The organism is Novipirellula rosea, assembly GCF_039541335.1.
Taxonomy (GTDB): Bacteria; Planctomycetota; Planctomycetia; order Pirellulales; family Pirellulaceae; genus Novipirellula; species Novipirellula rosea.
The window spans coordinates 288,358-346,028 of the sequence record NZ_BAABGA010000029.1 but is presented as its reverse complement, the minus strand read 5'-3'; the positions used below and the strand labels follow the sequence as shown (position 1 = coordinate 346,028).

40 protein-coding genes (2 of these 40 only partly in view) are annotated in these 57,671 nt (G+C 56.0%); 23 read left to right on the top strand and 17 right to left on the bottom strand.

What is annotated here, in order from left to right; all coding sequences use genetic code 11:
• Window positions 1-583 carry the 3' portion of an MOSC domain-containing protein gene (locus tag ABD971_RS11225; protein WP_345322042.1) on the top strand. It extends 107 nt beyond the left edge of the window, so only the last 583 of its 690 coding nucleotides appear in the window; the start codon falls outside the window, past its left edge; its stop codon occupies window positions 581-583.
• On the opposite strand, the gene ABD971_RS11220 is transcribed toward ABD971_RS11225, so the two are convergent.
• From ABD971_RS11220 to ABD971_RS11205, 4 genes are all read right to left on the bottom strand, one after another.
• Entirely contained in the window at window positions 571-996 is a 426-nt protein-coding gene (locus tag ABD971_RS11220) for an RrF2 family transcriptional regulator (RefSeq protein ID WP_345322040.1), read from the bottom strand. The genes ABD971_RS11225 and ABD971_RS11220 overlap by 13 nt on opposite strands.
• Before the next feature lie 71 nt (window positions 997-1,067).
• A complete protein-coding gene (locus tag ABD971_RS11215; RefSeq protein ID WP_345322037.1) occupies window positions 1,068-1,253 on the bottom strand; it encodes a hypothetical protein in 186 nt (61 codons plus the stop codon).
• 51 nt (window positions 1,254-1,304) lie between these two features.
• On the bottom strand, window positions 1,305-3,812 hold the full coding sequence (gene uvrA, locus ABD971_RS11210; protein WP_339940252.1) for an excinuclease ABC subunit UvrA: 2,508 nt from the start codon (window positions 3,810-3,812) through the stop codon (window positions 1,305-1,307).
• 95 nt (window positions 3,813-3,907) lie between these two features.
• Entirely contained in the window at window positions 3,908-4,876 is a 969-nt protein-coding gene (locus tag ABD971_RS11205) for an amidohydrolase family protein (protein ID WP_345322035.1), read from the bottom strand.
• A 373-nt stretch (window positions 4,877-5,249) separates the two neighbouring features.
• Here ABD971_RS11205 and dgt point away from each other — a divergent pair, with 373 nt between their 5' ends.
• Window positions 5,250-6,392 carry a dGTP triphosphohydrolase gene (dgt, locus tag ABD971_RS11200; RefSeq protein WP_425571292.1) on the top strand — a complete coding sequence of 381 codons (1,143 nt, stop codon included), beginning with the start codon at window positions 5,250-5,252 and terminating at the stop codon, window positions 6,390-6,392.
• Between the two features lie 176 nt (window positions 6,393-6,568).
• Window positions 6,569-8,050, top strand: a complete 1,482-nt coding sequence (locus ABD971_RS11195; RefSeq protein ID WP_339940118.1) for a DUF6666 family protein — start codon at window positions 6,569-6,571, stop codon at window positions 8,048-8,050.
• A 135-nt stretch (window positions 8,051-8,185) separates the two neighbouring features.
• On the opposite strand, the gene ABD971_RS11190 is transcribed toward ABD971_RS11195, so the two are convergent.
• Window positions 8,186-9,082, bottom strand: coding sequence for an HDOD domain-containing protein (locus ABD971_RS11190; RefSeq protein WP_339940116.1), 897 nt, complete (start codon window positions 9,080-9,082; stop codon window positions 8,186-8,188).
• A gap of 410 nt (window positions 9,083-9,492) precedes the next feature.
• Between ABD971_RS11190 and ABD971_RS11185 the strand changes: the two genes are divergently transcribed.
• Window positions 9,493-9,978 carry a hypothetical protein gene (locus ABD971_RS11185; protein WP_339940114.1) on the top strand — a complete coding sequence of 162 codons (486 nt, stop codon included), beginning with the start codon at window positions 9,493-9,495 and terminating at the stop codon, window positions 9,976-9,978.
• A gap of 54 nt (window positions 9,979-10,032) precedes the next feature.
• On the opposite strand, the gene ABD971_RS11180 is transcribed toward ABD971_RS11185, so the two are convergent.
• Both ABD971_RS11180 and ABD971_RS11175 read right to left on the bottom strand, forming a co-directional pair.
• Complete coding sequence (locus ABD971_RS11180) at window positions 10,033-10,635, bottom strand: hypothetical protein (RefSeq protein ID WP_345322030.1); 603 nt, start codon at window positions 10,633-10,635, stop codon at window positions 10,033-10,035.
• A gap of 186 nt (window positions 10,636-10,821) precedes the next feature.
• Complete coding sequence (locus tag ABD971_RS11175; RefSeq protein WP_345322027.1) at window positions 10,822-11,925, bottom strand: hypothetical protein; 1,104 nt, start codon at window positions 11,923-11,925, stop codon at window positions 10,822-10,824.
• Between the two features lie 346 nt (window positions 11,926-12,271).
• Between ABD971_RS11175 and ABD971_RS11170 the strand changes: the two genes are divergently transcribed.
• From ABD971_RS11170 to ABD971_RS11160, 3 genes are all read left to right on the top strand, one after another.
• The gene (locus ABD971_RS11170; protein ID WP_345322025.1) at window positions 12,272-12,466 is read left to right on the top strand and encodes a hypothetical protein; all 195 of its coding nucleotides are present in this window, start codon (window positions 12,272-12,274) and stop codon (window positions 12,464-12,466) included.
• A gap of 67 nt (window positions 12,467-12,533) precedes the next feature.
• Complete coding sequence (locus tag ABD971_RS11165) at window positions 12,534-13,613, top strand: NADH:flavin oxidoreductase/NADH oxidase (RefSeq protein WP_345322022.1); 1,080 nt, start codon at window positions 12,534-12,536, stop codon at window positions 13,611-13,613.
• A 418-nt stretch (window positions 13,614-14,031) separates the two neighbouring features.
• A complete protein-coding gene (locus ABD971_RS11160; RefSeq protein WP_345322020.1) occupies window positions 14,032-16,695 on the top strand; it encodes a PSD1 and planctomycete cytochrome C domain-containing protein in 2,664 nt (887 codons plus the stop codon).
• A 157-nt stretch (window positions 16,696-16,852) separates the two neighbouring features.
• Here the strand turns inward: ABD971_RS11160 and ABD971_RS11155 are convergent, their stop codons facing one another.
• Together ABD971_RS11155 and ABD971_RS11150 are read right to left on the bottom strand one after the other, a co-directional pair.
• Window positions 16,853-17,773 (bottom strand): aldo/keto reductase, encoded by a 921-nt coding sequence (locus ABD971_RS11155; RefSeq protein ID WP_345322017.1) that lies wholly within the window; start codon window positions 17,771-17,773, stop codon window positions 16,853-16,855.
• A 170-nt stretch (window positions 17,774-17,943) separates the two neighbouring features.
• Complete coding sequence (locus ABD971_RS11150; RefSeq protein WP_345322014.1) at window positions 17,944-19,482, bottom strand: BBP7 family outer membrane beta-barrel protein; 1,539 nt, start codon at window positions 19,480-19,482, stop codon at window positions 17,944-17,946.
• A gap of 251 nt (window positions 19,483-19,733) precedes the next feature.
• Here ABD971_RS11150 and ABD971_RS11145 point away from each other — a divergent pair, with 251 nt between their 5' ends.
• The 5 genes from ABD971_RS11145 (at window position 19,734) to ABD971_RS11125 (ending at window position 28,655) form a co-directional block, all read left to right on the top strand.
• On the top strand, window positions 19,734-22,067 hold the full coding sequence (locus ABD971_RS11145; RefSeq protein WP_345322012.1) for a preprotein translocase subunit SecA: 2,334 nt from the start codon (window positions 19,734-19,736) through the stop codon (window positions 22,065-22,067).
• Between the two features lie 501 nt (window positions 22,068-22,568).
• Window positions 22,569-25,928 carry a hypothetical protein gene (locus ABD971_RS11140; protein WP_425571291.1) on the top strand — a complete coding sequence of 1,120 codons (3,360 nt, stop codon included), beginning with the start codon at window positions 22,569-22,571 and terminating at the stop codon, window positions 25,926-25,928.
• Between the two features lie 343 nt (window positions 25,929-26,271).
• Window positions 26,272-26,397 carry a hypothetical protein gene (locus ABD971_RS11135; protein ID WP_345322009.1) on the top strand — a complete coding sequence of 42 codons (126 nt, stop codon included), beginning with the start codon at window positions 26,272-26,274 and terminating at the stop codon, window positions 26,395-26,397.
• Between the two features lie 894 nt (window positions 26,398-27,291).
• A complete protein-coding gene (locus ABD971_RS11130) occupies window positions 27,292-28,167 on the top strand; it encodes an SHD1 domain-containing protein (RefSeq protein WP_345322007.1) in 876 nt (291 codons plus the stop codon).
• Window positions 28,167-28,655 carry a hypothetical protein gene (locus tag ABD971_RS11125; protein WP_345322005.1) on the top strand — a complete coding sequence of 163 codons (489 nt, stop codon included), beginning with the start codon at window positions 28,167-28,169 and terminating at the stop codon, window positions 28,653-28,655. The genes ABD971_RS11130 and ABD971_RS11125 overlap by 1 nt, the downstream gene beginning before the upstream one ends.
• 787 nt (window positions 28,656-29,442) lie before the next feature.
• Here the strand turns inward: ABD971_RS11125 and ABD971_RS11120 are convergent.
• Both ABD971_RS11120 and ABD971_RS11115 read right to left on the bottom strand, forming a co-directional pair.
• Window positions 29,443-30,021: a pyroglutamyl-peptidase I gene (locus tag ABD971_RS11120; protein WP_339940093.1), complete on the bottom strand. Its 579-nt coding sequence runs from the start codon at window positions 30,019-30,021 to the stop codon at window positions 29,443-29,445.
• Window positions 30,022-30,117: 96 nt separating this feature from the next.
• Window positions 30,118-31,158, bottom strand: a complete 1,041-nt coding sequence (locus tag ABD971_RS11115; RefSeq protein WP_345322003.1) for an exonuclease domain-containing protein — start codon at window positions 31,156-31,158, stop codon at window positions 30,118-30,120.
• A gap of 345 nt (window positions 31,159-31,503) precedes the next feature.
• On the opposite strand from ABD971_RS11115, the gene ABD971_RS11110 reads away from it, so the two are divergent.
• Together ABD971_RS11110 and ABD971_RS11105 are read left to right on the top strand one after the other, a co-directional pair.
• Window positions 31,504-37,668, top strand: a complete 6,165-nt coding sequence (locus ABD971_RS11110; protein ID WP_345322001.1) for a cadherin domain-containing protein — start codon at window positions 31,504-31,506, stop codon at window positions 37,666-37,668.
• An 81-nt stretch (window positions 37,669-37,749) separates the two neighbouring features.
• Window positions 37,750-39,720 carry a RecQ family ATP-dependent DNA helicase gene (locus ABD971_RS11105; RefSeq protein ID WP_345321999.1) on the top strand — a complete coding sequence of 657 codons (1,971 nt, stop codon included), beginning with the start codon at window positions 37,750-37,752 and terminating at the stop codon, window positions 39,718-39,720.
• Here the strand turns inward: ABD971_RS11105 and miaA are convergent.
• The 3 genes from miaA to hisI all read right to left on the bottom strand — a co-directional run bounded on the left by miaA (window position 39,717) and on the right by hisI (window position 41,979).
• Entirely contained in the window at window positions 39,717-40,718 is a 1,002-nt protein-coding gene (gene miaA / locus ABD971_RS11100) for a tRNA (adenosine(37)-N6)-dimethylallyltransferase MiaA (RefSeq protein ID WP_345321997.1), read from the bottom strand. The two genes, ABD971_RS11105 and miaA, sit on opposite strands and share 4 nt — an antisense overlap.
• 268 nt (window positions 40,719-40,986) lie before the next feature.
• Window positions 40,987-41,451, bottom strand: coding sequence for a RidA family protein (locus ABD971_RS11095; RefSeq protein ID WP_339940084.1), 465 nt, complete (start codon window positions 41,449-41,451; stop codon window positions 40,987-40,989).
• A gap of 123 nt (window positions 41,452-41,574) precedes the next feature.
• Window positions 41,575-41,979 carry a phosphoribosyl-AMP cyclohydrolase gene (gene hisI / locus ABD971_RS11090; protein ID WP_345321995.1) on the bottom strand — a complete coding sequence of 135 codons (405 nt, stop codon included), beginning with the start codon at window positions 41,977-41,979 and terminating at the stop codon, window positions 41,575-41,577.
• Between the two features lie 468 nt (window positions 41,980-42,447).
• Between hisI and ABD971_RS11085 the strand changes: the two genes are divergently transcribed.
• Entirely contained in the window at window positions 42,448-43,035 is a 588-nt protein-coding gene (locus tag ABD971_RS11085; protein ID WP_345321993.1) for a glycosyltransferase, read from the top strand.
• Window positions 43,036-43,207: 172 nt separating this feature from the next.
• Here the strand turns inward: ABD971_RS11085 and ABD971_RS11080 are convergent, their stop codons facing one another.
• Complete coding sequence (locus ABD971_RS11080; RefSeq protein WP_345321991.1) at window positions 43,208-44,248, bottom strand: extracellular solute-binding protein; 1,041 nt, start codon at window positions 44,246-44,248, stop codon at window positions 43,208-43,210.
• Here ABD971_RS11080 and ABD971_RS11075 point away from each other — a divergent pair.
• A complete protein-coding gene (locus ABD971_RS11075; protein ID WP_345321989.1) occupies window positions 44,236-45,510 on the top strand; it encodes a hypothetical protein in 1,275 nt (424 codons plus the stop codon). The two genes, ABD971_RS11080 and ABD971_RS11075, sit on opposite strands and share 13 nt — an antisense overlap.
• 7 nt (window positions 45,511-45,517) lie before the next feature.
• On the opposite strand, the gene ABD971_RS11070 is transcribed toward ABD971_RS11075, so the two are convergent.
• The gene (locus ABD971_RS11070; protein WP_339940074.1) at window positions 45,518-45,802 is read right to left on the bottom strand and encodes an STAS domain-containing protein; all 285 of its coding nucleotides are present in this window, start codon (window positions 45,800-45,802) and stop codon (window positions 45,518-45,520) included.
• A 797-nt stretch (window positions 45,803-46,599) separates the two neighbouring features.
• Between ABD971_RS11070 and ABD971_RS11065 the strand changes: the two genes are divergently transcribed.
• Window positions 46,600-48,966, top strand: a complete 2,367-nt coding sequence (locus ABD971_RS11065) for a DUF1588 domain-containing protein (protein WP_345321986.1) — start codon at window positions 46,600-46,602, stop codon at window positions 48,964-48,966.
• An 8-nt stretch (window positions 48,967-48,974) separates the two neighbouring features.
• A complete protein-coding gene (locus ABD971_RS11060) occupies window positions 48,975-50,315 on the top strand; it encodes a DUF1552 domain-containing protein (protein WP_345321984.1) in 1,341 nt (446 codons plus the stop codon).
• Window positions 50,316-50,451: 136 nt separating this feature from the next.
• On the opposite strand, the gene ABD971_RS11055 is transcribed toward ABD971_RS11060, so the two are convergent.
• Window positions 50,452-51,213, bottom strand: a complete 762-nt coding sequence (locus ABD971_RS11055) for a hypothetical protein (protein ID WP_345321982.1) — start codon at window positions 51,211-51,213, stop codon at window positions 50,452-50,454.
• A 117-nt stretch (window positions 51,214-51,330) separates the two neighbouring features.
• Here ABD971_RS11055 and ABD971_RS11050 point away from each other — a divergent pair, with 117 nt between their 5' ends.
• From ABD971_RS11050 to ABD971_RS11030, 5 genes are all read left to right on the top strand, one after another.
• Window positions 51,331-51,996, top strand: a complete 666-nt coding sequence (locus ABD971_RS11050) for a phosphoribosylanthranilate isomerase (RefSeq protein ID WP_345321980.1) — start codon at window positions 51,331-51,333, stop codon at window positions 51,994-51,996.
• A 216-nt stretch (window positions 51,997-52,212) separates the two neighbouring features.
• Entirely contained in the window at window positions 52,213-53,553 is a 1,341-nt protein-coding gene (gene ahcY / locus ABD971_RS11045; protein WP_339940064.1) for an adenosylhomocysteinase, read from the top strand.
• Window positions 53,554-53,757: 204 nt separating this feature from the next.
• The gene (locus ABD971_RS11040; RefSeq protein ID WP_345321977.1) at window positions 53,758-55,089 is read left to right on the top strand and encodes a DUF1015 domain-containing protein; all 1,332 of its coding nucleotides are present in this window, start codon (window positions 53,758-53,760) and stop codon (window positions 55,087-55,089) included.
• A 1,148-nt stretch (window positions 55,090-56,237) separates the two neighbouring features.
• On the top strand, window positions 56,238-57,038 hold the full coding sequence (locus ABD971_RS11035) for a DUF3592 domain-containing protein (RefSeq protein ID WP_345321975.1): 801 nt from the start codon (window positions 56,238-56,240) through the stop codon (window positions 57,036-57,038).
• 192 nt (window positions 57,039-57,230) lie between these two features.
• Window positions 57,231-57,671, top strand: partial view of a hypothetical protein gene (locus tag ABD971_RS11030; RefSeq protein ID WP_345321973.1) — the start only. 828 nt of this gene lie beyond the right edge of the window; only the first 441 of its 1,269 coding nucleotides appear in the window; the start codon lies at window positions 57,231-57,233; its stop codon lies off the right edge, out of view.

Below are 57,671 nucleotides of genomic sequence, written 5' to 3'. Positions count from 1 at the left end.
GGGGTCCACGAATCTTGACGGAGACGAACAAGCGGATCTGGAGCACCATGGAGGTCCCCACAAGGCCGTGTGCGTCTACCCGGCCGACCACTACCCCGACTGGCGAACAACGCTGCAAATCCCTGATTTGAATTGGGGTGCGTTTGGCGAGAACTTTACGATCGCGGGTGTCACCGAGGCGGACTTTTGCATTGGAGACGTATGGACGATCGGCGAAGCCACGGTCCAGGTCTCGCAGCCTCGGCAACCCTGCTGGAAATTAGCTCGCCGATGGGACATCAAAACGCTGGCGTTGCAGGTCCAACAAACCGGTCGCACCGGGTGGTATTTTCGAGTCCTTGTCGAAGGCACGGTTCAGCAGGGAATGGAGATGACATTGGTCGAGCGTCCAGAACCGCAGTGGACTGTCGCGGCAGCGAATCAAGTGATGCATCACGACAAACAGGATCGCGATGCCGCCGCCAAACTGGCGGCCGTCCCCACGCTATCACCGAGCTGGAAAACAACGCTTAATAACCGGGTCGAAAAGAATGTTCAGCCCGACGAGCAGAAGCGACTGGCGGGCGACTCTCAGCGCGACTGAACTTGGCTAAGCTGGCGAGGCGTCGGCACGACGTCGGCAAGAGAAACACCGTTCAAATATTCCAACTGGACTCGTTCTGCTTCCGCAAGAACGCCCTTCAGCTTGCAAAAGGAATGGATCACACAGCTCTCATCGCTGCCGACACACGCCAACAGGTGCACGTCGCCTTCGACTTGCTGGATCACTTTGCCAAGCTGAATTTCCTCGGGCTGCATCGCCAATTCAATACCACCGCCGATTCCACGTACGCTGCGAATGTAACCCAATCGCGATAGCAGGTTGACCGCTTTGGCAACATGGTTGATCGAAATGCCAAACAGCGACGCGACATCCGCCACCTTCGCTCGCGACGTACGCGATGCCAAATACATCAGCGTTCGCAACGCATAATCGGTCTGCGTGGTCAGTTTCATCGCGTTATCGAATAAGAAAGATGCTAATTTGCTACCGCTTTGCACGATCCTAGAACGAACCTCCGCCGAGGTCAATCATTTCCCTCGCGATGATCGATCACTTGCTGCAATCGCGACAGCACTGCTTGAGGACTGAGCCCGCAGTGGTGACAAACATACTGAAGCGATTTGCCAGCGCAGCTTGTATCGAGTCCAAGTTCGTCAAAGACAGCATTGGTTTCGGGGTACTCGATGATCCACTCAGGGATACTCGTCATCAGATCACAATCCATGTTTGCAATTATAACGAGTGAGCAGTTACACTGCCTTTACCAATCACGGGCTGCTTTTTCCAACACGGCGGCCAAGTAGGGAGCGGTGGCTCCCTTTTCCGATTCGGCGATTAATTCGGGAGGGCCCTGGGCGACAATTTCGCCGCCTCCGACTCCACCGCTTGGTCCAACGTCGATGATCCAATCACATGCGGCTAACAAGTCGAATTGATGCTCGATCACGATCACGGTGTTCCCGGCATCGACCAGCCGCTGCAGCACTTGTACCAACCGCTCGATGTCTTGGAAATGCAAACCGGTCGTCGGTTCATCCAACAAATACAGTGTTCGCCCGGTGGAAACACGGGCGAGTTCCGTACCGAGTTTAATCCGCTGGGCCTCGCCACCGCTGAGTGTCGTGCTCGATTGTCCGAGCCCGAGATAGCCCAGCCCTACCGCTTGCAGTGAAGCGAGTTGACGATGAATCCGCGGGACGTTCTCGAAGAACGCCGCTGCCTCATCAATACTCATCGCCAACACATCGGCGACCGAGGCCCCTTTGAAACGCACTTGCAAGGTTTGCCGATTGAACCGTTTGCCACCGCACCGCGTGCAAGTGACAAACAAATCACTGAGAAAATTCATCTCAATCCGTTCCACGCCGAGACCTTTGCAAAGCTCGCAACGTCCTGCGGCCGAATTGAAACTGAATCGACTGGAGTTGAACCCACGCGTTTTTGCTTCTCGCGTGGCGGCAAAAACTTTGCGTACCTCGTCCAAGACGCCCGAATAGGTCGCCGGGCAACTGCGAGGACTGCGGCCGATCGGCGATTGGTCAATCGCGATCATCTTGTCGAGATACTCGACGCCGGTGATTCCGCCGTGCGGTCCCGGCGTCTCGGATTTCAGCCCCAGGTAATCGGCCACCGCGGGAGCCAAGGTGTCATTGACCAACGAGCTTTTGCCGCTGCCGGACACCCCGCTGACGCCGATGAACAGTCCAACCGGAAATTTCGCAGTGACCTTTTTTAAGTTATGAGTCTGGACGTCGCGGAGCGTCAGCCACTGACCTTCGACAGGTTGGCGGCGTTCATCAGGCACCGGGACGCTTTTCGCCCCCGAGAGATATTGGCCTGTCAAACTTTTGGGATCCTCTTCGACGTGGGCGGGCGTGCCATGGCTGATAATTTTGCCGCCAAGTTGACCGGCACCTTCGCCCATATCGATCAACACATCGGCCGACCGCATCGTCGCTTCGTCATGCTCGACCACGACGACGGTATTGCCTTGATCGCGAAGATCGGTGATACAGCGAATCAATTGATCATGATCCGCCGGGTGTAAACCGATCGACGGTTCGTCCAAGACATAACAAACGCCAACCAGTCCGCTGCCGATGCTGGTCGCCAACCGCACTCGCTGCAACTCGCCGCCACTGAGCGAATCAGCGGATCGATCGAGCGTCAGATATGTTACGCCGACACGCTTTAGGAATGCCAACCGCTTGCTGACTTCAGAGGTAATCGGTGCCGCAACGGCAGCGTGCAGCGGCGAGAACGTTTTGTCGATTCCAGCAAACCAATCCGCGGTCTCTCCGAGTGGCATCCCGCAAACTTGATGAATCCCCAGCCCATTGATCGTGACACTCAGGGCTTCTTTTCGAAGCCGGCCGCCGTGACAATCGGGACACTCGGTGGTGTGATCGTCCACGGCAATACGTCCAAGCCCGTCACAGGTTCGGCAGGCACCATAGGGGCTGTTGAAACTAAACGTCCGCGGTTCAATCTCTTCGAAACTGGCACCACACTCGACACACGCCATCGCGGTGCTGTAGATCGATTCGTGCCAATCGCCGGCATCGTCTTGAATGAGCGATGACGCCAACCCACCACCGAGTCGCAGTGCAAGCAGCACGCTATCTCGCAACCGCGAATCGGCTTCGTCACGAATCACCAGCCGATCGATGACCGCTTCGATCGTATGATTTTTCCGCGGTGCCAGCTCCGGCACCTCTTCTAGCAAGTAGGTTTCGCCATCGACGCGGGCCCGGACCAGCCCGGCTTGTTGGATCGATTCAAACACTTCGCGGTGCGCCCCGCGGCGGCCCCGCACCATCGGCGCCATCACAACCAACTTGGTTCCCGGAGCGAGCGCCGCCAGCGAATCGACAATCGCGTCGGGCGACTGTTTTGCAATGGCCGAGTTGCAGTGAGCACAATGGGGCACGCCGACCCGCGCGTACAACAGCCGCAAATAGTCATAGATCTCGCTGATCGTGGCGACGGTACTGCGTCCGTTGGTCGAACCTGGCTTTTGGTCGATCGCCAATGTCGGTGCCAGCCCATCGATCGATTCCACATCAGGCCGTGGGATCTGGTCCAAAAACTGTCTGGCGTACGCCGACAAGCTATCGATGTATTGACGCTGGCCCTCGGCGAACAGCGTATCAAACGCCAACGAACTTTTGCCGCTGCCCGATACACCGGTGATCACGGTCAAGGAGTTGTGAGGAATCTCGACATCGATGTTTTGCAGATTATGTTCGCGCGCCCCTCGGATCCGAATGGCATCGTGCGATGCAGTTCGCTTGGATTTCGATGATGGTTTTGGCGTACGCTTGGACGGACGTGTCGTGCGTTTTCGTGTTGTTGGTTTTGTTTTCAAGGACGACGCTCAATCCACTTGTAGGCTCGTTTAGCATTTCCGGCAAAAAAGTTTCGTGTGGCGGTTTCGCCTTTTTGCATCGCGTACTGCATCACGATCTTTTGCAGCACCGCGTACTCCGCAGCTCGCTCGCAAACCGGCCAATTGCTACCGTAGATCACACGATCGTCGCCAAACGCATTCCAAACGACGTCGATGTAGGGCCGGTAAAACGACAGCTCGCTGGGAACCGGTTGCCCGCTGCGTGCCGCCCCTTCGACCAACCCCGAAATCTTGCAATACACATTGGGATACTGAGCAGCAACTTTGATACCGTCAACCCAGTCGCTCGGTGGGGCGTCCGTCGTAATGGCTACATTGGCAACGTGATTGAGCACGATTCGCAACTCAGGTAACTCGCCGGCTAACTGTGAAATCGCCGCGAGCGAATCGATGCCTCCGTTCACATCAAGCGACAAGTCATACTGAGCGAGCACCGCCAATTTGGCTGCGGTCCCATTTTGCAACATTTCGTTGAGCTGTTTGGCAGAGATCCGAATCCCGCGAAACAGCGGGTTGGCGGCAAATCGCTTGACTTGATCTTCAAAATCGTCAGCCGCGGGGTCTAAACGTCCCACAATGCCAACAATGAACGGATCGTCTTTGGCGAGATCCAATAGCCAATCGTTGTCTTCGATCCACGCACTCGCTTCGACAATTACCGTCCCATCGATTGGCCGTTCGGTCTTCAGCGCACGCAGATGCTGTGGCAAAACGGTTCGGTACAGCGACGAATTCTTGTTCGGCCACGGCACCCCCTGCGGACGCGAGGGGTCATAAAAGTGCGTATGACAATCGATGATTTGCAGATCAGCGATCGAGTCGGTCTGAATTCCCTCGGGCTGAATTCCGTCGGGCTGTTGGGCGTCGAGTGAACGGGTACACAGACCGAGAGCCAACAGAATGAGTGCGAGAAACCGTTTCATAAGGAATGTCGGATAAAAGGTTTACAGTTTTTTTCAGAGCGAAATGCCGGATCCGCCCCCAACGTGCCGCAGGATAACCTAAAGATATTTGTCGAGTGGTCGATCACGCGTCAGGCGACTAAGATTTGGCTCCCAAAGACTCGACCAACCGGAAAAATCAGGTACGCAGTGCAGATTACGCCGCAGAATTTAACGAACTTGTTTGACATTATTGGAATCGGTCTAGCCCATGGTACAATCCCCCGCAGTTTCGCAGTTTGCCCCCGAAGTTTCGCGGTTGGACAACGCACCTATCGAATCGATCCAAGCAACGTTGCAGACGATCTCCGCACTGGGCGAAACCGAACGGAGCGAAATGGAACGGAGGCATCCCTTGAACGGGCTTAGGCTGTACGACCAGAGCGAACATCTGCTATTGGCAAGCTATGCGATGCACAGCGCCGATACCGAGGGGCGTCTGTATCCCGAGCCCACGCATCCTTATCGCGGCCCCTATGCTCGCGATCGCGACCGAATCCTGCACAGCAGTGCGTTCCGGCGACTAAGCGGCAAGATGCAGGTTTTTACGGGCGAGATGGGGATCTATCATCGCACCCGGCTGACGCATACGTTCGAGGTCGCCTCGGTTGCCCGCACCATGGCTCGCGTACTGCGGCTGAACGAAGATTTGACCGAGGCGTTGGCGCTGATGCACGACATCGGGCACCCGCCGTTTGGCCACTGCGGCGAGGATGTGCTGAGCGAACACATGGCGTCCGTTGGCGGTTTTTCACACAACGAATTTGCCTTAGTCATCGTCAGCGAACTCGAGCAGCGATACGTTGAATTTTCGGGACTGAATCTGTCGCGAGAAACACTGGCCGGACAAGACGTGCGAGCTCACAAGGCCGAAGCGGCCGTGGGACGAGCCCCGCTGCTAGAAGTACAGCTTGTCGACGCGGCCGATTCGATCGCCTATGACGCTCATGACGTTGACGACGCGTTGCAAATGGGACTGCTCTCGATCGACGAACTCGCGGAACTCGCCATTGTCCGGCGAGCTCTCGATTTGATTCGAGACAAACGAGGCTTCATGCCCATCCATCAACTGCGTCAATCGTTGGTTCATGAACTGATCGATCTGCAAGTCAGTGAGCTGGTCGAGGTGTCCAGCGAGATGCTGCGTCAATACGAGGGGCATCACCACAACGACATCTGTGACTTGGGAGTCCGGTTTCATCACGGCGCGACGCTCAGCACTGAACGCCGTGAATTAGAAGCGTTCTTGTTTAACGCCGTGTATCGTCATCCTCGTTTGATTCCGGTTCGAGATTCGGCGGCGAAACGCTTGAGCGAACTGTTTAACGTATTGATCAAGGACCCAAATCGTCTGCCGCTGCGATTCCGCCAACGCCAACAAGACCATCCACTTGAAAAGATCGTCGGCGAGTACTTGGCTGGGATGACCGATGCGTTTTGCGACCAGCAGCATCAATATGCGACGGGAACATCCCGAGGCCCCCTCGCAGACTGGTAGCAGTTACGGATCAGAGAAAAGGTGCCGGTTAGAGAAAGTTTTCTCATCGTAGCGGTCATGCCGCGCCGATGAAGAAAACTGGAGTCTCGGTAGATGCTCTCGCAATCGCGTTACGCGGATTGCTTGCATCTGCCAGAACGGCCATCTTCGCACGACTTTTCTCAAAAGTAGCTGTTATGAAAACGTCACCGATCTCACGGTCTCTGCTAGCAACCACGAAAACGTTGTCTACCGCGATTGTCGCAGTAGCACTTGCTTCTTTGCTTGCAAATGATCTCCATCTTCTTTCGCATGCCGAGGGAGCCGAGAATCAGCTTCGCTCATCCGCGGCGAGCCCCTCGATGGAGCAGACGCGAGTGATGTGGGAACCCAAGCGATCGGCAAAGCCGATGCCGAAGCGACGGTCGTTGGTATCGCAAGCGGCTCGCGGCAACGTGATTGACGAAATGCCCACCGAACCTTTGGTGGACGACCAAATTCGCCAAGTCGGATTCTACGATGGCGGCTGTACCAACTGTGGTCCGGTTTGCGATTGTGGTGGCGAAGTCAGCTGCGGCGTCGAGCCGGGCTGTGGTTTTGAACCCGGTTGTGGGTTCGAGCCAGGCTACGGGTATGAAGTCGGTTGTGGCGCCGAATATGGCGATCCCGGATGTGGCGTCGAGGCATGTCCTAGTTGCCATGGCGAACCGGTTTGCGGGATGGAATCGATCGGTTACCACGACGCCAGCTGTGGGCTGGAATCGATCAGTGGCAACTATTGCGACAGCTGTGGTGGTGGCGGGTGCGATTCATGCTGTGGCGTGCAAACGTATCCATTGTTCCTGCCGCTGCTGCGAGTCAATTGGCATCGATTCGACTTTTTCGCCGGTGTCCAAGGATTCAAAGGCCCGCTCAGCTTTGCCAATACCGATGGCGGCAACGGTCGTAGCCGTGTTGGATCAGGCAGCTTCGGTTTTTACGAAGGCTTCAACGAAGGACGTTCGCTGAAACCGTTGTTTGGCTGGGACATGTCACTGCAACTCGGTGTGCGAGCGACTCAGAACAATCTGTCGGGTGCCGAATTCACCAGCGACCGACGTCATCAAGTGTTTGTCACGGGCGGATTTTTCCGCCGCGTTGATTATGGTTTGCAGTACGGGTTGGTCGTCGACTACATGAACGACGATTGGTACTACCAAGCCGACTTGACCCAACTGCGTGGTGAATTGAGCTGGAAAGAAAACGGCTGTCACGTCTATGGATTCCAGTTCATGACCAGTCTTGGCGACGACAGTTCCTCGACCTTGGTCCGCAACGCAGCAGGAGCCACCGTGATCTCGAGCATCGACTTCGAGTCGACGGATCAGTACCGATTCTTCTATCGCCGTATGCTTCACAACGCCGGATCGTGGGACGCGTTCGCCGGATGGACCAATCATGATGATGGCATTCTCGGCACGACGATGACGCTGCCACTTCGCCAAAAGTTGGCTCTTTCGACCGGAGCAACCTACTTGATTCCAAACGAGGGAACCAACAACGGCGGTTACCAGGAAGAGTCATGGAACATCGCTATCGGATTGGTTTATCGTCCCGGTGGCCCACGCGGGGCAGGCCGTTACAGCCGTCCAATGTTTGACGTCGCCGACAACGGCACGTTCATGGTCGATCGCAAATAGACGGATTCCGTCATAGCCGTAGGCCGGACCGCAGCCTTAGCGAAGTTCTGGCCTAGGGAATTCGGATGTTAAAGAACGCGGACGTCCTGAGACGTCCGGCGACTGTCGATGACAAGCCCGGAAGCTTATCGTGCATTAGTCGGCCAAATAGCCCGACAAGGTGCGTTTGGGCGTTGGCAATTTTAGTAGCGGAGCGAACGAAGCGGTGTTCTCATCGACATCGATAAACAGATCCGCCAGGCTTGCTTGGTCGCCTTGAGTCAATCGCTCGTAACCGGCTACAAATTCCGCCTTCTCGCTCCAGTCATCGTCGCTACAGGATGGCAACAGCGATGCCAAGGCAACGCATGCTCCGCCGCGAGCCGATTCGCCTTGGGCAAGTAGCGATTCAAGCTGAGTGTGCTGGGCAATCAAGGTCACAAAGTCCTTGGGCAAACTCCATCGATTCGCCAAGAGTGCCGCGGCATCGGCATGATCCCAGCCGAACATTTCTTGTTCCAGTCCACTCAAACGTCGACTCTCGGCCGCACGTCGTTCGACGAGCGCCTGGTATTGTTCTGGCAATTCCTTCAGCAACAACGGAATCGCCATATCTTGCAGAAGTGCTCCGGCAAACAAGTCTTCGGCGTTTTCGACTTTCAGCGAACGCCCGAGCTTGCGTGCCAGGATCGCCCGTCGCAGCGAGTCTTGCCAAAGCGACTTCAAGTCGAACGGACCAAATTTTGGATTGGGAATCACGCTGAACACGGCGTTCCAAAGCGCAAAGTTCGTGATCGCTCGACTGCCCACCAATGTCAACGCTTGTTGCACACTCATGATCTCGCGGCTGAAACCAAAGTACGACGAGTTCACGAACTTCAACACTTGCCCCATCAGCCCCGGATCGGCCTCGATCGGCTTGGCAAATTCGGGCGGCCCCACATCCTCTCGCTGCGAAAGCTGCAGCAGGGCGATCGCGCTGTGCGGAAGCGCAGGCAATACGTCCGAGTGAAAGACATCTTCGAGAGCGGTGGTATTGATGACGGTCGACATGATTTTTTTGTGGGCTTTGGACCTAGGAATTTTTTCGTCGGGTGATTTCTGCAGGTGGCGAACACGAATGATTTGCCTCTGAAACCTAGGCCAAGAATCACCCGAGGGCAACGTTTTTATCGGGGCTCGATCAAGCAACCAAAGCGTGGGGCCAACAACCGGAAATTCCGTTACAAACCGTCACTGCGGCGTCCGCATGGCATCGGTTTCCCGGTTCACCATCGCGGTGAATCCACGATGCAACCCGCGTTGCGTTTGGGCAGCTTATGTTGCCCAAAACAAACGTCCACGGATCCCCGCCGGGAACGCACAACAATCGCACAACCCGTTACTCAGCAAGAACTTAGAACACACGTAAACCCATTTGAATCGCGAATTGGTTCGCTTTGTGCAACGTTGCTCCCTTTAATATGAGCAACCTTGGATTCAACAAAAACGACATTCGTCTCCTGAAGCATTGTCTATGGATCAATGCCAAGTGCGTTACGCTGATCGTGGCGTTCGTGATCGCATTGCAATGGGCTCACGGCGATCCAATCCCTTCGCTTGCCACCGCCCCCGCAGCAACAACATCTGCAGTCACCTCGGCTGCAGACTCGTCAGTGACGCCTGCGGTCACATCGACAGGATCCCGACCGCTGAACCCGATCCCGCCAACCGGTTGGCGGCGGACCAATCGCGGCTGGGAACATACTTCGTCGTGGCCGCAAACCAGCGGGCTGGGGCAAACGCATTCGATTAGCGAATTGATCGCGATGCAAGAGTCACGCGAACCGAAATGGTTCAATTCGATGCTTGGCCGCGTCAGCGGGATTCCACCGTTAATGATCGCGGTCCTTCAAATCACCATGATCGCGGTGATTTTCAATATGGCTAAGCCCAAAGCACGCGTCTAACCCGCCGTCTTCTATTCAGCCGGTTCTATTCGGCCGGTTCTATTCGGCCGTGTTTTATTCGACCGTGGCGACCTTCGCCTGCTGGGCAAACGTCTTGGCGTTCATGTGAGTCGAATCGCCGTTGACGCTCACGACATAGCCGCCCGAACCGGCGACGGCCGCTTCAAAGCCAAGGATGGCGGTGGGATCGACCGCAGGGTCGGTAAAGAGCACCGCGTTGTACAACATCATCATGTCACCCTCGGTAAGCCGCCGCAGCGATTCGCCGAGGATATCAATCTCACCGCTAGACTGCGTCGTCGTCGGATCCTGGTCTGCAGGAATGCTTGCTTCGATAAACGTAGCGAACTCGGTAACATCCTTGGGCGACTTTCCATTCTCGGTTTGAAAGCGGCGATATTGCGATGCCAACTCGCTCAAACAGCCACGTTTCAGCAAGATCTCTTTAGCAGCCGAGTCATCGCTGCAACCACCGATGGCAAACCCAATCAACGTCGTGATCATGCATAGCAGGATTGCCAGTCGGCGATCGCAAGCTGGATAGGCGACGATGTCGCTGGATGCCTTGCCGCCGAGGGATTCACCAGCGAACCCGTCATGGATATCGGCCGAACCGTGATCGAGTTGCAATTCATTGTGAAGGGGATAGATTCGCATCGATGAGACAGCCTTTAAAAAAGAAGATGGCAGGTAAAACTTAGCACACAGACGCACAAAGTAACGTCAAACAAAGTCGTGCCAGACAAAGTCGATGACAAGAGAACGTCTGGGGCAGACTGAGTCGCGGCAAAAAAATAGCCCGGGCCAGCCAAATAGCTGCCCGGGCTACGGTGAGCCGCTTGCTTATGATTTCAGCAAAATGCCGATCGCAACGAGGTAGCGTTCGATCGTTTCGGCATCGGTTTGTTCCCACTTCGCCGACTTGTGACGCAGCACGGCTAACTTCAGCGATTCGATGGCATCGGCCAAATCATCGGGAAGTTCGGGCAATCCCGCGAACGGTTGGCTGGTCGAAGGAGTCTCGGCCGAGGATTCTGATTTCGACTCGGCCTCGGCCATCGGCGGGTTCGCCTTGGAGGCATCCATCGCGGAAAACTCTTCTTCGTCGCCAAAGTCGGGGCCTTCGGGTCGCGGTCCCGTAGCGACTTCGCCGGCGCTCTCTTCGTCAAAATCTTTGGTACGGCCGCCGCCTTGCGCGGGCAACACGACGTCTTCGTCGGTGTCGACTTCGACAATTTGGCTGTTGGTTGGCCGTTGCGATTCGACCGCTCCGGTGGCTTCCCAGCGTTTTTCACGCATTTGGGAAACACTCCAAGATTCCTGAACGGCACCTTCGAGCCACAACGGAGCGTCGTCCCAATCGAGAGCCGCCAAGAAATGGCTCCAATACAATTTGTCATAAGTGGCACGGGTCGAACCAAAACGGTCGAAAACGCGACGCAAACGTCCCACGTGCGGTGCGGTCACGCCGCCCACACGACGTGCCCATGCTTCGTCGGAGTATTCGGTCGAAGGCGCCCCGGACTCGATCAGTGCCAAACGCCATTGGTGGACGATTTCGCCCTTTTCCCAATTCGTCGTGCTGATCAATTGGTTCCACTGGCCAACAAACGGCTGCGCCAATTCGGCCAAACGTGGATCGTCTTCATCCCAAGCTTGCTTGGCTTCGACGATCTCTTGCTCATCGACATCCGATTCGCTCGCCTCGCTCACCAACACTTCGGCGTTGTCCGCATCATCGGCCGAGGCAACGGGGGCGGCCACGTCGTCGCTCGAATCGACGTCTTCGTACGTTTCGGTCTCTAAATTTGTTTCGGTTTCATAACTGGATTGGTTTTCATACGTTTCGGTCCCATTGGAATCGAGTTCCTGGGAATCCGTCGCAGAAACTTCCGCCGCATCGACATCCGTTTGCACAGGAACGTCGTAAGAATCTTCGGGGGTCATCGGCATCCGTCGCGTGAGGAGTGGGAATCAGTGCATCGAGGCTTCAGGCCGAACCATGAGGCGTGAAAAGCCAGAAAACGGGGCAGACAAGACTCGCCTTGCCACCGCACGTCTACGCTAACGAACGATGAAGCCGCAATGAAGTCACTCGCATCAATTTCGGTCATGGCCCCGCAAAACACACGTTAGTCGTAGCGATTGCAGAAACAATGCGGTGTGGAAAAACTGTCACGAACTCGCTCTAAAACCGAATCGATCGGATTTTAGCGGGTGCGGAGTCATCGCATACGGCACATTTTTCGCTCGCGGAAAGGTCACAACGCCCCCGACCGAGGGAGCGACTTGCATGTCCGCCGCGGCCGTGAACAAGAATTCGGGCGGAGTAATGAGTCTGAGACGCACGAATCCACTGACCGGTACTGGAAAGGGCGATTTGACCAGCATCTCGGCGATTTTTGCTCAAGTCGCCCGTCGTATTGACACCTTGGCACAATCGATACAGCATGCGCCTCGTCATCCAACGCTGCTGGAATCAAATTAGCTGCCGTCTGGCTTGCCCATGGTGCGCCACCGGCTTGCTTCCTCGTTATCCCCGTGCCCCTGCTGCTATGACAAAACTCTTCGAAAAACTGACGCTCAAAGATGTCACCTTGCGAAACCGCATCGCCGTGTCGCCGATGTGTCAATATTCATCCGACGATGGTTTTCCAAACGATTGGCATCTCGTCCATCTGGGTTCACGCGCCATTGGCGGGGCAGGCTTGGTGGTGGTCGAGGCGACCGCGGTATCGCCTGAGGGCCGGATCAGCCCCGCCGACAGCGGGATCTATAGCGATGATCACGTCGAGCCGTTTGCCAAGCTTGCCCGGTTTCTAAAAGAACATGGCTCGGTCGCCGGCATTCAACTCGCACATGCCGGTCGCAAGGCGAGTGCGAGTAAACCGTGGGAAGGGGACAAACATCTTGCCAATGACGAAGGAGGCTGGGACACGATCGCACCATCGCCAATCGCTTTTGGCGACAAACTCTCCAAACAGCCAAAAGAGATGACGCTCGATGATATCACCCGGGTCAAAGGCGATTTCGTGCGTGCCGCCGAGCGGGCATTGGCAGCCGGTTTTAACTATCTCGAAATCCACTTTGCCCACGGTTACTTGGCACACGAGTTCTATTCGCCCTTGTCCAACAAACGGACCGATGCCTATGGCGGTGACTTCGAAAACCGTATTCGTTTTATGATGGAAACGTTTGCTGCGGTGCGAAAGGTGTGGCCCGAGCGGCTGCCGTTGACCGCTCGATTGTCGGTGACCGATTGGGTCGATGGAGGCGTCACGATCGACGAGTCGATCGAATTGACTCGCAAACTAAAATCCGCCGGCTTGGACCTGCTGGATGTCAGCCACGGATTTGTGACTCCCGATATCGATAGCGTCCCTTGGGGCCCCGGGTTCATGATTCCGATCGCAGGTCGGATCCGCAAAGAGGCTAATATTCCGACCACCACCAGTTGGTCGATCACCGAACCGCAGCAAGCCGAGGATGCACTGCAAAAAGAACAAGTCGACATGGTGATGTTGGGGCGTGAACTGCTGCGAGATCCGTACTGGCCCTACCACGCGGCCGAAACGCTCGGCGCAGAAGTGGCCAGCGACATCTTGCCGGTCCAATACGCACGCGCGGTCGATTAAGTGATCGGCGTGGCAAGCAGGGCTCGCTAAGCAGGGCTCGCGAAAAACAAACGTCTTTTCCGCGTCTCTCGGTGATTCCAGGTCCTTTGGCTACTTCGAGCGAGCCTTGGCTGCTCGTGATTTCCGCCATCGTCACGCAGTTTGTTCGCGACTATAATGGCGACTCCCTCCCATATTGCGATTTCCCATCGCTGAGTCCCCCGCATCACTGCCCCCCGAACCCCCCTCGCTCACCAACCGATCCAACGCGAGCAAATGAAGCGTTGAATCGCGGAGCAACAGCGTTTTGATCGCGGCGCGATCAATGACGCTCCCCACCAATCGCATACGCCCACAGGCATAACGTTCGATGTTGATCGCACGCAATTTCTATCGCTCTACACAAAAGCGCCCATCCTGCCAAAGCTCTATAGGCTTGATGCGTGTCACGCTGCTTGTCCTGATTTCGGCATCAACGCTTGTCGCCGAGCAACCGGCGACTGGGGCGACGCCCGCAGCCGGAACCCAACTCAGCAGCGAAGCGGTCACGTTTTTCGAGTCAAAGATCCGACCGTTGCTGATCGAACATTGCTACGAGTGCCATTCGCATGAAGCCGACGCCAGCGAAGGCGAACTGTATGTCGATTCGCGTGCCGGACTGCGACGTGGCGGGACTCGGGGTGCCGCGATCTCGGACACCGATCGATCCAAAAGCCTGCTGCTTCGTGCAGTCGAGTATGTGGATGACGACATGCAGATGCCGCCGGAGGGCAAACTTGATGACGACGCGATTGCGAACCTTCGCAGCTGGGTTGAAATGGGGGCACCGGACCCGCGTGTTATCGAACAGGATGCGACCCACCAGCCCTCGGTTTCACCGATGGACATCGACCCCAAATCGCACTGGGCGTTTGTCGCCCCCGTGTCACCCGATCCGCCACCGCAGCATGATCCCCGATCCCACGACGTGATCGACGATTTTGCGAGCCAACGAGCGACCGAGAAGGGGGTGACGCTGGCCGAACCGGCGCCGCGTGAAACGCTGATCCGCCGTGTCTATTTTGATTTGACCGGACTACCACCTAGTGAGTCCGCGATTGAGCAGTTTGTCGCTTCGACGCGGCCTGATGCGTACGTGCGTTTGGTCGATTCGCTGTTGGCGTCCCCCGAATACGCCGAGCGGTTTTCTCGCTATTGGTTGGATGTGGCACGCTACGCCGACACGGTTGGCTACGCACTCGGGGGCAAGGAACGTCGTTTAAAAGGGAGCGATCGTTACCGCGATTGGACGATTCATGCATTTGGCTCGGACATGCCATTTAACGAAATGATCCTGCACCAATTGGCGGGGGATCGCACCGACCCCAATAACGAAGCGGGCAATCTCGACGCGATGGGCTTTTTAACCGTCGGACGTCGCTACTTGAACGGTTTAGATACGCGCGATGATCGCATCGACGTGATCACTCGCGGGTTACTCGGGTTGACCGTCAGCTGTGCTCGTTGCCACGACCACAAATTCGACCCGATTCCGACAGCGGATTATTACGCGATGTTCGGAATCCTCAGCAGCAGCAAGCATCACGAGGACGGAAAAAGCCCGTTGATGATGTCCGATATCGAAAAGCCGCACGATCATCCGATCTTGGTCCGTGGCCAACAGGGGAATCGAGGCGAGATTGCGCCGCGGCAATATTTCACCGCGCTGCGTGATGCGGATGACAAACCGTTTCGTGATGGCAGCGGTCGTTGGGAATTGGCGAACAAGATCGCCGCAGCAGACAATCCGCTGACCTCGCGAGTTTTTGTCAATCGAATCTGGGGGCATTTAACCGGCAAACCGTTGGTCGAATCGACAAGTGACTTCGGAGTACGGACTCCGCCGCCTGCGGTTGCCGAGGTGCTCGAAGAATTGGCGGTGGATTTTTCGCGACACCAGAGTGTTAAGAAAACGGTCCGCCGCATCGTCCTTTCACGAATCTATCGGCAAGCAGTATCGTCCTCCGAGCGAAATCTTGAACTTGATCCCGACAATGGACTACTGGCCCGCGCGAACCGTCGCCGGCGTGATTTTGAATCGCTGCGTGATTCGTTCTTGGCGGTTTCAGGGTCGTTGCAGCACACGATCGGTGGCGAGCCGGTCCAGATCACCGGACCGACGCCCGCCCCCCGGCGTACGATCTACGCGATGATCGATCGTCAGAATTTGCCAGCGGTGTTTCGCACCTTTGACTTTGCCAGTCCCGATGCTCATTCGCCCAATCGCTATTTCACGACGGTGCCGCAACAGTCACTGTACTTGCTAAACGGAGCCCAATCTCAGGAATTAGCGAGGCGGGTAGCGAAGGAAGTCCGGCGAACTGTCGCTCGCAACAGTGAACAGCCCAACGAGTTGGCGTACACACAAACACTGGTTCGACGTGTGTTGTCGCGTGAACCCAGTGAAGAGGAACAACGACAATTCGTTTCCTTTTTACAACAAGCTCCGGCGCCGTTCGTTGTCGCGAGTGAGCACTGGACCTACGGCACCGCGAAACTGGATGCCGACCGCCGTGTCAGCGAGTTCCAACCGCTTGCGGTATTCAAAGACAAACGCTGGCAAGCCAAGGACAAGTACCCCGACGATGGTTCGTTTGGCTATGCGGCGTTGACCGACAATGGAGGTCACGCCATGCGGGGCGCCGACGGCGGCGTCGTGCGGCGCTGGACCGCACCGGTGGCGGGCGACGTCACAATCGCGGGGATGATCGGGCATCGCGAAAAACGAGGTGACGGAGTCCAGGCGATCGTGTGGTGCGGCAAAGAGCAATTGTTCAGCGAAGTTCGTCACGGCGAAAATCGTGAATTCGGACCACTGAAAACACGGATCGAAAAGGGACAAACAATCGATTTCGTCATCAATCGCGGGGATTCCGATAGTTTCGACTCGTTCGTGTGGCAAGCCACGATCAAATTGGTGACCGAGACCGGACAGGAATTTGAAACCGATTCGGCCGAAGACTTCAAAGGTCCCGGCAGAAACGCGGCATCACGACCACTCGATCGACTCGAGCAACTGGCCCAAGTCTTATTGATGAGCAACGAATTTGCGTTCGTGGATTAGCCGAACATCACCGCGTTTGTGCTAGCCGTCTCCGAGTAGCGGAAGTCGTCAACGGCTTTCGTTCGATTGACGGATGCCTCCCGAAACTCTTGACGAGTTCCGCTACGAAAAAAGGCTTCACGACGTCAGCCAAAACGGCTAACCAAAGCAGCCGGCCCTACATCCCGTCAGAATCGGTCGACGCGACAATCTGGTCGATCTCGCTGACGATCTCGGGTGGCAAGCGAGTGGCGGTGCATGTTTCGCGTATCTGAGTCGGCCGACGAGCACCGACGAGCGCGGCGGTAACGCCCGGCTGCGACACCGCCCAACCGATCGACAATTCGGCAATGGTACGGTTCGTACGTTCGCCAAGTATCTGCATTTGATCCAATATCCTATGCGTCCGCTCGCGTGCAGCGCCTTGGAAAATCGGATACCCAGGCCGACTATCGCCTTCGGCAAACACATGATCGCGTTTGATTTTGCCTGCCAACAAGCCTTTCATCAGCGTCCAAAACACGTAGACCTGGCCGCCATCCTGATTCGCCTCGGGGATCAATTGATCGAGCGAATCACGCTGCAACAGATTTAGCGGACACTCGATCGCATCACAGCGAACCACCGACGCGAACTGTGCCCTTTGTGCCGGCGTCACATTGCTAACCCCGGTGCGTTTGCAGAGCCCTCGTCGCTGGAGTTCCGCGATCGCAGCGGCCGAGGTTTCGATTGCCACGTTTGGATCGGGCGAGTGCAACATCAGCACGTCAAAGCAATCGATCCCGAGTCGACGCAAGGATTCTTCGGCATCAGTAGTGAGCGTTCCGGCCGAACCATCGATGACCCGTTTGCGATCGCTTGACCATCGCTGGCCCACCTTTCCAATCACCTCGAAACGGTCGCGATCCTCGGCCAAAAACGGCCGTAAAATCTTATCGCTCTCGCCGTCATAACCGTAGCTGAATGCGGTATCAAACGCGGTCACGCCCAAATCGATGGCGGTGGCGATAGTGGCTTCGGCATCGCTGCGGGTGACGCCCATAGTGGTGACGCCCGCGATGGGCCAGAGACCAAGCACGATCGGTTTTTCGTTATTCATGCTTGTCATTGTGCCGAGCAAATCCGGCGACGAAAAGCGTCAACCAACGAAAAAAGGGGCGTGAAGGAAAAATCCCTCACACCCCAAATTTGACTCTTCTAGCGGACTCCGACGCGGTGTTCCGGACTAAAACGATGAGCCGGAGCCGCTGGGCCAATTTTCAGTTCAACTTAGAGGTTGATTACCACACCTAGGTCGATTCCTTGAACCCAGAGGCTCGAATCATCAAATTTGAACGGTCGTCCACCGAACGGGCCACCCGTGGCGTTGGTCGTTCCGTCGAAGATCGGATCAACCACGTCGCCGGCAAGGGCCACATTGTCGAAGTACAGGAACGAGTAGCCAACGCTAAGCGAAACGTTGGGGCGGAATCGGTAGCCGAGCTTGAAGTTCGCTTCAGGAATGAAGGAGAACACATCTCGCTCGTACGTGCCTTGGTTGTCCAACGCCAGAGCTCCACCGGATAGCACAGGTGGGTTGCTGCCGACAGGACCGAACTGGGACGAACCGGCGATGTTCGCGGTTTGGTTCATGTTACCCAAGTGGACCTTGGTCAACGAACGGGCGGTCCAACGACCCCGAGTCACGCTCATTTCGAAACCAACTTGACCACCGTTGAAACGGTTTTCCATTTCGAACGAGTCGTTGAAGTTGGTCAGGTTGCCGGTGTTACGGTTCAAGCTAGCACTGCTCATTCGCAACGTGTCGTCGATGCTAAAGTGAGTGTAACCCCCGATCAATTCAACCTTGCTGGTGCGGCTGCCGCCCAGATTGATGCGAGCGTAACCTTCGGCACCAAGCAGTTCGAGCGAGCTCTCTGCGGCGATGGCACCGGTGAAGTTTGCACCGTTAAAGTTGTCCGCTGCGACAAGCAATGCGTCCATACCACCGGTGTTGGTGTTGAAGTAGGGGCGACCGATCGATCGGTCGCTGCCGTCGCCTTCGCCGTAGAACGAATCTTGGTTTTCAGCAAGGATCCAGAAGCGTCCACCGAGGCCGACGTTTTTAGTGAAATACTTGCCGAAGTCACCACGGAAACCGCCCGACAATTCGCCATTGATGTCGTCACCAAAGACGGTCGTCGAATCGGGACCGAAGGGGGCTTCACCTGGTGCCGCAGTAGCGATCAAGGCGGGCATGTCACGGTCTTGCGTGAACCACAACAAGGCTTCGGTTTGTGCCCATGTGTTGCTTTCGCAACCGAACATCGATCCGAGCCCCATGCGGCGAAGCGCACCACGGCGGCCACAGTCGCCACCACAGCTGCCGCTACAACCGGCATCACATCCGCCGCTGTAACCCATTCCGCAACCGGCTTGACCACAGCTGCCACCGCAACCGCCGTCACAAGCGGCTTGATAACCGCCGTGGCTACGACGATTTCGCAAACGATGCCCATCGAGGAAGGCGACCGGTTGAAGATCGTTGGCAGCGGGAGCCGAGTAGGCAGGCTGCGACTGATAGGCAGACGGGGCATCGTAGTGTGCCGTGTCCTCTTCGTAGGCTTGCGAAGACTCGTAAGTATTCGCATGAGACGCCGGAGCGACTTCACTTACCTGTTGTTGGTAAGTGCTTTCGTCGGCAAAATATGCGTCTTCGTCGTAGCCTGGAAGATCACCAACACTCGAAGCACCCTGTTGAGCAAAGCTCACGTTTGAGGCGGACAGCAACAATGCTGTTAGGGCCAGGCCTCTCAAATTCGTTTTCATAGGAAATCTCGTAACAGTCCGGGAACACTGATTGACTGGTATAAGACAATCGACTCGTTTCACCGCTATATGCAGATCGACAGGAACACTAGGCAAAGTCGACTCAAACTACCCAGCTTGGTGGATAAAGCGTGCAAAGTTTCGCTAACATCGCTGGATTACCCGTTAGAATGGATGTTTCACGCGATTCAGCGCGTTGAAGAGGCTATTACATCACTTCTGAAACCAAAAAAACTTGCAAAGAAGTCGCTATGTCTGCTCGTAATTCTGGACCGGAGCTGCCAATTTCAGGGTCGGCGCCCCAACCGGATTCACGAGCGGCATTTTTGACAGGCGAAATTGTCGACGAGTTAGACAGCGCCCTCAGCGGCCAAGGGGATGAAATGGAAGGCAAGCAAACGGATCAGGAAATGGACAGCAAACAGACCCACGCGGCATCCGCTGCAGACCCGACAACGAGCCATGCCCCAGAGCATGATCACTCCGCTCTGCCGGACGCCCCGCTGCAGGGAGACTCGCCGCAGGGAGACTCGCCGCAGGGAGACTCGCTGCAGGGAGAATTGCTCGACGCTGTGCCCCCGCACCCGGAGCCCGAACCCGAGCGTAAACCTGCCACCAGTGCACGTCACATCGGCGGCACTCACAAAGCACTGTCGCCCTATTCCAAGCAAGGGCTCAGCCCCCGCATGATGCGGTGGCGTCGCAAATTGGCTCAGATCAATGCACTTGAGCCAATTTTGAAAGCGGAAGATGACCTCTCGCTGCGAAAACGATCGCTTGCACTGCGTTACCGAGCGATGGCGGGCGAAAAGCTTTCGGTGCTGTTGCCCGAAGGCTATGCGTTGGTCCGTGAAGCGGGCCGGCGAGCGTTATCGATGCGGCATTACGATGTGCAAATCATCGGTGGTATCTCGCTGTACGAAGGCTGTATCGCCGAAATGCAGACCGGGGAAGGCAAAACGTTGACCGCGTCGCTGCCGTTGTACCTGCACTCGTTGACGGGCAAAGGCGCCCACCTGGCCACGGTCAATGATTACTTGGCCAAACGTGACGCCGAGTGGATGCGGCCGCTGTTTGAACTGCTCGGCGTGTCCGTCGGGATCATTCAAACGCAAGACGACCAGAAAGCCCGCCGCGAATCCTATGGCTGTGCGATCACCTACGGAACCGCCAAAGAATTTGGCTTCGATTTCTTGCGAGATCGACTGCTGCTGCGAGCCCAGAACCGTTTGCAAACTGAGATGCTTGGCGATGGCGGCGGCGGATTTTCAGGCGGCGGCGACCAAATCGTGATGCGAGGCATGCATTTCTGTTTGGTCGACGAGGCCGACAGTATTTTGATTGACGAAGCACGGACACCGCTGATCATCGGCAGCATCGAAGACACCGTTCGCGACCAGATCGTGGAAACCTATCTGTGGGCCGCCGAAAACGCCCCCAGCTTCGAATTGGACGAGCATTTCGAGATCGACGACGACACCAAACAGTACGAATTGACCGCTCGGGGACGGCAAAAAGTCCGCGCCCTTCCCAAAAGCGACCTCGTTCGCACGATGGGACTGGTCGATTTGTACGAGTACATCGAACGCTCGGTGAAGGTCCACCGTGAATTCCTGCTGAACCGCCAATACGTGGTCAAACCGAACGAAAAAGGGATCGACGAAATCGTGATCGTCGACGAGTTCACCGGCCGGCTCGCCGAGGGACGCAAGTGGCGTGACGGGATCCATCAAGCGATCGAAGCCAAAGAGAAAATCGAAATCAGCGTGCCCACCGGCCAGGCGGCTCGAATCACCGTCCAGGACCTGTTTCTGCGGTACCCGCATCTGGCCGGAATGACCGGAACGGCGGCCACCAGCGCCCGCGAATTGCGGCGAATCTATCGCACTCCGGTGATCCCCGTTCCCACTAACCGGCCCCCCAAACGTAAACGGCTCGCCGACCGCGTGTTTGGCACGATGCAAGCCAAATTTGAAGCGGTCGTCAAAGAGGTCCAAGAGGTGCATGCCCAGGGACGCCCGGTGCTGATCGGAACACGATCGATCGACAAGAGCATGATCGTCTCGCGATTGCTAGACGAACTGGGGATCGAACACAAAGTGCTGAACGCGAACAATGTCGAAATGGAAGCCGAGATCGTTTCCGCAGCCGGCGAACGAGGCAAGGTCACCGTGGCGACCAACATGGCTGGGCGTGGTACCGATATCAAATTGGCCGATGCGATCGAATCGATGGGCGGGATGCACGTGATTTGTACCGAGCTGCACGATGCCGCGCGGATCGACCGCCAATTGATCGGCCGTTGTGGTCGACAAGGCGACGAGGGCTCGTATCGCCAATATCTGTCGCTGGACGACGATATCCTCAAAGGCGGACTCGGCCCGGCTCGCGCGGAGAAGTTAAAGGCAAAAGGGATCGCCAAACCAGGAGCGATGGATAGCTACGCGAAACTGTTCGGAAAAGCTCAACGAAAGGTCGAACGCAAGCATTTCCGAGACCGCATGGTGCTGATGCATCATGAAAAGGAACGCAAGAAAATGCAGCGTGAAATCGGCCAAGATCCCTATCTCGATACGCCGGACTAAAGTTCAACACCCTCGCGTTGTGGCATCGACGCAAGCCGCCGGACCGCGTCGGCCAAATCAATTTTCAAAATCTCTTCCTATCGGTGTTGACAGCGGACTTCCGCAGTGACTATTCCCAATCCAAACCAGGAGACTCTTGGCGGAAATCACAGGAGGTGATTTGCTATCAAAGCAACGTAAAGTTGCATTTGGTCGTCCGTGAAGAGGATTTTGGGGTGTTAAAAGTCCTGTGAAGTTTGAATCACAGGCGGGAGTGCTGGGACCACCGGCAACAAAGCAACGTGTACAAGTACCACGCGTTTTTGTTGTGCAGGCAATCTTAACGCGACCGGTATCATTGAAGTCTCACCGCGAAGAAGGAGAGTCGCGTTGAACCGCCTCTTAAACGCAAATGGCCTCGTAATGGCACGCCGTCCTCTCGTGGGACACCGACAACCCATAGGTTTATTCACCTATGTGGTTAGTCTAGGCATTCTTTATTCACTGGCATCGTCGACGACCGTGTCGGCTCAACTGCCATTGCCGCCTGGTGCCGCCCCACAGTCACCAAGCAATCTCGCCGCCTCGGGAACCCCGAGTGCCGCGACCGACCAACTCATTGCTCAGACTCGCGATGCGATGAGTCGCAAAGACTATCGCAACGCAGTCGAGCTATTCCGGCATTCGGTAGCCTCGGTGGCACGATCGCCTGAAAAGACAGCTCAAGTCGAAAAGCTTCGTAGCGAACTACTCGCCGTCGGCTTTGATCGCGAACTGCTGTCGATGCCCCCGACCACACCGCTTCCGAGTCTCGCGAGCGATCCGCCGTCGATGCAGCGGTTGCCGAGCGTCGCGGATGCTCAGCCAATCGGAGGCACGTCGGACATCGCCGCACGAAAACAAGAGGCGTTGCGGCTACTGGCGATCGGACGCGCATCGCTTGATCGAGGCGACGCCTCGACCGCGTTGACGTTGGCTCGACAAGCTCAGTCACTGAACGTTCCTGAACGCGAGTTCACGACCGGCGAGCCTCGCGTTTGGCAACTTTTGCTGGACGCCGAATCGGCGGCACGCAAGAGCGGGGTGGCTTTGACCAGTGGTACTTCGCCCCTCACCTCGTCACCCGTTCAACAAGCCGGCGGAACCGCAGGCGACATGGATTCGGGTGCTGTGGCTCAGATGTTGTACAACGGTGACAAACCATCCAACGGCATTTCGCAAGTCCAAAACACCGAACCGCTGCCTTCGAGCGAATCGAGTGCAGCCACCCAGGCCTATCAAGATGGACTGGACCTGTTGACTCGCGGTGACAAGGTCGCAGCTCGCGAAAAGTTCTTGGAAGCATGGAAATCCGAAGCCACGCTGGATCTTGAAACACGCCGCCAACTGAAAGACAAATTGACGTTGTTGCAATCCAATAGCATTGGATCGATGACGCCCAAGGATCCTGCTGCACCGCTGACCGCGATCGAGCAGGCTCAAATTGAAAACCAAGAAAAGACACGTCGCATGTATCGCGAAGTGACTTCGGAATTGGCTAAGGCACACGAATCCAAAACGACCGCACCGATGGACGTTTTAGACCAACTCGATCGCCTCAAGCGACGCGTTGAAACATCGGATCTTGACGAAGCCAGCCGACGCTCGTTGTCCGTGATGGTTGATAAAGCCTTGCGAGAGCAACAACAGTACGTCGAAGCCAACCGCGCCGACATCGAACTGGAACTTCAAAACGAAACCGTTCGCACCACGATGGCGACCCAGTCTCAACGCGAAGCCGCGGTGGATGACGAGATCGCGACGTTGGTCGAAGAATTCAACCAATTGATCGAAGAGCGACGCTTTAACGAAGCCGAAGTGGTTGCCAAGCAAGTCGCGGAACTGAAACCAGGTTCGCCAATCGCGATCACGATGTTCCACAACGCCCGAATGCAAGTTCGCCGCTTGATGAACCAAGAGATCAGCGACGCCAAGGAAGACTCCTTTGTTACCAACATGCTTGATGTCGAACGAGCGTCGATCGGAATCGACCCTGAACGCAACTTTGCACTACCCGATGCACGGGTTTGGGAAGATCTGTCACGACGTCGACTCGCCAACACCGGGGGTGACCAACGCCTCAGTGCTCGCGAGCAAGAGATCACCCGTTCGCTCTCGAGCGACGTGAACGTCAAATACCGCAACCGTCCGCTGCACGAAGTGATCGACGAACTGTCGGCGGTCACCGGGGTGCCAATCGTGATGGATAGCAAATCATTGTCGGCTGTCCGTGTAACCCCGGACACCCCTGTGAATCTGAATCTGCAAAAGAGCATTCCGCTGAAGAGTGCGTTGAGCTTGATTCTGACGAACTTGGAACTGACGTATGTGGTTGAGAATGACGTTCTGAACATCACCAGCCTCGAAGCCAAGCGAAGCAAAGTTTATCCAAAGACCTATCGTGTGACCGACTTGGTCACTCCGATCCCGAACTTTACTAGCAGCTATGAAGATGGATTGGCAGGAGCTCTGCGAGCGGCCTACCAGATGTCTAGCCCGCATAGCGATGTTCAGATCATGCCAGTTTCGGCAACCGACTTGGGCCGCGGGATGGCCGCCAGCATGTCGCCGTCGCAAATGGCACCGAACATGTTAGGTCAATTTGCACCGATGGGTTCGCAAGGAGGCTTCGGCCCAGGCAATCCACCCACCGCTGCCGCTGGCGGACGTGGGGGCAGCTCGTTTGCTGACTTTGGTTCGCTGATAACCCTGATCGAAACGACCGTTGTACCGGATACTTGGGAAGCCCTTGGCGGCCCGAGCACGATGGCTCCGTACCCACAGAACTTGAGTCTGGTCATCAGCACGACCAGCGACGTGCATGACCAAATCACCGACCTGTTGACGACACTGCGTCGTCTACAGAACCTGCAGATCACGATCGAAGTTCGCTTCATCACGCTCTCGGATACGTTCTTTGAACAGATCGGTGTCGACTTTGACGTCCAATTCGATGACAACCTCAACGGACTGCCACAAGACGACTCGGGACCTGCGGTCACGGTTGGCTTCAACGGCCCCGGTGGAATCACCTCGGACTTGGACATTCAATTCCAAAACAACAACTTCGGAATTGCTCCTCCCTTCAGTGCTCCTGACCCGGGTTCGATCTCGACGCTCGGATTTGCGATCCTCAGCGACATCGAAGCGTTCTTCTTCTTGCAAGCCGCCCAAGGCGACAGCCGTAACAACGTCATGCAAGCTCCGAAGGTCACGCTGTTTGATGGACAATTCGCAACGATCAGCGACGTGTCACAGCGACCGTTCGTTACCAGTATCACGCCGGTTGTCGGTGACTTTGCCGTCGCTCAACAACCCGTCATCGTGGTCCTGAACGAAGGAACGCAGTTGAACGTGCAAGGGATCGTCAGCGATGACAAACGATTCGTCCGCTTGACGCTGGTTCCGTTCTTTAGCCAGATCGGAGACGTCGACACGTTCACCTTCGAAGGCCGACGTTCGACCAACACCAACAGCAACACCCGGCGGGACACCAACGGTGACGGCGTAATCGACGAGAACGACGAATCGGATACCGACACGTCCAACGACGTTGTCGAAGGTACCACGGTTCAGTTGCCGACCTTCGCTTTCACTCAGGTCAGCACGACCGTGAGTGTTCCCGACGGCGGTACGATTCTGCTCGGCGGGATCAAGCGTCTTGCCGAAGGCCGATCCGAACGCGGTTTGCCTTTCCTCAGCAAGATTCCTTACATCAGCCGCTTGTTCCGCAACGTTTCGACGGGTCGGGATGCACGAAGTTTGATGTTGATGGTGACACCACGAATCATCATCCAAGAGGAAGAAGAGATCGCTCAAACCGGATTCGACCCCAACCGCTAACGCTGGTAATGAATCCAAGACGATGACAAAACGAAAAACGCCGGACGGCAACGTCCGGCGTTTTTTTTATGTTTGCACAGCAACATTTTCTCGGTCGTTTGCGGATCTAACCCACAACCAGGTTGCCTGCTGTTTCTTTACTACGTCCTAATCTTACTCGTAATCTTAATCATCCCATGTAGCCGTCGGCCCAGCGGTGGTTGTGTCGACGAGATTAAGATCCAGAATGCCATACCCGCAGCTCCGTCGTGTCATCTCGCCAGCAAAATTGCCTCAAACTAATTTGTCCCACAAAACTGGATTGCGCCCATGAGGTTAAAAGATGAAGGGTTAGAAAATGGGGATGCACGAATGCTCCGTCGTGCTCGTCAGCCCCTACGGCATGTTCATCTTCCTGTCACCCATTTTCCTGTATACCCTTTCACTCGGGTACGCAGGAGTCTTGCGGGCCACCGGCCGCTTTGGCTAACGCTGTGATGCAACCATCCACGCTCTGGCGAGCGTAGCTACCCAGCAGCAAACGTGGGGCAAAAACATAGCCCAGAGTGCGACACATTCTCTGCAAGTGTGCCGGCCTCCGGCCTTGCGGTATTAGTTCACCTCTAAACCGTTGGCTAACGCCAACGGCAGTTCATGTGTCCGCCTCCGGCCTAGTCCGCTCGCGATGATTTTGGCAGTCTTGTTTCGTTGACGTGACCGAAAGACCAAGTCAGCAGCGGCTGGCCGTGACCAAGTTTGGACGTGCCAGCGTTCCCCATTTTTTAACCCTCCATGTTTTAACCGTTCTGCGCATCTCCGACGCGAGCAACTTCCCACTGGATGCTATTTCGACATCGGAGCCCCTCATCGCCTGCCCATTCCTGAGTTGCCCGCCGCGACACCTATCGTCCCTCCGGGACTTTGGGCCCTTGTTTTATCGTCGTTCCTCGGGCTCACGCCCGAGGCTACATCCTTTCGTCACTTCGTGGCTGGCCAAAATGTGATGCAAACTTCGAATCGCGTCTTCAAAATTCGCGAGTTCCGATGCGCTTGATGCGTTTGCCATCAATTGCTTCGAGCTGATTTTTTCTGGCGAACGGGTTGGGCCTGCATGAGGTTAAAAGATGAAGGGTTAGAAAATGGGAGGCACAATTGGTCTGTTGCGATCATGACTTCCCACGGCCTTGTCATCTTTCTGTCATTCATTTTCCTGTATACCCTTTTACGCGGGTCAGCCATCCTGACCCGAGTCGCAAGCGTCGTCCCGAGCGGTTACAACGTTCAACGCGTGAGCGATCCATTGACCGTGAGGGCCTCGATCGATTTCATTTCGTTACGCAGAATCAGAAAGGCCTTTCTGATCAACAACCCGAGAACCATCGACATGAATCTGCGTCTCTTGCTGTTTCCTTTACTACTGTTTGCCACGGGGGCCCCATTTGCCTTCACGCGAGAGTGGACGGATGCAACGGGCAAGTACAAGGTCGAGGCGGAGTTTGACGGCGTGGTCACGGGAAAGGTGCGGCTAGTGAAGCCGGACGGCAGCATTTTGGCGGTTCCCTTGGAACGCCTCAGCGAGGGCGACCAGGAACATATTCGGTCGCTCGCTGGGACAAGTGGCAATGGTCAACCGCGTTCCCAAAACGACAAAACGGAACCGAAGCAGGATGTCGGTGCGATTGCGGCGTCACAGAGCTCGCAAAATTTGGTTCCGCAAATCCATCTGGTGCTGTTCGTCGCCGCGGGGTTGGATCCTCCAGCGGATGCCGAGTCGAAAATGGTCGCGGCCGCCGAGTACACCGAGACCTTCTTCGTGAAGTGGATGAAACACTGGAACTATCCACCGGCCCAAGAGCAAATTTTCCCCCGCGACGACAACGGCCGCATCCGGGTCCTTCGCATCCATGGCTCCAAGCCTCCTGAGCAGTACACGAAAGCGTTCGAACTCATGCAAGAGCTTTGGCCGAAGGCGCACGCGCAGTACGGGTTACCACGCAACAATCCTCTGTGGTGGGTCTATGTGTATAAGGGGGATCCTCCGATGCGGTTCAACGAATACCGCGGTTCGGGCGACTTACGCCGTGGCGGATGGGCAGTCGTCAATTTCGAGAACCGGCCTGGTGAAATTTCTTCCGGCAAGAGATGGCGGAGGGCTTTCACCACGATTTCACGCTCAAGGGTTGCGTCCATGAACTTGGTCACGCCTTTGGCTTGTTCCACACTGGCCCCATCATCGCCGATCGGCTTGGCAACACGTTGATGGGGCCTCGAACGGACCCGTTTCGCGCAGCCGTGCGGAGCAAACTCGATCACGACCGCGTCTATCTCTGCGAGGCCGAGGCGGCGATGCTGTGGAAGCACTTTGTGTTTTCGGGCACAGCCCAAGACCGCCGCGTCGTCCCTTCTGTCGAAGTCCAACGTTATCGTGCTCGCTACGATCGGTCTCGCAACGAGATTGTTGTTTCCGGAACGTTGGTATCCAACCACAACGCTCATAGTGTCATCCTCGTTGATGAATCGTCACCACGCCAGGTGAACTACTGGGCAAAAACTTACGCCGCTCGAATCGAACCTACAGGAGAATTCCAGGTTCGCGTCCGGGAACCGTCTCCTGCCGCAGGCACATTTCGTCTTATGTTCTGCTTCGAAAACGGCGCGATTACGGGCGATGGCAAAACGAGTAATCCGACGAACGCGTTCGAAAAAACGTACACCCGACGCGGTAACGATTACCAATTCGAGCCATAGACGGCGACGGATTCGCCAAAACGTCGAGCGAAGACAGAACAGTTAAACCGGAGGCAAGTAACCATCAATAACGAGCAGCGTTTGACAGCGTTTGCGATGATCAACCCAACGTTGGGCAAGAAAATGTCATGCCCCAAAATCCGGGGTGTCATCTCGCCAGCGAATTGGTCTTGAGCTGATTTGTCCCGACGAAAGGGATTGCGCCCATGAGGTTAAAAGATGAAGGGTTAGAAAATGGGGATGCACGATTGGTCCGTCGTGCTCGCCAGGCCCCTACGGCATGTTCATCTTCCTGTCACCCATTTTCCTGTATACCTTTTTACGCGGGTACGCAGGAGTCTTGCGGGCCATCGGCCGCTTTGGCTAACGCTGCAATGCAACCATCCACGCTCTGGCGCGAAGCTACCCAGCAGCAAACGTGGGGCAAAAACATAGCCCAAAGTGCGACACAATCATTGCAAGTGTGCCGGCCTCCGGCCTTGCGGTATTAGGTCACCTCTAAACCGTTGGCTAACGCCAACGGCAGTTCATGTGTCGGCCTCCGGCCTAGCGCGCTCGCGATGATTTTGGCAGTCTTGTTTCGTTGACGTGACCGAAAGACCAAGTCAGCAGCGGCTTGCCGTGACCAAGTTTAGACGTGCCTGCGTTCCCCATTTTTTAACCGTTCTGCGTATCTCCGACGCGAATAGTTTCCACTAGAAATTTAGCGGCATCTAAGCTCGAACATATTTCTGCCCCCATCATTTTCCTGCCCAACCTTTAGCTGCATCACGAACCGCAACGGGCTTTACTGGCCACTCATGTTTTCGATGATCATTGCCAGTGCGGCGCTGACCATCGGGGTGCTCATGCTGGGCAATCGATCCGCGTCGCGTGCGGCTTGGGCGGGCGAGAGGGGTAGATGCACGAAGACACTTTGTGTCTTCATCGCAAACGAATGCGAATAGTACTGGCTCAAGTACAACGCGGCGTTACACAAATAGGTCCCTGCGTGATGCGAGACTTCGCAGGGGATGCCTGCTTCGACCAGTGCGTCGCGGCAACGAGGCAAAGGGAGTGTGGATTGGTAGGCTGCCGGCGCGTCTTTCAGTAGCGGGGTTCCATCACTGCGAACGTTCAGTCCGATCGCTTCAAGCTTGATCAGCGTCGCACCGGGCGACTGGCCAAGATGGATGGCAAAGTCATAGTCGTCCTGCAGATCCTTTTTCAACTGCACACTCATCAGCGTCAGATCGACGGGATAACGCCGTGTGGTTAAATCCGCTTGTCCGTCATACCACTGGGTCAACTCGATCAGTGCCAACCAACTCGAGTTTTCGGTCCATCGATCGTAGGGTTCGAATGCCGTCAGAAGTACACGGGTCACAAATTCATTCCAAGATGATAACGCTTTGGGCTGGAAACACAGTCACGCGAAAGCATAGGTCACCTGTAAAGATAGTCGGCAAAAACATCTAAATGTTTATGCCGGAGCGACGACAAACCCTAAAAAGTCGTGTTCGCTGACGATTCGGATCCCGCCTCCCTCGGCCTGAACGTCGCGTGCCGCCTGTTCTTTCGTACTGATCGTGCGGCCTGATTGGATTGTTCGTTTGTCGGTTTGGCCTACGACAAGCAGGTCGGTTTCGCGGGTCACCGAGGTTTGGCAGGTGCCGCCCAAGCGGATCGCAAGCGACTCGGCATCCTCGCGACTGAGCTGACTGAATTGGCCGGTAAAGACGACACGTTGACCGGCGAGCGGGCGGATGAACTCGGCTCGTACAAACAACCGCTGCAAATCCCACTGCTGTTTCAACTGAGCCTGGATCGCGGCGTTTTCGGCCGCGCGGGCCTCGGTTCGAGATGGTGATGCGGCTTGCCGCTGTTTGGGGCGGCGAAAGTGAGATTTTGAAGGGCCGCGTTTGCCCCAGGCTCCCGCGACGCCCCGCGAAAGCTTGGTCGATTGTTCAAGTTCCTCGAGTGTCCCCGCACCCGCTTGGATTCCGGCGGCCATCAAAATCTTGGCACAGACCTGTGAATCTTCGAGCGCATCGTGGTGCCGAAATCGGATCCCCAGCCAATCAGCCAACGGCTTCAGTCCAAATCGCGGACGGCTGGGCCAGACTTGGCGAGCGATTGCGCGTGTACAGGTGTACTGAAGATCAGGCACCGCGATGCGATGCGTGTGCAGACATCCCATCAACACCCCGATATCGAAGCTGGCGTTGTGAGCGACGAGGCATTCCGGTTCGCCCGCAGGATCATTGGAACCGAGGTTCAGAAAGTCGGCGACCTCGGGCCAGAGCTCGCCGAACTCGGGTTGATCGCGAACTTGATCAGGCGAAATCCCGTGAATTTGAATATTAGCCGGGCTAAAGTAAAACGGCTTGGGGCGGATCAGCCAGACTTTCGAATCGACCACCACGCCATCGCGAACCACAACGCCGGCAAGTTGGCACGCGCTATCGGGTCGATGGGTCGCCGTTTCAAAATCGATGGCGGTGAAATTCGCTGCAAAGTTCATCCAAACCCCGATTCCATGACTTCAAAGACACAATGCGAAAACTGCAAAGAAAACAAAATTGCGATATTATTGGGAACCAAATCCCCGCGGCATGATTCCAAGACGGAATCCCCGTTCTGTTCTTCTCTTGCCGAATCCTCATGATTTCAGTTGTCCCTAGCGACGGGCACATTTATTCTAAGGGGTTGTTCTCGTTTCGAAAATTCCCCTCGCCCCGTTCCCTTCGCCTGTTGTTGGCCCCATCAACCGGTGTCCTTCGATCGGTGATGGGCCTCGCAATCACCTTGCTGGCTTGGTGATACACTCTCCTTCTATTCATCCCCTTTCTACTTAGCGTTCATTGCCATGCTTGATCCTAGAAACCGATTTGCTCGCAGGAATAAACGATCGCAACGGCCCCAACGCCGGCGTCGGATTTTAGAAAGACTGGAATCCCGGCAACTGCTGGCGGTTCTCGCGGGCGAGGTTTTCCAGGACGACAACGGTGACGGCACCCGCAATGCCGCCGAAGTCGGCGTGCCCAACGTTCGAGTCTATGTCGATGCCAACGACAACCGTCAATTTGATGCAACCGAAGTCGCGGTGCAAACCGATGCTCAGGGGCAATACCAATTCGACACACTTGCCGCCGGGACACAGACGATTCGTGTTGACTCGGGCAACCAGCGTCAAACCAGCCCCGGTGCCTATTTTGGTACGACCTTTTCCAATACGCCACTTGGATCGACTCAGCTGTACCAGATGAGCGAAAGTGGCGAAGCGTTCCTATTAGGAGCCCCGCAATCGACCTCGATCCGAGGCTTGATCCGCACCAATGATGGCCAGTTTTACGGAGCGGGATTTCAGGGCGGTGCCGGGTTCTATCGCATTGATCCGCAAACCGGTAGCGAAACGCTGATCTCGCCTGCCGGTTCCGCCGGATCCGCAGGCCTGGCCTACGACGCGCAAACCGACACGATTTACACGCTGTCGCTTACCGCAGGATCCACCAGCGTTCGCACGCTGCATACCCTTGACCGCGTAAGCGGCATCCTGACGGAGGTTTCGACCAGCGGTCTCGACTTGCCGGGTGGAGTCAGCGATATAGCGTTTGATACAGTCAACCGTCGCGTGGTCGGTTTCGATAATGCCAATGATCGGTTTTTGGCGTTTGATCTGAACGGAACCGGTCAGCTACTCGCCCCCGCGCAGCAATCGATCGACAGTTTCTCGTTGGCTTTCAACGGGACTGAGTTTGTCATGTTCGACAACGCTGATGCCGCCAAGCAAGCGGTGTTGATTGTGAATCCCGACACGGGCGTGGTCACGAGTGGCTTTAACGCCTCGATCGCCCTTGGATCCGAAGCGTTGATGTATTCCAAGGGAGGCAACATTGCTCACCGCGTGAATCTGACTGCGGCCGACAGCGTATCAGGGTTCGACTTTGGCCTCGCTCCGCCGCCGCCACCACCACCCGCAGGCACGATCGAAGGCCAAGTTTGGTTTGATGTCAATAAGAATGGAATCCGCGAACCCAGCGAAGACAACTTGGGTGGCATCGAGATTTACATCGACGCAAACAACAACGGTAAACTGGATCTCGGCGAACCGATCCAAACCACCGATGATGTCGGTCGCTACGCGTTTACCAATGTCCCCGTCGGCGACCATGCGATTCGCCAGGTGATTCCGCGAGGCTTTTACCAATCGTCGCCGAACGCCTACTTTGGCACTTCGTATCCTGCCAACAGCGACAAAACTCAGCTATTTGAGATGTCGCTTGACGGCACCGTCCGCCGGATTGGTACCCCGAGCTCTCGGCCGATTTACGGTTTAGTGCGAACCAATGACGGCACGTTCTACGGATCGAATTTTGTCACCGATTCGATCTATACACTCGATCCGTTGACCGGCCAAGAACGCGTGGTCGCGACGCTGGCGAACGAGATTGCCGCAGGGCTTGCCTACGACGCGTCGAGCGACACGATCTACACGGTCGCTCGCAGCTTGACGGCGCCGAACGAACAACAACTCGCTATCTTTGATCGCGCCAGCGGTCGTTTGGTACCGGTCGGCAACTCGCTTGGCGGCCTCGGAAACGTCAGCGATTTGACATTCGATTCGGTCAAGCAACGCATTGTTGGATTTGACAATACGAGCGATCGATTTTTTGAGTTTGATCTGCTCGGCAATGGTCGTCTGCTCGCACAAACCTCACGACCGCTCGACAGTTTTTCGCTGTCGTTCAACGGCACCCAATTTGTGATGTTTGACCAAGGCAGTGTGGGTCAACGCGCCGCGGTGTTTGTCAATCCTGATACAGGGCAAGTCACTGCGGGATTCTCGGCATCCGAAGCGGTGCCGTCGGAATCGCTGTTCTATTCGCGACTTGGCGACGTGGCGCATCGCGTTACGGTTACCGATCTCGGTGCGGTCAACGCGGATTTTGCGCTCACCAATGCGATCATCGGCATCACGGTCACCGAAACCGATTTCGAGACCGTATTTTCGTCCTCGGTACGGCGAGACGAATTCCTGGTCACTCTGGACACGCGGCCCGCCACGGATGTGGTCATCAACATCACCACCGATCCGCTGCAACTTTCGCCGGTCACGTCCAGCTTGGTATTCACGCCGGATAATTGGCAAACTCCACAAACGGTCGCACTGGATCTGGTTGACTCCGCACCACTCGGGGCGTCTGACATTGTGATCTCGGTCGACACCGCGGTTTCGGACCCTGCTTGGGTCAACCTGCCTGAGACAACCATCACCGCCCAGATTGAACCCGAGGTCCGGCCCGGCGAATTGGTGATCAACGAATTTTACGGAGGCACGAATCCCTACATCGAATTACGAGGTCCCAAGGGAGGCCGGATTGGCGACAACACTTACTTTGTAATTGTCCAAGAGGATTTCTTGGATGAGGGTGAAGTGGCTCAAGTTTTTGATCTCAGCAATCAACCGCTTGGTGACAATGGTTTCTTGGCGATCGTGACGTCGGGCAACAACTATGACATTGATCCTCAGTCGGCTGTACTGCGATCAAGCACCACTAATTTTTCGGGACTGCCCGGCGGGATTCACACCAGTGACTCGGTGGCGTTTTCATCGATCGGCGGTTGGACCTATATGCTGATCCAAAGCGATGTCGCTCCGACGATTGCCGATGACATCGACCTTGATAACGATGGTTTTATTGATGACGATGGTGTCGCTGGTGCGTGGAGAACATTCGACTCGATTTCAATCCACAATTTTGTCGGCGGCCCCGACCTTGCTTACGGAAATATTGTGTTTGTGGACCGAGGTGTCGGAACCTCGCGGATCACCACACGACCAGGTGTTCCCATTGTGTTCAGCAGTGGTGCAGGATACGCGGGCCGAATTGGCGATTCGATTGGCAGCGACATTGACGACTGGGTTTCAGGGCCAACCCAAGGATCATCAACCAACCTAAGCCTTGTCTCGGGCTTCTTTGGCCCACCGGCGCCAGTGCAGTTCCAAGGTCTGCCGCTGGATCACTTGGGCACCAGCAACTTTGTCGGCGGTGTTCGCGGAACCTTGTTCGAGAGCCCTCCGAAGGGCGATGGTCCCTCGCGTGATCCGGTGCCTGCAGCGGGCTTGACCGTGTTTGCCGACACTAACCGAAACGGAATCCTCGATGTATTAACCCATGTCGTTGAACCCGATAACTTGATCACGCGTGACCCGATTAGCGGCGTCGTGACCGAAAAGAATCTGTTGCACGCTGCCCCCGGTGTTTCGATCAGCGAAGTTACGTTTGGCGACATCTTTGATGACAACGTCACCTCTGAAAATCAATACAATTTCCCGATCACACTACAAAACCGCATTTTTGCTCGCGGTGGGATCGATTGGTTTACGAGCAGCAGTCGTCTTCGTTTCGATTTCTTTCGCCCGGTGTCGGCCATCGCAATTGATGCGATTGCAAACGACTCTTCCTTGAGCGTGACGTACGGTCGACTCGAAGCCTACAACGCAGCGGGACAACTGCTTGGTTTCGTCCGCAGCAACCGGCTGATCAGCAGCGCGCGGCAAACGATTTCATTGTCGCTTCCGAACGAAGAAATTGCCTACGCGCTTGCCTATAGCGATGACTTCCAAGGCGGCAGCCCCTTTGGACGCTTTGACCGTTTTGTCTACACCCAAAGCGAGCCGTTTGACGTGACCGATGAAAACGGGGTCTACGAGATCACCAATCTCTTCCCAGGCTCATACGACGTCACGGTCGCAGGCACCGCAGGGACCACGCCACTTGTCGGCGCCGCCCCGAAACCGATCGAAGTGACTCGCTACGAGAACTTTGAATTTATCGATGACGTCCGTGGCAACTCCGCACCCACGGTGCAAAACGAAACCCGCTTTACCATCCAAGAGGACATAGCGTCTGAAGAGGTCTTTGGCACGATCGTTGCCAGCGATATTGATGGCCAAGAGATTCGATTCTCGCTGGCGAATAATATCGACGCCAACGGCGCCGACATCGGTATTGTCATCCACCCCTTCACGGGCGAGCTTAGCTTTGCCTCAGGTGCGCGTCCTGATTTTGAAACCAATCCCGAAGTGCGTTTCAGCGTGTTGGTGACCGATTCATTAAACGCGTCAGCGATCACGCGGGTGGTGTTGACGGTCGAGGATGTCAACGAAGCCCCGGTGGTGAATCGCGAACCGCTATTGATCCCCGAAGGCTCCACGCCAGGCGATGAAGTCGGTGTGATCGAAGCGGTCGAACCGGACACCGCCCGTAATCAAACGCTGACGTTTACCGTCACCGGAGGTACTGCCGCATCGATTCTCGACGTCCATCCGACCACCGGTGTCGTCAGACTCAAAGATTCGGCGGTGATCGACTTTGAAACCACCAGTGTTTTGACATTGGATCTCGAGGTCAGCGACAATGCGGTCCCACCCGCAGTGACCACCTTCACCAAACAGATCATCATCGAGGACGAAAACGATGCCCCCGAGCTTCGCACCACGTCACTTTCGATCCCTGAAAACACCACGGGCCAAATCGCTAAATTGCTGGTGAACGATTCGGATGTCGGCCAAACGCACCGATTCGAAATCACGGGTGGATCGGGATCAGGATTGTTCCGATTGACTCGTGGCGGCGAACTATTCGTGCTGGAGTCGACGAAACTCGATTTCGAGACGAACTCGAGCTACACGCTGGATATTCTTGTCGCCGACAACGGCACCCCGCCGCTGTCGACCCGAACGACGATGAATATCCAGATTACTGATACGAATGAATCGGCAACGCTGAACACCAATAGCGTGGACCTGCCTGAAAGCGCAGCAGCGAACGAATTAGTGACGATTTTGTCAGTGGTCGATCCCGAGGGGTCTCCGGACATTCACGAGATCTCGCTGGTTCCCTCGGATGCCGCCGAGAACTTTGCCTTTGATCCCGAAACGGGAGAACTGCGAGTCTCCGAAAACGCGAATCTCGACTTCGAAACACGACGTGTCCTTGAACTGCAATTCGACATCAGCGACACCACGGGCGCAAGCGCAACGCTTCGTCAAACGTTACGAATCGAGGTATTGGATCGCAACGATGCACCCGTCATTTTGACGAACCAGTTCAATGTTTCCGAAGCCGCCCTGCCGGGTGACTCTGTCGCATTGATTCGTTTTAGCGACGCCGATCGAGGCGATTCGGTCACGCTGTCGATTAGCGGAGGAACCGCAGCGGAATTGTTTGTGATCAACCCGAGCACGGGAGTATTGAGCGTTGCCGCGGGAGCCGGATTTGATGCCGAAACCACCCCCGATTTGACGCTCGAAATTCGCGCCACCGACACACGCGGCGGCGTGCAAACCAAGACCATCGATGTGCACGTCAACGATGTGAACGAGGCTCCGGTATTCACAACCACATTGAATATTCCGAACGCGGAAAGTGGCAAGCGATTTAATTTCCAATTGCCCCCCAATTTTGTTTCCGATCCCGAAGGTGGATCGTTCACGATCACCGTGTTCGACAGCAATGGGTTCCTGCCACCTTGGCTGCGATTTGATGCCGCCACACAAACCTTTAGCGGCACCCCATCGCCAACGATGGTGGGAAGCTATCCATTGACGATCCGAGCATTCGAAGCCGGATTGATTAATTTGTTCAACACGTTCTCGTTCACGATAAACGTTGGACTCGGACAAACGCCGTTCAACAAGCAAGCTGATCCGCTGGATGTGGACGACAACGGAAGCGTCACCACCAACGACGCGCTTCGCGTTATCAACTTTATCAATCTCAATGGCGCCGGCCCCATCACGACGATTTCTGATTCGTTCAACGGGTTTGTGGATGTCAACGGCGACAACCTAGCCACCGCACTCGATGCGTTGCTGGTGATCAATGGGCTAAAACAACGAGCGTCCTCGGCTCAATCCGAGTTCATCGCGCCACCATCGGCCGTTGCCCAAGACGAGCTTGATGATCGGGACAGAGCCAATGATTTGGCGCTCGCGGATCTGTTATCCGAATCGTCCCTGTTCTGATCAACCGACACCTTCCTGATCAACAGACGCGGTTTCTGTTACGATACCCACGATTGACGATGATCGAACGTGGAACTGGTAATGGAAACTGAGGGCTCAGCAACGAACGCTTCCAAGTCGCTGGACTTGGAAGCAATTGACCCACGCGAGGTGTTGCGCGAGCGTTTTCAGCTACGCTCGTTTCGACGAGGGCAACGGGCGGTCATTCAGCGGCTACTGCAAGGCCGCAGCGTGGCGGCGGTGTTTCCGACCGGCGGCGGCAAAAGTCTGTGCTATCAATTGCCCAGTCTGCTGTTTCCCGGCATCACGGTGGTGGTGTCGCCGCTGATCGCGTTGATGAAAGACCAATGCGATTCGCTACAAAAACGAGGCATCGGGGCGATCCGGCTCGATTCGACTCAAACACCAGCCGAGTTTCGCGATTGCATGCGGAGCATCCGCGATGGGCAGGTCAAACTGTTGTACGTGGCCCCTGAACGATTTTTCAACGAGCAATTCATTGCGTCGCTCTCGACGCTCGACATCTCGCTGTTTGCGATTGACGAGGCGCATTGCATCAGCCAGTGGGGGCACAATTTTCGCCCCGACTATCTAAAATTGGCAGACTTGACGCGGCGATTTTCGGCACAGCGAGTACTGGCGTTGACCGCGACCGCCACCCCAACCGTCTTGGGTGACATCAAAAAGGCGTTTGGGATCGCCAGCAGGGATGCGATTCGAACGCCTTTCCACCGCCAGAATCTGCATTTGCGAAGCATCGTTTTGAGCAGCGAAGATCAGTACCCGCATCTGCGTTCGCAAATCGTTTCGCGGCCTGCCGGTGCAACGCTTGTCTATGTCACCACGCAACGCGCCGCCGAAGAAATCGCTCAACAGCTTTGCGACGATGGGGTCACTGCCACCGCCTACCATGCCGGCATGGAGATCAACCGGCGAATGGAGGTGCAACATTCGTTTCAAAAGTCGAAAAAGGATGTGGTGGTAGCGACCATCGCTTTTGGAATGGGCATCGACAAGTCAAACATCCGCTACGTCTATCATTTCAATCCGCCCAAATCACTCGAAGCCTACGCGCAAGAAATCGGACGCGCTGGCCGAGACGGAAAACCGTCGCTGTGTGAATTGATCATCGTCCCCGAAGACCGAGTGACGATCGATAATTTCACCTATGGTGACACCCCTTCGCGATCAGGCGTGCGGAAGATGATCGAGTTACTGCGAGGCAATCGTGACGAATTTTTTGTGTCGCAGTATCGCTTGTCCGCCGAATCCGATATCCGCATTTCAGTCGTCCGCACCTTGCTGACTTACTTGGAACTGGATGGCTATTTGCAAGCCACGTCACCTCGCTACGAAAAGTACAAGATCCACCCGATCCTCAGCTTGAAATCGATTCTAAATCAACTCGCGGGCGAACAGCGGACGTTCATCGAAGCGGTGTTGTCGCATCTGACCAAAGGGCGGACATGGTTCATTTTAAATGTGACATTGGCGGCGAATCGAATGCAAACCGATCGAAAATCGATCGTGTCGGCAATCCAGTGGATGGCCGAACGCGGTTGGCTCGAGGTCAAAGTCAGCGATCTTGTGCACGGCTATCGCTGGATCAAAGAGCCCAAGAACGCAAACAAATTGGCGGACAAATTGACCGAGCAAATGGTGCAGCGTGAAGCCAGCGAAGTGAACCGGCTGGATGCGGTACTGCAATTGGCTGCGGCCCAGTCGTGCCAAGCCGCCATGCTGGCGGCCCACTTTGGTGACGAGATCAAACAAGATTGCGGTCACTGCAGCTATTGTCTTGGTGAGGGGCCGTTTGAGATCCCTGCGGCACCGCCGCGATCGCTCGGCGGATCGGCGACCCGAATCGTCGACGAGATGATTGCCAAGTATCCCGATCGTATGGTCACCGCACGCCAGCGCGCTCGATTTTTGTGCGGGCTGTCGACTCCCGCAATGTTTCGATCGCGAATGACACGCGAACCTCACTTCGGGGTGTGCAGCGAGATGCCGTTTGTCGATGTGTTGCGAGAAGTCGGTGGCGAGCCTGATTAGGGACGCTTTGCATCGACAAGCTGGCTGTGGATTTGCCGTGCGATGGCTTGCGAATCGAGCGGTTCAGTGACATCCACTGTGCGAATTTCGGCAAACGACCGGAACCATGTCTCTTGACGTCGGGCCATCTGCCGCGTGTGTGCGGCAATCTCTTGCTTCGTTTTTTCGAGGTCTTCTTCTTGCGACACGCTCGGCTGCGACAAACACTCGAGCAATTCGCGATACCCAACGGCCTGGGCCGCCGTACGAGAGAGGTTGCCATATTTGGCGGTCAGTTCACGGACTTCGTCCACGAAACCACGTGCGAACATCTGATCGACGCGGCGGTTGATTCGATCATGCAATTGTTTGCGATCCCAGCCCAATCGAAACACGTTACAATCCGCTGCGTCACGTACTTCATCAAACTGAAGCTGACGATGACTTAGCGGTTGCCCGGTATGGTAGGCCACTTCGAGTGCCCGGATCATCCGCCGCACGTCGCCTGGATCGATGCGATGGGCTGCTAAGGGATCGACTTGCTGCAACCGTTTTCGCAGCGCCGGAATGCCAAACTGTTTGACGTCTTGTTCGACCGATTGGCGAAACGCCTGATCGGCAGGCGGACCGGGATCAAATCCACGCAGGACGCCTTTGAGAAACATCGGAGTCCCGCCGACGAAGATCGCGGGTTTCCCCTCGGCGGCAAGCTGGTCCACGATCGCATGGGCCGATTGCAAGTAACACGCCACGCTGAATTCGTCCGTGGGATCGACTAAATCGATCAGATGATGCGGCACGATCTGGCGATCTTCGCGGGTAGGTTTCGCGCTGCCGATGTCCATATCGCGGTACACGGCGATGGAATCGAGCGACAGCACTTCGCCGCCCGTGATCCGAGCCAATTCGATCGCGACCGAGCTTTTGCCCGATGCGGTCGGTCCCGTGATGACGATGGCTCGATCAACCAGCGGCGGAAACGTGGTCGGTTCCGATTTTACGTTCGTCCGCTCAGTCATTTTGCCACAAACATTTTGTCACGAGGCCAGCCTACTCACGATGATGGGGGGCATCCATTGTCTGTACCCCAGCCCCATTGTAAACAGGTGTCAAACCTGTTGCGAACGGAGAGTACGAGTGGTCACGCAATGGCAAACAACGAGTATCGACTTGGCTAGCGGCACGGCGCGAGCCTCGGTTGTACGATGCAACCGTGGCTAACGACAAGCTGCAACCGTGGCTAACGCCAAAACGACCAGTCCTGGTTACCAGCGATACCGTGGGTGACTACACCTGGACTTCGAAGATCGCTTCGATTTCCACTGCGATTCCACCGGGCAACGCGTTGGTGCCGAGTGCACTTCGCGCGGCCACACCGGCGTCTTCGCCAAACACGTCGCGGAACAACTCGCTACAACCGTTGATCACGGCAGGTTGCTTGTCGAAGCCGTCGGTACAGCGAACCAATCCGAGCAATTTGACCAACCGGGTGACCTTATCGAGGCTGCCCAGATGAGTTTGCAGGGTCGCCAACATGCCCAGCCCGGTCAAGCGAGCGGCTTCGTACCCCGCTTCGACATCCATATCCAACCCCAGTCGTCCGGTGATCAACGACTTATTGGGCTTCAGCGGGCCGTGGCCCGACAGATAGGCCATGTTTCCCGCGATCACGATCGGCTTATAGACACCGACTGGTTTGGGCGGCGTGGGCAGTTCGATTCCGAGTTCTTTTAGCTTTGCTTCCGCATTCATCTGTTTCAAGACTCCAGGTTGGATCGAGGACGGGGTGGGAATTGCGAGTCAATATTGCATGGTTCAAGAAGGAAAGCGTACCCGGTCGGAGCACGCTTTCCAACGCGTCTGCGGCTCGCATTTTCAAGAAGACTTCTTTCCGTAAACCGAGTTGGGGTCGACCAGTCTTTCGTCGGCCACCGCGGCGGCCCCATCGGCGCTCACCGTGCGAAAGAAACAGCTTTCGAAACCTTCGTGGCACGCCGCCCCCTTTTGCTCGACTTTCAGCAGGATTGTGTCGGCGTCACAGTCCACACGAATTTCGACGACTCGTTGCTGATGACCGCTAGTTTCGCCTTTGCGCCAAAGTTGGTTACGACTGCGGCTGAAATAGACCGCGTAGCCTGATTTAAGCGTTTCATCGAAGGCCTGAGCGTTCATCCATGCCATCATCAACACGCGATTGCTGGTAGCGTCTTGCGCGATCGCTGGCAACAAGCCGTTGGTGCCGCGGCTGAAATTGGGAATCGCAGAATCATCAGTGGACATGGCGAATCGATATTGTTTTACAAGCGAGAGGGTGAAGCCAGACAACCAGCCCGTCAGGGCTGGCGCGGTGAAGTATTTCGTAGCGGAACTCGTCAAGAGTTTCGGGGGGCATGCGTCAATCGAACGAAAGTCTTGACGACTTCCGCTACGCGAAATTAACACAAACCCGATAAGACAAAATGCTTCACAGCGTTGCCGTAAGGGGGGCAAAGACGAAGGGCATTATAGAGCGATCCCGCAGCAGCGGAACGACTGGAAAATTCGGATTAATGCGTGCACGCTTGCATTGCGATGCATTGGCCAGCCGAAGACTACTACTACAGCTGTAGCCAGGATTACAGCCAGCGACGGGCTCACAGCCAAAAACGGGGAAACACGCCCCTGCGGGCCGAGCCCATCGCAGGCAGCCAAATTCGCAGGCAGCGGCTTTCCCGCACCGCTGATTTCAGGACCGGAGTTTCTTGCGTCATGTCGATCCCCACAAAGCTTTCCGTTGTCCTGGTGGTTCGCGATGGTGAAAGCCGGATCGTTGCCCGTGTCGAAAAAGTGATCGTGGGACTTGCCAAATTAAGGCTGGATGCCGTGGAAGTAGTGGTCGTGGATGATGGCAGCCGCGATGCGACCCCCGAGGTGCTCGACGAACTGCAACAAGAATGCCCTCAAGTCCGCGTCGTTCGCCATTCACGCCCGCGTGGCTTGGAAGCGGCTGGCCAAACCGGACTCGAACGAGCCACTGGCGAATTGGTGTTCATCCAAGAATCCGATGCATCGATTCGTATCGAGGATCTACAGAGACTGTTGGAGTTGAGCGAAGATCATTCGGTGGTTGCGGCGCGCGCCGAGAGCAAAGCGGAACCGATCGCGGCCGAACTGCTGCGTCGACTGCGAGCCTCGGGAACGTCGGCGGATCTGCAGATGGAAATCGCATCGGACGTCGCCGAAACCTCTTGTCTACAAATGGTCCGCCGCCCGCATTTGCAGCGACTTGCCGGCCCGCGAGGAGACCAAATTCGCTTGCAAGGCGAAACGCTGCGAACCGCTTCGCTAGTCCATTAAACCGCCATCCGCTAAGCCGGCAGCCAGCGATCATCGGGTGACATCCCGTGAGCCGTTTGGACTCAGGTTGTAAACCATTTCCCCGATAAGGGTTATGATTTCCTAGCGCAACGAAATGCTTCACAGCGTAGGCCAAAGCGGCTAGTTTGCCGGCTCACAAAGGCCTATCCGCTTATTTGCCCAAACCCAATTCATTGATCTCGCTAGCCCACGCTTCCCAATCATTCGCCGCGTTTTCGAAGTTCGCTTGCATCCATCGCACCGGAGTCTCCGGCAACACTCGCGGTGGGAATTTGCTGCCGCGAAACAGTGGCAACTGACTGCTGTCGCCCATCGCCAATCGGTCTTCGGTTTCGGGACGGACCAAATAATCCGCCAACAAACCGGCTGCGACCGAGTGCGGCGCGTTCTTCAGCACCGCAATCGTATTGGGGATCCGCAGCGTCCCGGGTTGATCGGACGATTGATCCGGATAAACGATTGCCACCGAGCGGCCCAAATCACGCTCGATCACCGCGTCGTCGGTATCGGTCAATCCCCAGGCAACTGTGCCTGCCGAAACAGCCTGGGCGACTTGCTTGTTGCCCGACAGGATCACGGCGTTATCGCGGATTTGGCTCAGTAGTTTGAGTGTCGCTTCACGCCCCTGAATCTCACGCAAAACAGCGAAATGAGTTGCCGTGGTGCCAAACAACGGACGCGCCATCGCACATTGGCCCTGCCATTTTTCGTCCGCAAGATCAGCAACCGAATCGGGATATTCAGTGGCGTCCTGGATCCGATCGGTGTTCACCAGCAACACCCGTGCTCGGGCGGCAAATCCACACCACGACCCATCGCTGGCGATCATATCGGTGGGCCACCCCGGATCGACATTCCAGGACCGCTTCTCGAGCAACCCCAACTTCTGCAACCGCACGGTATGCATGATCTCGTTGTTCCAAAACAAATCACACACCGGAGCGTCTTTCTCGGCAATGATGCGGTTGACCAACCCCACCGTCTTGGTCGATTCGACATCAAACTTGCCAATCACACTGGTTTCGTGATCCGTCGAACGCTCGAACGCGTCCAAGATCGGGGCGGCAAACTCTTCGTCCAGTGCCGAGTAGACCACGACATCGCTCTCGGCACGTTGAACGCAGCCACTCGCAGACAGCAGTGCTGAACAGAGAACCAGAAACGAAGTAAACTGAGCGTATGAATGGAACACTATTTCAAATCGGGTTGGCGGCAGGGGTGCTTTTTATCGGGATGGCTCGCGCCACCCTCGCAGACGACTTTCGCAAAGCGAGTGGTCAACATATCGAAATCACGTCGGATGTCGCGTCCGAATCCGAGATTAACGAATGGGTCACCTCGTTTGATGCGGCCGTTGACCAATGGCGTGCGTTTTGGGGACTGCCCGAGCACGCCCTCGATTCATGGAGTGTGAAGGCGTTTGTGATGCAAAACAAGACGCCTTTCCAGCGTGCGGGGCTGATCGAGCCACGGGTTCCCGATTTTGAACAAGGTTATGCGCTGGGGAACTCGCTGTGGATTTTGAAACAACCGAGCGACTATTACACCCGTCATCTGCTGCTGCACGAGGGGGTTCACTCGCTGGCCTTTGACCAATTTGGTGGAGCCGGGCCCTCGTGGTTCATGGAAGGAACGGCGGAATTGCTCTCCACGCACTCCGGTTCCGGAGCGACCACTCAAATCAACCAGCTTCCCGTGGATCGTGAATCGGTTCCCTACTGGGGGCGATTGAAATTGATCCGCCAACGACGCGACGAGAACGCAATCCCCACACTCGAAACGGTGATGCGATATCCCAACAATTTAAACGGCGACGCAGAGCGTTACGGGTGGTGCTGGGCAGCCGCGATGTTATTGTCCGAGTATGACGAATACCGTGACGTGTTTGTCGCCGCGGCACGCAGTGGACGCGACAGCAGCAGCAATTTCACTCGCCAAATCTACCAGCGATTGCTGCCCGAGTGGCCCGCTCTGATCGCCCGCTGGCGGCTGATGTGCCACCAATTGGATTACGGATTCGATTGGGAACGCGAACGCGTCGAACTCGCCGTGGACGATCCACGCTGGGACGGCCAACCGATTTCGCTAGACATCGCCGCCGATAAAGGATGGCAATCCCTAGGTGTCCGCTTGCCGGCGGGAATTCGCTGTAAAATTTCAGCTCAAGGGCGATGTGTGATCGCGAAACGCGACAAAGAATGGCAGAGCGAGCCCAACGGGGTCACGATTGAGTACGTGAACGGACGGCCGCTTGGACAGCTGACCGCGTGCTTGGTCCCGCTGAGGCATAAAAGCCAGCCGCTGTGTGAGCCGCTCGAGATTGTTTCGGTCAACGAGCAAACCGAGCTAAGAACCACCACCGAAAGCTGGCTTGTACTGCAAATCAACGATAGTGTGGGCCAGCGAGCGGATAATGCGGCGAGCTATGCTGTTGAGCTCTCCACCGCAAACTGACCAACGCTTACCGCATTTCGATCAGTCGAGTTAAGCGGGTCAATTCAAAAATGCTCCGCAGATTTTCGTCTGCATTTTCGAGCACCAATTTCCGACCACTTTTGCGAACAAGCAACTGCAAGCGGATCAATTCCGACAATTCATGGCTGCTAATCCGCTGCACGTGGGCAAAATCAACCAGGATCACCTCGTCTGCTCCCTCTTCCGCCAATTGGCCAGCGACTGCGAGCCAGTGGACTCGAGTTTCCGCAGATGCGGCCGATTGACGTTGTTGATCCAGTCCAGCATTCATTGGTTCGATCCCGCTTGAATGTTTGAGAAGTACGAACCGTGATTTCAAAGCATCCGGCATGCCGTTGCCGACCAATCGGAAAGGAAATCAACCAACACCCCACCGCCCTCCACTAAACACACCTAAAGGCCAATTGACGCCCACTATAAAATCACTTCGCCTTTGCGAAGCCGAGTGACTTGCCTAGGAACACAGCAGACCAGCCTAGATAACGCGCAACTGCGAAAAAAACGATGGGTTGCAATGCAAGAACCCAGGTTCTGACTGACGAAAACGGCACCCCCATCCGAGTGGAGAAGAGCCTAGTTTTTACGCAGAAAACTAACACCCAGGGGGCAACTAGCCCCCACTATGAACGGTTTGTTAGCGGCACGGCGCAAGTCGTCCGGTTGCGGCGTGAAAAAACGTTCGATTTTAAGCGGGCGGCTTACGCCGCACCGCTACAAGAACCACTCACTCGGCGGGACGCCCCCCCGAAGCGGACGACCGCTCGCCGCATTTTTGCGATCGCGAAAACTTGTCGTGTGCTTTTTTCTCTGCCTTGGTATAATAGGGCTCCTACCCGAATTCCCCACCTACCGCACTTCTGCTTACCGATCTTGGAAAAAGCCCCGTAAAATAGGGTTAGTCGGTTCGCGATGGCTTGCAGCCTTTCCCGAAACATTGGCCTTTCGGATCATCGGCTTTGATCGTGCACCCCCAGCCAGTGTTTCGCGCAAGTACCGAGGGTCGACTTTCCACCGTTCTGACCAATTCAGTCCTGACCGATTCAGCCCCCACCCCCTCTACAAAACACCGTGATTCCTTCCCCCACAATCTGCCGATTTGCCCTTGCCGCCTTGCTAGGCGTGGTTGCGTGTTCCGCCCGCGCATCGGCCGCCGAGTCAAACGACGCGGCAGCTGCGCGGGGAGCTCAGATCTATGCCGAGCAGTGTGCCTCGTGCCACGGCGCCGAGGGGCAAGGAGTCCCGTCGGAATACCCCAGCGCATTGACGGGCGACTCGTCGATTGGGCAATTGACCGAGATCATCTCGGAAACGATGCCCGAAGACGATCCCGAAACATGCCAAGGGAAGGACGCCGAGGCGGTCGCGAACTACATCTTCGAAACCTTCTATAGCGAAGCGGCGCGGCTACGAAACCGTCCCCCAAAGATTGGTTTGGCCCGATTGACGGGCGACCAATTGCGTCAGAGCTTGGCGGACCTTTACGCACGGATTTCGGGCGGCAGTTGGAACCACGATGAACGTGGAATCCGAGGCACCTACTTCGACACACCCAACTGGAAAAACGAAGCGAAGAAGATCGAACGAACCGATGCGGTACTCGATTTTGATTTTGCTCACGAGGGTCCCGGCGAAGGGATCGATCCTGCGGAGTACTACATCCATTGGGCGGGCTCGCTGATGGCCGACCGCAGTGGTGAATATGAAATTGTGCTGCGAAGCACCTGTTCGTGCAAACTGTATCTGGGCAGCTCGGACCGCATGTTCATCGACAACCATGTGCAATCCGCCGGACGTACCGAGTTCCGCAAACGGATTCATTTGACAGCCGGGCGGGGTTACCCGATCAAATTCGAGTTCACTCAGCGAAAACGCAAAACCGATCAACCCCCGGCATCCGTTTCGCTGTCATGGGTTCCGCCGGGCGGGGTCGAAACGGTGATCCCGCAGCGGCATCTGATCTCGGCAAGTTATCCCGCCGCGTTTTCGCTGCAAACCAAACTGCCACCGGACGACCGAAGTTACGGTTACGAACGCGGCATTGAAATCAGTCGCATTTGGGACGATTCGACAACGCAAGCGGCAGTCGAGTTTTCGAAACTTGTGGCAGACGAACTTTGGCCACTCTACGAACGCAAAAACAAAAAGAAGCCGAACGAAAATCGAGCTCGGCTGAGAAGCTTTCTCGCAGAGATCCTCAGCACGGCGTTCCGCGGTACGCTCGACGATGCCACTCGCAAGGTCTACATCGACAAACAACTTGATGCGACTGACGATGACGCCGAAGCGATTCGACGGGTCATGTTGTTAGCGCTGAAATCACCACGTTTCTTGTACCCCTTGCTCGACACGAACCGCTCACCTTCTCAGCAGGCAGCGAACCGCTTGGCGCTGGTGTTATTCGATTCGCTTCCCGCCGATGAATGGTTATTGAAAAAGATCAGCAAGAAGGAACTCGATTCGCCCTCGCAGATCGAGCAAGCCGCCTGGAACATGGTCAACGACTATCGCACCCAGGCCAAGACACGAGACTTTTTAACGCATTGGTTTGAAGTCGCCGGTGGCGATGAAATCAGCAAAGACGAAGAGAGTTTTCCTGGTTTCAACAAAGCGGTTGTGAGCGATTTGCGTGCTTCGTTTGACGCGATGATTGACGAAATTGTGTGGAGCGAACCGAGCGATTACCGCCAACTGTTCCAAGCCGATTGGGCCTTCACCACACCTCGAATCGCCGCTTTGTACGGTGACGCATGGAAGCCCAAAGATGCGGCGGGCGAGGAAGTCGATTCGCAAAAGAATGGTCAAGAACAAAACCGGCTTACGGCAAGCGTCAGCGCCCCGGAGAGTCACCTGGGACTACTAAACCATCCGCTTCTGATGAGCAAGTTGGCATACTACCAAACCACATCGCCGATCCACCGCGGCGTTTTCTTGTATCGCCACATGTTTGGCCGCGTCTTGCGTCCACCCAACGCAGCGTTCTCACCGCTGAATGCCGATCTGCATCCCCAATTAACGACACGCCAACGCGTGGAACTGCAAACCAACGAAGTGAATTGCCAGGTCTGCCACGATAAGATCAACAGCCTAGGCTTTGCACTGGAAAACTTTGACGCGATCGGCCGTTTTCGCGAGACCGAAAAAGAGCGTCCGATCGACGCCCGCGGCAGCTACGAAGACCGCAACGGCAACAAGGTCGAGTTTAAAGACGCTCGCGATTTGGCTGATTACCTTGTCAACAGCGAAGATGCTCACCGCGCATTCGTAGAAGCCGCGTTCGAGTATTTCGTCAAACAACCGATCGGAGCGTACGGCCCCGACAAACTTTCCGAACTGACCGAACGATTCCGAAACAGCGGCTTTAAAGTCCGAGATTTGATTGTGTGGATCGCCGTCACCGCGGCGACAGAACCGCTTACAAACCACCAAGAAACCTGAGCAGAATCATGATGAACCCGCCTCTATCTCGCCGCGATTTCCTGACCAAGCTAGGCGTTAGCGCCGCTGCGGCCAACTTCCTGTTCTCGTTGCCAAGCCTCGGATGGGCCGCTGCGACATCGGCTCGCAAGCAACGCATTGTTTTTCTATTCAGCCCTAACGGAGTGATCCCCAAACACTTCTGGCCTGAGAAAGAAGGACGCGACTACGACATCAAACGCATCCTCCAGCCGCTGGCGGGATTCAAAGACCAAATGATGACGCTGCACGGCGTGTGCAACAAAATCCAAGGCGACGGCGATGGCCACATGCGTGGAATCGGCTGCCTGTTGACCGGGGTGGAACTATTTCCCGGTGACATCCAGGGCGGTTCGGACACGCCGGCGGGTTGGTCCCAAGGCATCTCGATCGACCAATACCTGAAGAACCAAATGCAAGCGGTCCCCGAAAAGCAAACTCGCTTTGGTTCGCTTGAATTCGGAGTGATGGTGCCCGACCGCGCCGACACTTGGACTCGCATGTCCTACGCCGGCCCCAACCAACCGGTCGCACCGATCAGCGATCCGTACCAAATGTTCGACAAACTGTATGGACAGAGCAAAAACCGTGAACTGTTGGCCAGCGTGCTTGACGATTTGAGCGAAGATTTCCGCCGAGTGGAAAAGATGATCAGCAGCGAAGATCGGCGGATCCTCGAAGAACACGTCGCGATGGTTCGCTCGGTGGAAAAGGAACTGCAAACCGAACTCGAGCAATCAAAAAAGAATGCCGACGTCGGTCATGCCATTCCCGATATGCCTGCCAATGTCGAGACCGAAAACGACAACATGCCACAAATTGCCAAAATGCAAATCGAACTGCTGGTCAACAGCTTTGCAGCCGATTTTGCACGCGTGGCGACCTATCAAATCACCAACAGCGTCGGCAATGCGAGGATGCGTTGGTTGGGCATCGACGAAGGCCATCACGGCTTGTCGCACGAACCGGACAAGAACGAAACCGCCTATGAAAAACTGATCAAGATCAACACCTGGTACGCCGAACAAGTTGCCTTCCTCGCCAAACGATTAGCGGAAACCCCCGAGCCTGATGGCAGTGGTTCGCTGCTTGATAATACGACCATCGTGTGGACCAACGAACTTGGCAAAGGCAATTCGCACACACGCGATAATATCCCGTTTGTGATGGTCGGCGGTGGACTCGGTTTTGATACCGGCCGGGCACTGAAGTTTGACCGTGTGCCTCACAACCGCTTGCTGATGAGCATTGCCGAAGCGATGGGTCACCCCGCGGAAAGCTTTGGTAACCCCGATTACTGTGGCGATGGCAGCTTGACGGGATTGGTGTAACAGTGTGTTTGGAGCAGTGTGTTTAGAGCAGCGTGGGTCATACGACGCTCCATGCAAACGATCGACGACACAACCATGGAAAAGCGTCAATTTGCCCTTTTCCAATCCGTGATGCCAAAGCGGAGTCACACCGTCTCTACGCGATGCAGACGAGCATTGCCGCCATCACTAACGCGGCAAAGCAGATCTGTCTTGTTCGCACCAAGATCGGCTGGGTGAGCGTAAACCAGTTCGCATCCACGCCGATCGAAAGCGATTGGCTTGCATCCACAGCGTCACCCGCCTTGGATCGACTTGCCCACATCACGGGCGAGATGTGACGCGTGGGGAATGCCACACACCAAGCGGCAAACAAGAGCGATGCGATCGTGGTGACCAGGAAGGCAAAAACAACCGACTGCGCTCGAAACGGCGTCTCGCCGGCCAGTCTCGCGGAATGTCCCGAATTCACCGGCAGAGCCGACGCCGAAGAGAGCCTTTGCAACTGCGGGTCAGTTGCGGCTGGCTCAGGGGCATCTTTGGCCGCCGTGGTGACGAAGGAGGTCTGTGCAATCTCGTTTGCATCATTTGACTTGCTGGGGCTGTCTGCGGCGGCATTGCCCGCCTCTGACGGTACTTTGACTTGCGACTGCGTGGCATAGAACTGAGTGACTTCGGATTGCCAGCGAGCCACAGCCTCGTCGGCCGAGACCGGGGTAATGGCAGCAGAAACCGATTTGCCAGCAACCGATTTGCCAGCAACCTGCAAGGCGACAGGGACCGTCGCACTGGCGACCGATTCTGTTTTCGCGGCGACGGGCAGCCAAACGGGCAGCCAGTGAATCGCAAGTACAAATGATGAAATCGCCACCAACACTAGATCGCGGCCCGCGACACGTCGAAGCTTCGTTCTCAGCATTCCAATCTCCAAAGCGTGTCGCCAACCTTCCAAAACGAACGAGTTGCGGTGTAGTATCTATCGGTCAGTCGACCTGGGCTGGCCCAGTCATTTGTTCCGGATCGATGTTGGCTTTCTGTGTTTCACATAAAAATTTGCGGAGTTCGTCTCAAGGCGGACATCGATGCGGTCTCGCAAGCGGGGGGCGACGCGGTGGGGCTGAATTTCTTTCCCCCCAGCGTCCGCTACCTTGATCCCGCGTGCTCCACCACAAGCGAACTTTCCGCATACGCGGGCCGCTGCGGGCTGTACCGAGTCGGTGTGTTCGTCAACAAACCGGCGGACCAGATTCGGAGGGTGATCGACACGGTAGGCCTCGATGCGATCCAATTGCATGGTGACGAATTGGTTACCGACATCGCGGGTTGGGTCGATCTAGGGCTACCGTTAATACGAGCGGTGAAAATTCCTGGGCACAAATTGACCGCACGTGAGATCGAAGATCGCGTCCGTCCTTGGACCGACGCGGGTTGCCACGTGTTGCTAGATGCGGACGCGGGATCGGCTCACGGAGGGATGGGGCGATCGCTGGACTGGGACAGCCTTCGCGGCTGGTCCGAGCAATTTGCCACCGTCCGCTGGGTCTTAGCGGGCGGTTTACAGCCCGAAAACGTGGCGGAGGCGATTCGAGTCTCGGGAGCTCGCAGCGTCGATGTCGCCAGCGGAGTCGAGTCGCCGCGGGGCCAAAAATCGGCCTCGCGGATTACTCAGTTCTGCGAGCGGGCGAGAAATGCTTGGGGCTGATTTGCCCTGCACGATTTGAAACCCCCACTTTGCCCCGTGCGAAAACCAGACTTTATGTTTATCATGCGGGCTTGCGTGCGGTTTACATCACCCGTACTCACCCTGAGAACCCGAGTGCGTTCGGGGGATTGCGAACCAGCGGGAGTCCCTGTGTTCGGTCCGCAACCCCTCTGACGCGCTTACTTCCATCCCCTTTTCCAACATTGGAGTATGCCTGTGTCACAAGTCGACACCAACCGACTTCCTTACAAAGTCAAAGACATCAAACTGGCGGAATTTGGCCGCAAAGAGATCCAGCTTGCCGAAAACGAAATGCCTGGTTTGATGGCGCTTCGCGAAAAGTACGGCAAATCGAAGCCGCTCGCCGGAGCTCGCATCGCCGGATGTCTGCACATGACCATCCAAACCGCGGTTCTGATCGAAACATTGGTCGAACTCGGTGCCGAAGTGACTTGGAGCAGCTGTAACATTTTCAGCACCCAAGATCACGCTGCGGCTGCAATTGCAGCGGCTGGCATCCCCGTTTACGCCTGGAAGGGCATGAACGATGAAGAGTTCGATTGGTGCATCGAGCAAACCTTGCACTTCCCATCGGGCAAACCGATCAACATGATCCTGGACGATGGTGGTGACTTGACCGCGATGGTCCACGACAAGTTCCCAGAACTGCTGACCGAAATCCGCGGTATCAGCGAAGAAACCACTGCGGGCGTGCATCGTTTGGAAGTCCTGAATCGTTCGGGCAAACTGCAAGTCCCTGCGATCAACGTCAACGACTCGGCCACCAAGAGCAAGTTCGACAACCTGTACGGCTGTCGCGAATCGCTCGCCGACGGCGTCAAGCGAGCCACCGACGTGATGTTGGCGGGCAAGGTTGCCGTGGTTTGTGGTTACGGCGATGTCGGCAAGGGATGTGCTCATTCGTTGCAGCGTTATGGTTGCCGTGTGATCGTGACCGAAATCGATCCGATCAACGCACTGCAAGCTGCGATGGAAGGCTTCGAAGTCACCACGATGGAAGAAGCCTGCAAAGAAGGCCACTTGTACGTCACCACGACGGGCAACAAGGACATCATCCTTGGTCAACACATGACCGAGATGCCCGAAGATGCCATCCTTTGCAACATCGGTCACTTCGACACCGAAATCGACGTTGCTTGGTTGGAAGCCGAAGTGGCTGCCGGACGCGCGACCAAGGACGAGATCAAACCATCGGATATCGGTGCCGTTGATCGTTACACGTTCAAAGAAAGTGGTCGCAGCATCTTGATCTTGGCCAAGGGCCGTTTGGTCAACCTCGGTTGCGCCACCGGTCACCCTAGCTTCGTAATGAGCACTTCGTTCACAAACCAAGTTTTGGCCCAGATCGAATTGTGGACCAAGCACGGCGAGTACGAAACCAAGGTCTACATGTTGCCCAAAGCACTCGACGAAGAAGTCGCACGTTTGCACCTGGGCAAACTGGGCGTGAAGCTGACCACATTGACCGCCGAGCAAGCGGAATACATGGGCGTGCCAGTCGAAGGTCCTTACAAGCCTGACCACTACCGTTACTAGGTCGCACGACCGCTGCAACGAATAACATCAAACTCGGCCCGTTAGCGGGCCGAGTTTTTTTCATGGCCCCACGCCCAATACTCCTCAGTAAATACCAGTGCCCCACAGTAAATTAGGGTCACTTGGGGTAACATCATTGCGTGTTGGCGCTAGTCTTTAAACGTTCAACCCTCGGCCTGTTTTCCTCTAAACGCGAATCAAACGATGCCCCAAATCGCCCCCTTTGCCGCTTTGCGTTACAACCTGGATCATGTGGGTTCGCTGTCGGACGTGATAGCGCCACCCTACGACGTGATCGACCCGCAACTGCAGGACCAGCTGTACAAGAAACACGCTGCCAATGTGATCCGCATTATCTTGAATCGCACGGAACCTGGCGATTCCGAGGACGAAAAGTACCAGCGGGCCGCGAAGTTCGTGGCTCAGTGGAAGAGCGAAGGGGTGCTAAAGCAAGACGAATCCCCCTGCTACTACGTGTACCACCAAGAGTTCACGATCGATGGTCATGTATTCAATCGACGTGGGTTTATGGCGCGGGTTCGCATCCAACCGTTCGGCGAAGGCAACATTTACCCTCATGAAGAAACGCACCCCAAGGCGAAGGTCGATCGGCTGAAATTGACCCAAGCAACCCAGCAGAACAACAGTCAAATTTTTGGCCTCTATCCCGATCCTGAAAATGCCATCATCGCGTTGCTTGATGAAGCGACCACATCTGTTACGCCGATCGAAGCGGTGGACCACCTCGGGGTCAAACATCGGCTTTGGCCCGTCTCGGACCCGACCGTGATCGCGAAAGTCAGCGAGCTAATGCAAGACAAACCGATGTTTGTTGCCGACGGCCATCATCGCTACGAAACCGCAGCGAACTATCGCGACCTCGTCAGCAAGGAACTTGGACCGCTGCCAAGCGACCACCCCGCCAACTTTGTCATGACGATGCTGGTTGGCATGAGCGACCCTGGCATGATCGTCTTGCCCACGCACCGGCTGCTTCGAGGCACCGAACGCTTTTCGTCTGCCGAGATCACCGCCCGCTTGGCGGGAACCTTCGACTGCGAAATCGTCGCGGGTGGACTCGATGCTGCCAACACAGTGTGGTCCAACATGGAATCGGCCGACGACCAAGGATTGATCGGCTTGTACGCCTGCAAAGATGACACTTGGGTGCTCTGCAAAGCAAACGAGGGGGCCGCAGCGAAAATGGAAACGCTCGCTGCAAACCAAAGCAAGGATTGGCAGCAACTCGGAGTCAGTCTATTGCACCGACTGGTGATCGACGAACTGCTTCAATCCAAAGGGCACCCCAAACCGACGTACGTCCATGATGTTGACGAAGTGGTGCAAGGAATGCGAGGCGAAGGCAGCCAAGCGGAAAGCGACAGCGACGAACCGTACACATTGGCGGCACTCGTGATGCCAGCAAAACTGAGCCACGTCGAAGCGATCAGCCTGCACAAAGAACGGATGCCTGCCAAAAGTACCTATTTCTATCCCAAACTGCTCAGCGGTCTGACCTTTAACCCCCTCCGCTAACGCACAAACCCTATAGAGTGACTTTTGACGCCATAACAAGGCCTCAAAGGAACCCGAAGACACATCCAGCGGGGTCGATCTTGCACCCCATCGCTGATTCTTAAGCGAGCGAATTGCGACCGTGATGCCCGGTTGATGGCAGACATTGAAAAACTAGGCAACTAAAGTCGACTCTGCCGGTTGCGGCGACTAGCCCGACTAGGCATGATTGTACGGCCTGGGAGAACAACGTAGTCTTCGTGTCTTCCCAATGAGAAACCCACAAGTTCACGACTACTTAGGAAAGAGACTGATGAAACGAGTTTTGATTGCTGTTTGCGCTGTTGCTGTATCGAGCATGCTTGTCCCCAGCGTTGCTCAAGCTGGCCTCTTCGGCTGCAAGCACAAGAACGATTGCTGCGAAGTAGCCCCGGTTTGCGAACCTGTCTGCGAACCAGCCCCTGTTTGCTGCGAACCAGCACCTGTGTGTGAGCCTGCACCCGTGTGTGAGCCAGCACCTGTTTGCTGCGAGCCAGCCCCCGTATGCGAGCCAGCACCTGTATGCTGCCCCGCTCCTCCGGTTGAAGTAACTTGGTGTGTCATCGACCCACGCACTTGCTGCCCCGTCGAAGTCACTGCATGCGTTCCAGCGGAATGTGCTGGCCAAGTTCCCACGTTGGTAAACTGCCGCAAGGGATTCTTGCACCGCAGCGTTTTGACCTACAAGTTCGAGTGCTGTGGCCACTGCGTTGACGTTGTCGTCACCAAGCACGGTCGTGCAATCGTCCGCGGCTAATTCCCGCCACCGCAGGAATTTGAACACGCGAAACAACACACAGCTCGTTTCGCCGCCCAAACAAAGAGTCGAACCGTCACCGGTTCGGCTCTTTTTTTTGCGCCTCCTTTCTAAAGCGCCTAAAAGGTGCATGGCACCAATCGCCCCAATGGGAACGAAAGTTGCTCGCTTTCCGTCTCTCTCGTTATCGACGGAATCCCCAATGACAACACTACGCTGCACATGCGGGCAGACATTTAAGGCCAAACCAGAACTGGCTGGCCAGATCATCGCGACGCCTTGTTGCAACACGCGCGTCCGCGTCCCTCCACGCCAGAACACTCCTGCTGCAACTCCCACGGATCGCATTAACGTCAAATGCAATTGTGGGCAAATGTTGGCAGTTGCCCGCCCCAAAGGCCCGGTCGAAGTGACGTGTCCATCCTGCAAGCAACGCCTACGTCTGGGCGGGACTGCCGCTACGCCTCGACCTCAACCGCCCCCTGAAAACGACAATGTATTCGGCGATCTACCACCCGCTGGAACAACCCAAGCCTGGACTCCACCAGCGGCACCGCAGGCTCGTACTCCGTCACGCAGCTTTGCCCCTTCGCCGCAGCGGAAAAAAAACAATCCCCTGAAACGCTTGCCAAGACTTGGGGTACTCGAAGATGGTTTCGGGACGCCGATCCTGATTGTTGCCGCCCTCACGTTCTTGGGGATCTTTGGGACGCTGGGCGTCTATTTGCTCAGTCAAGCAAGCGACAATATGGCTTTGGCCGCCGCCTCGGAAGACTGGCAGCCAACCGAGGGCAAGATCTTAGAATCCGGATTTTCCGTTCGTGGTGTTCAAAAGCGGAAACAAGCTGCCACCACGCATGTTCGCTACCAATACAAGGTTGACAACACCACCTATACCGGAACGACGCTGTCGTTCGAGAAGCAGGATTCATTCTCGCCTGCGGTGGCCGAAGCGAAGCTGCAGCCGTACCCACCCGGAGCCGATTGCACCGTCTACTACGATCCCCAGTCCCCGTCAAACAGCGTGCTAATTAAAGGGGTACAAAGCAGCAATCAACTGTATTTCTGGTTAGGGCTTGCTTCGATCTTATGCGGGATCGTGCTGGCGATCGACTGCGGCCTTGGTGCCATCAATGCTCACCGCTTTCCGCCTCCCAAGGTTCCCCTATTCTAAGTTTGGGGCACCCTGAATTTGGCGGGCATCGGTATTTGGCGGGCATCGATATTTGGCGGGCATCGATTCGCGGCTGGACTCTCCACGCCGAGGCTGGCGGAGCTTATGATAGGGGGGTGAGAAGGCAACCACTACCACTCGCCCTCTGCTTCCCCCCCTTTCCATCCTGCCTTTCCGCAACAAGCGTGCACTGTGAATGACTCGGGCGACAAGAATTGGCGAATCCGCGTGGACGGCGAGACGCTGGGTCCGTTTTCCGAAGTCGAGATGCGTCATTGGCTGGCAGAGCATCGCGACAAGAAATCCGAGGTCCAACAGGGCAGCAGCGATTGGTACCCGGCGGCAGTGATCCTGCAGCGATTCAAGGAGCTCGCTCGCAGCGGAATCTATCTACGCATCAACGGCCAGGTCGAAGGCCCGTACACTCGCCCGCGTTTTGTTCAGCGAATCGAACAACTTGGCAACGCAGAAGTGGACGCCAAAGAGGGCAATGACGGTTTCTGGGTCTCCGCAAAAGTCATATTGCGAGAACTGAATCTCAGCTCACTGGTTGCGGGGGCGGGAAACGCGAGACGTGCCAATCCGCCAACAGCCGCGGTGCCTAAAACCCCCGTCGCTGCACCGCATCCTGCC

Coding starts and splice junctions, on each gene's coding strand:
- ABD971_RS11145 (WP_345322012.1), top strand. CDS start 19,734: ATGTCTGCTCGTAATTCTGGACCGGAGCTGCCAATTTCAGGGTCGGCG.
- ABD971_RS11130 (WP_345322007.1), top strand. CDS start 27,292: ATGAATCTGCGTCTCTTGCTGTTTCCTTTACTACTGTTTGCCACGGGG.
- ABD971_RS11075 (WP_345321989.1), top strand. CDS start 44,236: ATGAATGGAACACTATTTCAAATCGGGTTGGCGGCAGGGGTGCTTTTT.
- hisI (WP_345321995.1), bottom strand. CDS start 41,979: ATGTCCACTGATGATTCTGCGATTCCCAATTTCAGCCGCGGCACCAAC.
- miaA (WP_345321997.1), bottom strand. CDS start 40,718: ATGACTGAGCGGACGAACGTAAAATCGGAACCGACCACGTTTCCGCCG.
- ABD971_RS11185 (WP_339940114.1), top strand. CDS start 9,493: ATGAGCAACCTTGGATTCAACAAAAACGACATTCGTCTCCTGAAGCAT.
- ABD971_RS11150 (WP_345322014.1), bottom strand. CDS start 19,482: ATGAAAACGAATTTGAGAGGCCTGGCCCTAACAGCATTGTTGCTGTCC.
- ABD971_RS11215 (WP_345322037.1), bottom strand. CDS start 1,253: ATGACGAGTATCCCTGAGTGGATCATCGAGTACCCCGAAACCAATGCT.
- ABD971_RS11035 (WP_345321975.1), top strand. CDS start 56,238: ATGTTGGCAGTTGCCCGCCCCAAAGGCCCGGTCGAAGTGACGTGTCCA.
- ABD971_RS11170 (WP_345322025.1), top strand. CDS start 12,272: ATGTCCGCCGCGGCCGTGAACAAGAATTCGGGCGGAGTAATGAGTCTG.
- ABD971_RS11085 (WP_345321993.1), top strand. CDS start 42,448: ATGTCGATCCCCACAAAGCTTTCCGTTGTCCTGGTGGTTCGCGATGGT.
- ABD971_RS11135 (WP_345322009.1), top strand. CDS start 26,272: ATGCACGAATGCTCCGTCGTGCTCGTCAGCCCCTACGGCATGTTCATC.
- ABD971_RS11195 (WP_339940118.1), top strand. CDS start 6,569: ATGAAAACGTCACCGATCTCACGGTCTCTGCTAGCAACCACGAAAACG.
- ABD971_RS11165 (WP_345322022.1), top strand. CDS start 12,534: ATGACAAAACTCTTCGAAAAACTGACGCTCAAAGATGTCACCTTGCGA.
- ABD971_RS11070 (WP_339940074.1), bottom strand. CDS start 45,802: ATGAATGCTGGACTGGATCAACAACGTCAATCGGCCGCATCTGCGGAA.
- ABD971_RS11125 (WP_345322005.1), top strand. CDS start 28,167: ATGGGGCCTCGAACGGACCCGTTTCGCGCAGCCGTGCGGAGCAAACTC.
- ABD971_RS11175 (WP_345322027.1), bottom strand. CDS start 11,925: ATGACCCCCGAAGATTCTTACGACGTTCCTGTGCAAACGGATGTCGAT.
- ABD971_RS11160 (WP_345322020.1), top strand. CDS start 14,032: ATGCGTGTCACGCTGCTTGTCCTGATTTCGGCATCAACGCTTGTCGCC.
- ABD971_RS11055 (WP_345321982.1), bottom strand. CDS start 51,213: ATGCTGAGAACGAAGCTTCGACGTGTCGCGGGCCGCGATCTAGTGTTG.
- ABD971_RS11040 (WP_345321977.1), top strand. CDS start 53,758: ATGCCCCAAATCGCCCCCTTTGCCGCTTTGCGTTACAACCTGGATCAT.
- ABD971_RS11155 (WP_345322017.1), bottom strand. CDS start 17,773: ATGAATAACGAAAAACCGATCGTGCTTGGTCTCTGGCCCATCGCGGGC.
- ABD971_RS11190 (WP_339940116.1), bottom strand. CDS start 9,082: ATGTCGACCGTCATCAATACCACCGCTCTCGAAGATGTCTTTCACTCG.
- ABD971_RS11205 (WP_345322035.1), bottom strand. CDS start 4,876: ATGAAACGGTTTCTCGCACTCATTCTGTTGGCTCTCGGTCTGTGTACC.
- ABD971_RS11180 (WP_345322030.1), bottom strand. CDS start 10,635: ATGCGAATCTATCCCCTTCACAATGAATTGCAACTCGATCACGGTTCG.
- ABD971_RS11095 (WP_339940084.1), bottom strand. CDS start 41,451: ATGAATGCGGAAGCAAAGCTAAAAGAACTCGGAATCGAACTGCCCACG.
- ABD971_RS11105 (WP_345321999.1), top strand. CDS start 37,750: ATGGAAACTGAGGGCTCAGCAACGAACGCTTCCAAGTCGCTGGACTTG.
- ABD971_RS11220 (WP_345322040.1), bottom strand. CDS start 996: ATGAAACTGACCACGCAGACCGATTATGCGTTGCGAACGCTGATGTAT.
- ABD971_RS11115 (WP_345322003.1), bottom strand. CDS start 31,158: ATGAACTTTGCAGCGAATTTCACCGCCATCGATTTTGAAACGGCGACC.
- ABD971_RS11060 (WP_345321984.1), top strand. CDS start 48,975: ATGATGAACCCGCCTCTATCTCGCCGCGATTTCCTGACCAAGCTAGGC.
- ABD971_RS11110 (WP_345322001.1), top strand. CDS start 31,504: ATGCTTGATCCTAGAAACCGATTTGCTCGCAGGAATAAACGATCGCAA.